The sequence below is a fragment of the Rhodoglobus sp. GW821-FHT12B09 genome (assembly GCF_058809925.1).
This window is the reverse complement of the sequence record NZ_JBXATB010000001.1, coordinates 809,423-863,751: the sequence shown is the minus strand read 5'-3', so window position 1 is coordinate 863,751 and position 54,329 is coordinate 809,423. Positions and strand designations below refer to the sequence as shown.

General features: G+C 69.3%; 62 protein-coding genes and 1 tRNA gene (2 of these 63 running past the window's edge). 25 read left to right on the top strand and 38 right to left on the bottom strand.

Annotated features, from left to right (window positions below; translation table 11 throughout):
* The 3 genes from AC1RTC_RS04335 to AC1RTC_RS04325 form a co-directional block, all read left to right on the top strand.
* Nucleotides 1-511, top strand: the 3' portion of a protein-coding gene (locus AC1RTC_RS04335; RefSeq protein WP_493154222.1) for an SPFH domain-containing protein. It extends 416 nt beyond the left edge of the window; the window shows 511 of its 927 coding nt (coding positions 417-927); the start codon falls outside the window, past its left edge; it ends in the stop codon at nt 509-511.
* Nucleotides 512-551: 40 nt separating this feature from the next.
* Nucleotides 552-1,271, top strand: coding sequence for a glycerophosphodiester phosphodiesterase family protein (locus tag AC1RTC_RS04330; RefSeq protein ID WP_493154221.1), 720 nt, complete (start codon nt 552-554; stop codon nt 1,269-1,271).
* A gap of 117 nt (nt 1,272-1,388) precedes the next feature.
* Nucleotides 1,389-1,754, top strand: coding sequence for an RNA polymerase-binding protein RbpA (locus AC1RTC_RS04325; protein WP_493154220.1), 366 nt, complete (start codon nt 1,389-1,391; stop codon nt 1,752-1,754).
* Between the two features lie 10 nt (nt 1,755-1,764).
* Here the strand turns inward: AC1RTC_RS04325 and AC1RTC_RS04320 are convergent, their stop codons facing one another.
* From AC1RTC_RS04320 to AC1RTC_RS04270, 11 genes are all read right to left on the bottom strand, one after another.
* Nucleotides 1,765-2,496: a polyprenol monophosphomannose synthase gene (locus AC1RTC_RS04320; protein WP_493154219.1), complete on the bottom strand. Its 732-nt coding sequence runs from the start codon at nt 2,494-2,496 to the stop codon at nt 1,765-1,767.
* Nucleotides 2,483-3,943 (bottom strand): apolipoprotein N-acyltransferase, encoded by a 1,461-nt coding sequence (gene lnt, locus AC1RTC_RS04315; RefSeq protein WP_493154218.1) that lies wholly within the window; start codon nt 3,941-3,943, stop codon nt 2,483-2,485. The genes AC1RTC_RS04320 and lnt overlap by 14 nt, the downstream gene beginning before the upstream one ends.
* A gap of 218 nt (nt 3,944-4,161) precedes the next feature.
* Nucleotides 4,162-6,606, bottom strand: a complete 2,445-nt coding sequence (locus AC1RTC_RS04310; RefSeq protein ID WP_493154217.1) for a DEAD/DEAH box helicase — start codon at nt 6,604-6,606, stop codon at nt 4,162-4,164.
* On the bottom strand, nt 6,603-7,457 hold the full coding sequence (tatC, locus tag AC1RTC_RS04305; RefSeq protein WP_493154216.1) for a twin-arginine translocase subunit TatC: 855 nt from the start codon (nt 7,455-7,457) through the stop codon (nt 6,603-6,605). The genes AC1RTC_RS04310 and tatC overlap by 4 nt, the downstream gene beginning before the upstream one ends.
* Nucleotides 7,458-7,462: 5 nt before the next feature.
* On the bottom strand, nt 7,463-7,702 hold the full coding sequence (gene tatA / locus AC1RTC_RS04300; RefSeq protein WP_493154215.1) for a twin-arginine translocase TatA/TatE family subunit: 240 nt from the start codon (nt 7,700-7,702) through the stop codon (nt 7,463-7,465).
* A gap of 50 nt (nt 7,703-7,752) precedes the next feature.
* The gene (locus AC1RTC_RS04295) at nt 7,753-8,103 is read right to left on the bottom strand and encodes a hypothetical protein (protein WP_493154214.1); all 351 of its coding nucleotides are present in this window, start codon (nt 8,101-8,103) and stop codon (nt 7,753-7,755) included.
* Nucleotides 8,100-9,077, bottom strand: a complete 978-nt coding sequence (locus AC1RTC_RS04290; protein ID WP_493154213.1) for a helix-turn-helix transcriptional regulator — start codon at nt 9,075-9,077, stop codon at nt 8,100-8,102. Before AC1RTC_RS04290 ends, AC1RTC_RS04295 begins: the two co-directional genes overlap by 4 nt.
* Complete coding sequence (locus AC1RTC_RS04285) at nt 9,070-10,059, bottom strand: helix-turn-helix transcriptional regulator (protein ID WP_493154212.1); 990 nt, start codon at nt 10,057-10,059, stop codon at nt 9,070-9,072. The genes AC1RTC_RS04290 and AC1RTC_RS04285 overlap by 8 nt, the downstream gene beginning before the upstream one ends.
* 56 nt (nt 10,060-10,115) lie before the next feature.
* Nucleotides 10,116-11,063 carry an FKBP-type peptidyl-prolyl cis-trans isomerase gene (locus AC1RTC_RS04280; RefSeq protein ID WP_493154211.1) on the bottom strand — a complete coding sequence of 316 codons (948 nt, stop codon included), beginning with the start codon at nt 11,061-11,063 and terminating at the stop codon, nt 10,116-10,118.
* A 51-nt stretch (nt 11,064-11,114) separates the two neighbouring features.
* A complete protein-coding gene (locus AC1RTC_RS04275) occupies nt 11,115-12,110 on the bottom strand; it encodes a tRNA (adenine-N1)-methyltransferase (protein ID WP_493154210.1) in 996 nt (331 codons plus the stop codon).
* Nucleotides 12,107-12,778, bottom strand: coding sequence for an HAD family hydrolase (locus AC1RTC_RS04270; RefSeq protein ID WP_493154209.1), 672 nt, complete (start codon nt 12,776-12,778; stop codon nt 12,107-12,109). Before AC1RTC_RS04270 ends, AC1RTC_RS04275 begins: the two co-directional genes overlap by 4 nt.
* A 67-nt stretch (nt 12,779-12,845) precedes the next feature.
* Here AC1RTC_RS04270 and AC1RTC_RS04265 point away from each other — a divergent pair, with 67 nt between their 5' ends.
* Nucleotides 12,846-13,784: a PAC2 family protein gene (locus AC1RTC_RS04265; protein ID WP_493154208.1), complete on the top strand. Its 939-nt coding sequence runs from the start codon at nt 12,846-12,848 to the stop codon at nt 13,782-13,784.
* Between the two features lie 83 nt (nt 13,785-13,867).
* On the opposite strand, the gene mshC is transcribed toward AC1RTC_RS04265, so the two are convergent.
* The 3 genes from mshC to AC1RTC_RS04250 are packed head-to-tail and all read right to left on the bottom strand — an operon-like array spanning nt 13,868 to nt 17,269.
* Complete coding sequence (mshC, locus tag AC1RTC_RS04260) at nt 13,868-15,088, bottom strand: cysteine--1-D-myo-inosityl 2-amino-2-deoxy-alpha-D-glucopyranoside ligase (protein WP_493154207.1); 1,221 nt, start codon at nt 15,086-15,088, stop codon at nt 13,868-13,870.
* Nucleotides 15,089-15,101: 13 nt separating this feature from the next.
* Nucleotides 15,102-15,953 (bottom strand): undecaprenyl-diphosphate phosphatase, encoded by an 852-nt coding sequence (locus AC1RTC_RS04255; protein WP_493154206.1) that lies wholly within the window; start codon nt 15,951-15,953, stop codon nt 15,102-15,104.
* An 11-nt stretch (nt 15,954-15,964) separates the two neighbouring features.
* Entirely contained in the window at nt 15,965-17,269 is a 1,305-nt protein-coding gene (locus AC1RTC_RS04250; protein WP_493154205.1) for a M20/M25/M40 family metallo-hydrolase, read from the bottom strand.
* 62 nt (nt 17,270-17,331) lie between these two features.
* Between AC1RTC_RS04250 and AC1RTC_RS04245 the strand changes: the two genes are divergently transcribed.
* From AC1RTC_RS04245 to AC1RTC_RS04235, 3 genes are all read left to right on the top strand, one after another.
* Nucleotides 17,332-17,416: transfer RNA gene (locus AC1RTC_RS04245), tRNA-Leu, on the top strand.
* A 197-nt stretch (nt 17,417-17,613) separates the two neighbouring features.
* Nucleotides 17,614-19,011, top strand: a complete 1,398-nt coding sequence (locus tag AC1RTC_RS04240; protein WP_493154204.1) for a sensor histidine kinase — start codon at nt 17,614-17,616, stop codon at nt 19,009-19,011.
* Nucleotides 19,008-19,664 (top strand): response regulator transcription factor, encoded by a 657-nt coding sequence (locus tag AC1RTC_RS04235; protein ID WP_493154203.1) that lies wholly within the window; start codon nt 19,008-19,010, stop codon nt 19,662-19,664. Before AC1RTC_RS04240 ends, AC1RTC_RS04235 begins: the two co-directional genes overlap by 4 nt.
* Before the next feature lie 21 nt (nt 19,665-19,685).
* Here the strand turns inward: AC1RTC_RS04235 and AC1RTC_RS04230 are convergent, their stop codons facing one another.
* The 10 genes from AC1RTC_RS04230 to AC1RTC_RS04185 all read right to left on the bottom strand — a co-directional run bounded on the left by AC1RTC_RS04230 (nt 19,686) and on the right by AC1RTC_RS04185 (nt 26,907).
* On the bottom strand, nt 19,686-20,084 hold the full coding sequence (locus tag AC1RTC_RS04230) for a hypothetical protein (protein WP_493154202.1): 399 nt from the start codon (nt 20,082-20,084) through the stop codon (nt 19,686-19,688).
* Nucleotides 20,085-20,178: 94 nt separating this feature from the next.
* Nucleotides 20,179-20,478 carry a hypothetical protein gene (locus AC1RTC_RS04225; protein ID WP_493154201.1) on the bottom strand — a complete coding sequence of 100 codons (300 nt, stop codon included), beginning with the start codon at nt 20,476-20,478 and terminating at the stop codon, nt 20,179-20,181.
* A 46-nt stretch (nt 20,479-20,524) separates the two neighbouring features.
* On the bottom strand, nt 20,525-21,130 hold the full coding sequence (locus AC1RTC_RS04220) for a hypothetical protein (protein ID WP_493154200.1): 606 nt from the start codon (nt 21,128-21,130) through the stop codon (nt 20,525-20,527).
* A 2-nt stretch (nt 21,131-21,132) separates the two neighbouring features.
* Nucleotides 21,133-21,828, bottom strand: coding sequence for an endonuclease/exonuclease/phosphatase family protein (locus tag AC1RTC_RS04215; RefSeq protein WP_493154283.1), 696 nt, complete (start codon nt 21,826-21,828; stop codon nt 21,133-21,135).
* A 121-nt stretch (nt 21,829-21,949) separates the two neighbouring features.
* Nucleotides 21,950-22,399: a MarR family winged helix-turn-helix transcriptional regulator gene (locus AC1RTC_RS04210; protein WP_493154199.1), complete on the bottom strand. Its 450-nt coding sequence runs from the start codon at nt 22,397-22,399 to the stop codon at nt 21,950-21,952.
* A 9-nt stretch (nt 22,400-22,408) separates the two neighbouring features.
* Entirely contained in the window at nt 22,409-23,236 is an 828-nt protein-coding gene (locus AC1RTC_RS04205; RefSeq protein WP_493154198.1) for a phosphotransferase, read from the bottom strand.
* Nucleotides 23,233-23,991, bottom strand: a complete 759-nt coding sequence (locus tag AC1RTC_RS04200; protein ID WP_493154197.1) for a class I SAM-dependent methyltransferase — start codon at nt 23,989-23,991, stop codon at nt 23,233-23,235. The genes AC1RTC_RS04205 and AC1RTC_RS04200 overlap by 4 nt, the downstream gene beginning before the upstream one ends.
* 9 nt (nt 23,992-24,000) lie before the next feature.
* Nucleotides 24,001-24,393, bottom strand: coding sequence for a PPOX class F420-dependent oxidoreductase (locus AC1RTC_RS04195; RefSeq protein WP_493154196.1), 393 nt, complete (start codon nt 24,391-24,393; stop codon nt 24,001-24,003).
* 15 nt (nt 24,394-24,408) lie between these two features.
* On the bottom strand, nt 24,409-25,317 hold the full coding sequence (locus AC1RTC_RS04190) for a J domain-containing protein (RefSeq protein WP_493154195.1): 909 nt from the start codon (nt 25,315-25,317) through the stop codon (nt 24,409-24,411).
* A 30-nt stretch (nt 25,318-25,347) separates the two neighbouring features.
* Entirely contained in the window at nt 25,348-26,907 is a 1,560-nt protein-coding gene (locus AC1RTC_RS04185) for an AMP-binding protein (RefSeq protein ID WP_493154194.1), read from the bottom strand.
* A gap of 61 nt (nt 26,908-26,968) precedes the next feature.
* Here AC1RTC_RS04185 and AC1RTC_RS04180 point away from each other — a divergent pair, with 61 nt between their 5' ends.
* Nucleotides 26,969-27,457 (top strand): glutathione peroxidase, encoded by a 489-nt coding sequence (locus AC1RTC_RS04180; RefSeq protein ID WP_493154193.1) that lies wholly within the window; start codon nt 26,969-26,971, stop codon nt 27,455-27,457.
* A 48-nt stretch (nt 27,458-27,505) separates the two neighbouring features.
* Nucleotides 27,506-28,174: a histidine phosphatase family protein gene (locus tag AC1RTC_RS04175; RefSeq protein ID WP_493154192.1), complete on the top strand. Its 669-nt coding sequence runs from the start codon at nt 27,506-27,508 to the stop codon at nt 28,172-28,174.
* Here AC1RTC_RS04175 and AC1RTC_RS04170 read toward each other — a convergent pair.
* A complete protein-coding gene (locus tag AC1RTC_RS04170) occupies nt 28,171-29,997 on the bottom strand; it encodes a DUF2207 domain-containing protein (protein WP_493154191.1) in 1,827 nt (608 codons plus the stop codon). The genes AC1RTC_RS04175 and AC1RTC_RS04170 overlap by 4 nt on opposite strands.
* A 32-nt stretch (nt 29,998-30,029) precedes the next feature.
* Here AC1RTC_RS04170 and AC1RTC_RS04165 point away from each other — a divergent pair, with 32 nt between their 5' ends.
* Nucleotides 30,030-30,530, top strand: coding sequence for a GNAT family N-acetyltransferase (locus AC1RTC_RS04165; RefSeq protein ID WP_493154190.1), 501 nt, complete (start codon nt 30,030-30,032; stop codon nt 30,528-30,530).
* A 1-nt stretch (nt 30,531) separates the two neighbouring features.
* Here AC1RTC_RS04165 and AC1RTC_RS04160 read toward each other — a convergent pair whose 3' ends face one another.
* Nucleotides 30,532-31,536, bottom strand: a complete 1,005-nt coding sequence (locus AC1RTC_RS04160) for an LLM class flavin-dependent oxidoreductase (RefSeq protein WP_493154189.1) — start codon at nt 31,534-31,536, stop codon at nt 30,532-30,534.
* Nucleotides 31,537-31,775: 239 nt separating this feature from the next.
* On the opposite strand from AC1RTC_RS04160, the gene AC1RTC_RS04155 reads away from it, so the two are divergent.
* From AC1RTC_RS04155 to AC1RTC_RS04125, 7 genes are all read left to right on the top strand, one after another.
* Nucleotides 31,776-32,168 (top strand): hypothetical protein, encoded by a 393-nt coding sequence (locus AC1RTC_RS04155; protein WP_493154188.1) that lies wholly within the window; start codon nt 31,776-31,778, stop codon nt 32,166-32,168.
* 49 nt (nt 32,169-32,217) lie between these two features.
* Nucleotides 32,218-33,024, top strand: a complete 807-nt coding sequence (locus AC1RTC_RS04150) for a hypothetical protein (protein ID WP_493154187.1) — start codon at nt 32,218-32,220, stop codon at nt 33,022-33,024.
* Between the two features lie 41 nt (nt 33,025-33,065).
* Complete coding sequence (locus tag AC1RTC_RS04145) at nt 33,066-34,484, top strand: hypothetical protein (protein ID WP_493154186.1); 1,419 nt, start codon at nt 33,066-33,068, stop codon at nt 34,482-34,484.
* The gene (locus tag AC1RTC_RS04140) at nt 34,481-35,116 is read left to right on the top strand and encodes an ABC transporter ATP-binding protein (RefSeq protein WP_493154185.1); all 636 of its coding nucleotides are present in this window, start codon (nt 34,481-34,483) and stop codon (nt 35,114-35,116) included. The genes AC1RTC_RS04145 and AC1RTC_RS04140 overlap by 4 nt, the downstream gene beginning before the upstream one ends.
* A gap of 41 nt (nt 35,117-35,157) precedes the next feature.
* On the top strand, nt 35,158-35,439 hold the full coding sequence (locus tag AC1RTC_RS04135; protein ID WP_493154184.1) for a GNAT family N-acetyltransferase: 282 nt from the start codon (nt 35,158-35,160) through the stop codon (nt 35,437-35,439).
* A gap of 105 nt (nt 35,440-35,544) precedes the next feature.
* Entirely contained in the window at nt 35,545-35,829 is a 285-nt protein-coding gene (locus AC1RTC_RS04130) for a DUF2510 domain-containing protein (RefSeq protein WP_493154282.1), read from the top strand.
* A 15-nt stretch (nt 35,830-35,844) separates the two neighbouring features.
* Nucleotides 35,845-37,047, top strand: coding sequence for a DUF2510 domain-containing protein (locus tag AC1RTC_RS04125; RefSeq protein WP_493154183.1), 1,203 nt, complete (start codon nt 35,845-35,847; stop codon nt 37,045-37,047).
* 56 nt (nt 37,048-37,103) lie between these two features.
* Here the strand turns inward: AC1RTC_RS04125 and AC1RTC_RS04120 are convergent, their stop codons facing one another.
* On the bottom strand, nt 37,104-37,379 hold the full coding sequence (locus AC1RTC_RS04120) for a hypothetical protein (protein WP_493154182.1): 276 nt from the start codon (nt 37,377-37,379) through the stop codon (nt 37,104-37,106).
* On the opposite strand from AC1RTC_RS04120, the gene AC1RTC_RS04115 reads away from it, so the two are divergent.
* Nucleotides 37,378-37,920, top strand: a complete 543-nt coding sequence (locus AC1RTC_RS04115; RefSeq protein WP_493154181.1) for a ribonuclease H family protein — start codon at nt 37,378-37,380, stop codon at nt 37,918-37,920. The genes AC1RTC_RS04120 and AC1RTC_RS04115 overlap by 2 nt on opposite strands.
* Before the next feature lie 2 nt (nt 37,921-37,922).
* Here the strand turns inward: AC1RTC_RS04115 and AC1RTC_RS04110 are convergent, their stop codons facing one another.
* Together AC1RTC_RS04110 and AC1RTC_RS04105 are read right to left on the bottom strand one after the other, a co-directional pair.
* Nucleotides 37,923-39,494, bottom strand: a complete 1,572-nt coding sequence (locus AC1RTC_RS04110; RefSeq protein WP_493154180.1) for a transporter — start codon at nt 39,492-39,494, stop codon at nt 37,923-37,925.
* Entirely contained in the window at nt 39,476-40,240 is a 765-nt protein-coding gene (locus tag AC1RTC_RS04105; RefSeq protein WP_493154179.1) for an ABC transporter ATP-binding protein, read from the bottom strand. The genes AC1RTC_RS04110 and AC1RTC_RS04105 overlap by 19 nt, the downstream gene beginning before the upstream one ends.
* Nucleotides 40,241-40,319: 79 nt before the next feature.
* Between AC1RTC_RS04105 and AC1RTC_RS04100 the strand changes: the two genes are divergently transcribed.
* Genes AC1RTC_RS04100 through AC1RTC_RS04085 form a run of 4 tightly spaced genes read left to right on the top strand, consistent with a single transcriptional unit; the run spans nt 40,320 to nt 43,084 of the window.
* The gene (locus tag AC1RTC_RS04100) at nt 40,320-40,499 is read left to right on the top strand and encodes a hypothetical protein (protein ID WP_493154178.1); all 180 of its coding nucleotides are present in this window, start codon (nt 40,320-40,322) and stop codon (nt 40,497-40,499) included.
* Entirely contained in the window at nt 40,496-41,041 is a 546-nt protein-coding gene (locus AC1RTC_RS04095) for a pyroglutamyl-peptidase I (protein ID WP_493154177.1), read from the top strand. The genes AC1RTC_RS04100 and AC1RTC_RS04095 overlap by 4 nt, the downstream gene beginning before the upstream one ends.
* The gene (locus AC1RTC_RS04090; RefSeq protein ID WP_493154176.1) at nt 41,038-41,295 is read left to right on the top strand and encodes a glutaredoxin family protein; all 258 of its coding nucleotides are present in this window, start codon (nt 41,038-41,040) and stop codon (nt 41,293-41,295) included. Before AC1RTC_RS04095 ends, AC1RTC_RS04090 begins: the two co-directional genes overlap by 4 nt.
* Before the next feature lie 25 nt (nt 41,296-41,320).
* A complete protein-coding gene (locus AC1RTC_RS04085) occupies nt 41,321-43,084 on the top strand; it encodes a gamma-glutamyltransferase family protein (protein WP_493154175.1) in 1,764 nt (587 codons plus the stop codon).
* Here AC1RTC_RS04085 and AC1RTC_RS04080 read toward each other — a convergent pair.
* Nucleotides 43,081-44,391, bottom strand: a complete 1,311-nt coding sequence (locus AC1RTC_RS04080; protein ID WP_493154174.1) for a GNAT family N-acetyltransferase — start codon at nt 44,389-44,391, stop codon at nt 43,081-43,083. The genes AC1RTC_RS04085 and AC1RTC_RS04080 overlap by 4 nt on opposite strands.
* 76 nt (nt 44,392-44,467) lie before the next feature.
* On the opposite strand from AC1RTC_RS04080, the gene AC1RTC_RS04075 reads away from it, so the two are divergent.
* Nucleotides 44,468-44,779: a tryptophan synthase subunit alpha gene (locus AC1RTC_RS04075; protein WP_493154173.1), complete on the top strand. Its 312-nt coding sequence runs from the start codon at nt 44,468-44,470 to the stop codon at nt 44,777-44,779.
* Nucleotides 44,780-44,792: 13 nt separating this feature from the next.
* On the opposite strand, the gene AC1RTC_RS04070 is transcribed toward AC1RTC_RS04075, so the two are convergent.
* The 5 genes from AC1RTC_RS04070 to AC1RTC_RS04050 form a co-directional block, all read right to left on the bottom strand.
* Nucleotides 44,793-45,521: a DarT ssDNA thymidine ADP-ribosyltransferase family protein gene (locus AC1RTC_RS04070; protein ID WP_493154172.1), complete on the bottom strand. Its 729-nt coding sequence runs from the start codon at nt 45,519-45,521 to the stop codon at nt 44,793-44,795.
* Between the two features lie 64 nt (nt 45,522-45,585).
* On the bottom strand, nt 45,586-46,302 hold the full coding sequence (locus AC1RTC_RS04065; protein ID WP_493154171.1) for an SGNH/GDSL hydrolase family protein: 717 nt from the start codon (nt 46,300-46,302) through the stop codon (nt 45,586-45,588).
* 70 nt (nt 46,303-46,372) lie between these two features.
* Entirely contained in the window at nt 46,373-47,572 is a 1,200-nt protein-coding gene (locus AC1RTC_RS04060) for a GAF domain-containing protein (RefSeq protein ID WP_493154170.1), read from the bottom strand.
* A 109-nt stretch (nt 47,573-47,681) separates the two neighbouring features.
* Nucleotides 47,682-48,899 carry an alpha/beta hydrolase family protein gene (locus AC1RTC_RS04055; RefSeq protein WP_493154169.1) on the bottom strand — a complete coding sequence of 406 codons (1,218 nt, stop codon included), beginning with the start codon at nt 48,897-48,899 and terminating at the stop codon, nt 47,682-47,684.
* Nucleotides 48,900-48,957: 58 nt separating this feature from the next.
* Entirely contained in the window at nt 48,958-49,353 is a 396-nt protein-coding gene (locus AC1RTC_RS04050; RefSeq protein ID WP_493154281.1) for a DUF5997 family protein, read from the bottom strand.
* 37 nt (nt 49,354-49,390) lie between these two features.
* Here AC1RTC_RS04050 and AC1RTC_RS04045 point away from each other — a divergent pair, with 37 nt between their 5' ends.
* A complete protein-coding gene (locus AC1RTC_RS04045) occupies nt 49,391-50,014 on the top strand; it encodes a LysR family transcriptional regulator substrate-binding protein (protein ID WP_493154168.1) in 624 nt (207 codons plus the stop codon).
* Here the strand turns inward: AC1RTC_RS04045 and AC1RTC_RS04040 are convergent, their stop codons facing one another.
* The 3 genes from AC1RTC_RS04040 to AC1RTC_RS04030 form a co-directional block, all read right to left on the bottom strand.
* On the bottom strand, nt 50,015-51,112 hold the full coding sequence (locus AC1RTC_RS04040; protein ID WP_493154167.1) for a GAF domain-containing protein: 1,098 nt from the start codon (nt 51,110-51,112) through the stop codon (nt 50,015-50,017).
* 206 nt (nt 51,113-51,318) lie between these two features.
* On the bottom strand, nt 51,319-52,794 hold the full coding sequence (locus tag AC1RTC_RS04035) for a protein kinase domain-containing protein (RefSeq protein ID WP_493154166.1): 1,476 nt from the start codon (nt 52,792-52,794) through the stop codon (nt 51,319-51,321).
* A 113-nt stretch (nt 52,795-52,907) separates the two neighbouring features.
* Nucleotides 52,908-54,050, bottom strand: coding sequence for a DNA glycosylase AlkZ-like family protein (locus tag AC1RTC_RS04030; protein WP_493154165.1), 1,143 nt, complete (start codon nt 54,048-54,050; stop codon nt 52,908-52,910).
* 151 nt (nt 54,051-54,201) lie between these two features.
* On the opposite strand from AC1RTC_RS04030, the gene AC1RTC_RS04025 reads away from it, so the two are divergent.
* Nucleotides 54,202-54,329, top strand: the 5' portion of a protein-coding gene (locus tag AC1RTC_RS04025) for a hypothetical protein (protein ID WP_493154164.1). Its footprint extends 1,309 nt past the window's final position; only the first 128 of its 1,437 coding nucleotides appear in the window; its start codon is at nt 54,202-54,204; its stop codon lies off the right edge, out of view.

The following is a 54,329-nucleotide window of genomic DNA, read 5'->3' as shown; positions in this document are numbered from 1 at the left end:
GGCGCTGACCTCGCGCGACAACATCAACGGCCAGCTGCGCATCGTGCTCGATGAGGCGACCGGCAAGTGGGGCATCCGTGTTGGACGCGTCGAGCTCAAGGCGATCGACCCGCCCCTCTCGATCCAGGACTCGATGGAGAAGCAGATGCGCGCCGAGCGTGACCGCCGCGCGCAGATCCTGACGGCCGAGGGAACCAAGCAGGCCGCGATCCTGCAGGCCGAGGGCTCCCGCCAGGCGAGCATTCTCGAGGCCGAGGGTGACGCGAAGGCCCAGGTCCTCCGGGCCCAGGGTGAGGCTGAGGCCATCACGACCGTCTTCGGCGCCATCCACGCGGGCGGCCCGTCGGCCGATCTGCTGGCCTACCAGTACCTCCAGACGCTGCCGAAGCTCGCGGAGGGCGACTCCAACAAGATGTGGATCATCCCCTCCGAGCTCACCGAGGCCCTCAAGGGCATCAGTGCGGGATTCCTGGGCGGAGCCGCCGGTGGTAAGGCGCCGACCGCCAAGTAGGACTCCGGCGGAGAACTACCTCTCCCCCGCGAGGCCCCGCGTGTTCGCACACCGGGGCCTCGCGCTCGAGGCGCCGGAGAACACCATGCTCGCGTTCGCCAAGGCGGTCGCAGCGGGAGCGATCTACGTCGAGACTGATGTGCACGCCAGTGCGGACGGCATCGCCGTCATCGCGCACGATCCCGATCTCAAGCGGGTCGCGGGCCGTGACGTGCGGATCGACCAGCTGACCTTCGCCGAGCTTCGCCGCATCGACCTCGGTGACGACCAGACGTTCTGCTCGCTCGCCGAGGCGCTCGACGGATTTCCCGACACCCGGTTCAACATCGACGTGAAGTCGCGTGCGGCCGTCGACCCCACGATCGCCGCCGTGCTCGCGGCCCGGGCATCCCAGCGCGTCCTCGTCTCGTCGTTCGACGAGGGCCGGCGGCGCGCGGTGCTCAAGGGACTGCCCGGGGTGGTCTCGTCGTCGTCCGCGCGGCTGTTCCTGGTCGCGCTTCTCGCGGGCAAGGCGGGCCTCTCCCCCGTCCTTCGCCGGGCGCTGCGCGGGCTGGTCGCGGTCCAGGTGCCCGAGAAGGCGATCGGCCTGCGCATCACTTCGGCCCGGATGATCCGGCGCCTCCACGACGCGGGCGTCGAGGTGCACATCTGGACCGTCAACGACCCCGCGCGCATGAACGAGCTGCTCGATCTCGGGGTCGACGGCATCGTCACCGACCGCGCCGACCTCGCGCTCGAGGTGGTTCGGTCGCGCTCCTAGGCGCTTTTCAATCCGAGTGAATCCTGTGAACCGTCTGTGAACGGGCGCGGGCTTGAAAGGATATGCCCAGCTTGTGGGTTTATACCTGTAACGACCGCATGAGAAGGAGGCCACACAATGGCAGACCGGAGTTTGCGCGGGATGAGGCTGGGCACGCAGAGCTTACAGAGCGAAGTGGGCGTGGAGTTCTCCCCGCGGAAGAAGAGCACGTACCGCGCCGCCGACGGCACCACCTTCGAGGTGGTCTTCGCGGCCGACGCAGAGGTTCCCCAGCAGTGGGAGTCTCCCAAGACCGGCCAGGAGGGCATCCTCCTCGACAGCGATGGCGAGCTGACCGTCCTGGACGAGACCGAGACCAAGGTTCCCCGCAGCCACTGGGACATGCTGCTCGAGCGCCGCACGCGCGCCGAGCTTGAGGAGCTGCTCCAGGAGCGGCTCGATTTCCTGCGCAGCCGCAAGGGCCAGCAGAAGATCGGAGCCTAGCGCTCGGTGCTCAGAGTTTCAGGGCCGCCGCCACCCCCCAGGCGGTGACCCTGAACAGCGCCTCAACCACGATGCCCACGTGCATCTTCGAACGCCCCGTCGCCCTCTCCACGAAGGTGATGGGGTGTTCTTGTACCCGGTTACCGGAGCGCTCGAGCCGCCACGCCAGCTCGACCTGGAAGCAGTAGCCCTGTGACGAGACCTCGGCGAACTCGAGCTCCTTGAGCGCGGACACCCGGTAGACGCGGAAACCGGCGGTGATGTCCCGGATGCCCGAGCGCAGCACCCACCGCGAGTAGGCGTTGCCCGCCCGAGAGACCGCCTGCCTGAGCCAGGGCCAATTGCGCACCGCGCCGCCCTTCACCCAGCGCGACCCGATCACGAGATCGGCTCCGCCCTGTGCGAGAGCAATCATCGCCGGTAGCTCTGCCGGGTCGTGCGAGCCGTCCGCGTCGATCTCGACCGCGTAGTGGTACCCGCCGGAGATCGCCTCCGCGAATCCGGCGAGATAGGCCCGCCCGAGGCCCTCCTTGCCCGCGCGGTGCAGCACGGCGATGTGGCCGTCCGAGGCGGCGAGACGGTCGGCGAGCTCCCCCGTGCCGTCCGGGCTCGCATCGTCGACCACGAGGAGGTCGGCGGTGGGCACCGCCTGCCGCAGTCGCCCGATGATGAGCTCGAGGCTCTCGATCTCGTTGTAGGTCGGGACGATGACGAGGACCTGCGCTGGTTCAGAGGGTGCCACGCCGCTTCTTCCTGCTGGTGAAGCCGGCAATGACGATGCTCGCGAGCCCGAGTCCGGAGACGAGCCACTCCAGCTGGCGGCCGACGAGCACTGCGGGCGTGATGGCCGTGCTGAGCGCGACGTCCTGCACCATGGTGCCCACCGAGTACCACGGCAGCTGCTGCACGATCGAGCCGTCCGGCGCGATCACCGCGCTCAGGCCGACGGTGGAGATGTTCACGACGCTGCGGCCGAGCTCCATCGCCCTGATGCGGGCGATCGCGAGCTGCTGGGCGCTCTCATCGGTGTGGCCGAAGTCCGCGTTGTTCGACGACGCGAAGATGACCTGCGCGCCCTCCTCCACCGACTCGGTGAGGATCTGGTCGTCCACGATGTCGAAGCAGATGTTGATGCCGACCGTGACGCCGTTCACGTCGAAGACGTTGTCCGTAGTGCCCGGCGTGTACTCGCGCTGGATGAGGTCGATCAGGTCCGGGGCGAAGGGGCGCCAGAAGGCACGGTCGGGGATGTACTCGCCGAACGGCACCGGGTGCTTCTTGTCGTAGAGGTCGAGCGCGCCCTCCCCCGCCTGCCAGAGCACGGCGGTGTTGTAGTACACCCCGTTGCGGTGGGTCACGCCCTGCGCGATGAGCGGGGCATCCATCTTCTCGGAGACGTAGTCGAAGACCTGGCCCGTGTACTCGTCGGTGAGCGGGTCGGCGTAGGTGGTGCCCTCCGGCCACAGCACGACGTCGATGTTCTTCTGCCCGAACAGGGGCGCCGTCGCGTCGTACTGGGCCTGCAGCAGCTCGTTCGCGGTAGAGCCGTCGAAGTACCCCGCCTTGGCATTGCCCTGGGCCGCGGCGACGCGCATCGTGCCGTCGGTCGCGGTCGGCCAGGCCGGCAGGCCGACGAGGACGACGCCGAGGGCCACGACGGCGGTCGCCCGGACTAGCCGGGGAATACCGGCATATCGCACTGCCTCGACGGATGCTGCGGCGAGCAGCACCATGACGAAGCTCGTGCCCGAGATGCCGAGCCACGGGAAGAGCGAGGCGAGCGGGCTGTCGGACTGCGACATCGCGAGGCGCCCCCACGAGAAGCCGCCGTACGGCCAGACCGCAGACCACGCCTCGCGGGCGGTCCACAGCCCGGCGATCGCAATCGGGAGCAGTGCCAGGCGGCCGAGGGCGGTCGGCCACGCGAGCGGCATCCAGCGGTACGCGAGGGCGATCGCGATGCCGCCGAGCCCGACGAAGAGGGACTCCAGGAACGCGAGGGCGGTCATCGGCAGCAGCCCGAGGAACAGCGAGGCCCATTGGATGTGGAGCAGGTAGAACGAGAGTCCCGCGACGAAGGCGACGAGGAAGGCGCTGCCCGCGCGGCGCCCGATGAGTGAGACGAGCACCATGGCGGCTGCGGGGAACGCGAGCGGCCAGATGCCGAGGTCGGGGAACGCGGCATCCATCACCGGGCCCGAGGCAGCGGCGACGATGAGCGCAGCCCAGAGAGGGAGTGCGGGTTGAGTAGCGCGCTCTGGCGCGCGTATCGAAACCGGCAGCGCACGGTCAGGTTTCGATACGGCGCTGGAGCGCCTACTCAACCCACCGGGTTTCGATACGGCGCTGGAGCGCCTACTCAACCCACCGGGTTTCGATACGGCCGCGGACGGCCTACTCAACCCGCTCATGCGACGCTCGAGTACGCGACGATCCCGCGACGGATCGAGTCGAGCGCCTTCCGCGCCGTACGGCCCACCTCTCCGTCGGCGACCACCGAGAGCTGGTCGAGCAGGTCGATGACCTGCTTGGTCACGCGGACGAAGTCGCCCGCCGCCATGTCGGCCTCCTGCAGCACTGCGTCCAGACCGGTGCCGCTCGCCCAGCGGTACATCGCGAGGGCGAGTCCGCCCGCGAGGGGCTGGCTCCCCGGGAGCTTGTGGAGGCGCTCGAGATCGTCGAGCTCGCTCCACAGCGTGCCGGTCTTGTCGAAGGCGTCGCGGAATCGCCCGCGCGGGAGGTGGCGGTCGCCGAGCTGCCCCTCCTCGCGGCGGGGCTCGTACACGAGGGTGGTGGCCATGGCGGCGAGGGACGCCGGGTCCAGCTCGTCCCAGAACCCGCGGCGGAGCGATTCGGCGACCAGGAGGTCTCGTTCGCCGTAGATGCGCCGCAGCATCCGGCCGCTCGCATTGAGGGTGAGGTCACCCGCCTTGTCCGACTCGACAGGCTCAACCCGCAGATAGCCGAGCTGCACCAGCACGTCGGTCACGCGGTCGAAGATCTTCGCCACAGCACCCGTGCGCGTGCGGATCTGCGCGGTCAGCTGGTCGGTCTCGCGCTTGAGCTTCCAGTAGCGCTCTGCCCAGCGCGCGTGCGACTCGCGCTCGGGGCAGGCATGGCAGGGGTGCTGTTTGAGGCGCCGGCGCAGATCGGTGAGCTGGCGCTGACGGCGGTCGCGCTCGGCCCGCGATGCGGTGTTCGAGATGCCCTTGCGCTCGAGGTCGGTGAGCTCGCGCCGGATGCTCGAGTACTCCTGGAAGTCCCCGAGATGGCATTTCATCGAGTTCGCGTAGCCCTCGAGCGACTGCTGCTGCGACCGCACCTTGCGCGCGAGGTCCACGACGGCGCGGTCGGCCTGGAACTGCGCGAAGCTCGATTCCAGGATCTCGCGCGTGCGCTCGCGCCCGAACTGCTCGATGAGGTTGACGGCCATGTTGTACGTCGGCTTGAAGCTCGAGTTGAGCGGGTAGGTCCGGCGGCTCGCGAGGGAGGCGACGGCCTGCGGGTCGAGCCCGTCCGTCCACTGGATCACCGAGTGGCCCTCCACGTCGATCCCGCGTCGGCCGGCACGGCCGGTGAGCTGCGTGTACTCCCCCGGCGTGATGGGCACGCGGGCTTCGCCGTTGAACTTCTCGAGCTTCTCGAGCACGACGGTGCGGGCGGGCATGTTGATGCCCAGGGCGAGCGTCTCGGTTGCGAACACGACCTTGACCAGCTTCTTCTGGAAGAGCTCCTCGACAACTTCCTTGAACGCGGGCAGCAGGCCGGCGTGATGGGCGGCCACGCCACGCTCGAGACCGGTGAGCCAGTCCCAGTAGCCGAGCACGGCCAGGTCCTCGTCGAGCAGAGTGCGGCAGCGCTCCTCCACGATCGCGCGGATCTCGTCGCGCTCCGCGGGCGTCGTCAGCCGGATGCCCGAGCGCAGCACCTTGGCAACGGCCTGGTCGCACCCCACCCGGCTGAAGATGAAGAAGATCGCGGGCAGCAGGTTCTTGCTGTCCAGGAGCTTGACGACCTCGGGACGCTCGACGCGCGCGACATCCGGCCGCCCGCCCTTCGAGTGGCGCCGCCCGACGTCCTGCATCTGCCGGGAGCTGATCGTACGGCCGCCGTAGCGCGCCATCTGCACGAGCTCGGGATTCACCCGGTGAGTCGCGACGAGGCCCGAGGAGTCGAACAGGTCGATGAGCTTGCCGCGCATGAGGATGTGCTGGTCGAGCGGGACTGGCCGCTCCTCGGACACGATGACCTCGGTGTCACCGCGCACCGCCTGAAGCCAGTCGCCGAACTCCTCCGCGTTGGAGACGGTGGCGCTGAGCGACACCATCGTCACGTGGGCGGGCAGGTGGATGATGACCTCTTCCCACACTGCCCCGCGGAACCGGTCGGCGAGGAAGTGCACCTCGTCCATCACGACGACGGCGAGGTCGCGCAGCAGGTCGGAGTCGGCGTAGAGCATGTTGCGCAGCACCTCGGTGGTCATGACCACGATGCGCGCGTGCGAGTTGATGTTGGTGTCGCCGGTCAGGAGGCCGACGCTCTCCTCGCCGTACTCGGCCTGCAGCTCCTGGAACTTCTGGTTGCTCAGAGCCTTCATGGGCGCGGTGTAGAACACCTTGTCCGACTGCTGCTGCATGGCCCGGTAGATCGCGAACTCGGCGATGATCGTCTTGCCAGCTCCCGTGGGGGCAGCGACCAGTACGCTCTTGCCCTCCTCCACGACCTCGCAAGCGGCGAGCTGATAGCTGTCAAGGTCGAACTTCTGACGCGCGCGGAATGCCTCGAGCAAGGGATGCCCGTTGCGCTTCTTCGCCGCCGCGAACCGCTCGGCGGGGGTCAGCTGGCTGGTCACAGCGGTGTCACCGGCAGGCTCTCCGACTCGATGCGAGCGAGGCGGCGGGCGGCCGCGCGGTCGTGGATCGTCGCGACGAGAACTGCCGCGAAGTAGAGGGCGACCATCGGGATGGCCAGGAGGAACATCGACGCGACATCCACGGCCGGTGTGGCGATCGCGCAGAACAGGGTGATCACGAGGATCGCGACCCGCCAGCCCTTCAGGATCGCCTTCGCGCTCAGCACCCCGACGAAGTTGAGGAGCACGAGGAAGACGGGAAGGACGAAGCCCACTCCCACGGCGAGCACGAGCTTGATGATGAAGTCGTAGTAGTACCGCGCGTCGAGCAGGATCGCGTCCTCACTGGGCGTGAACGACGCAAGCAGTTCGACCATGTGGGGGAACAGCAGCCAGCCGACGAGACCGCCGGCGAGGAACAGCGGGACCGCTGAGAAGAAGAAGCCGAAGGTATAGCGCTTCTCCTTGCCGGTGAGGCCAGGCACGAGGAAGGCGAAGATCTGGAACAGCCACACTGGGCTCGCGATCAGGATCGCAATGGTGAGGCCGATCTGCACGGTCAAGTCGAATGAGCTCGACACCGTCGTGTAGCTGATTGTGGCGTTGTGGTTCTCTGCGAGCTGGGTGATCGGCACGCGCATGCCGTTCTGCACGAAGCCGGTGAGACTGGAGAGCTTGAACGGGAGCCCCAGGAGCTCGGCGACCCAGCCCCAGTTCACGAAGGCGACGACTGCCGCCACGATGATCGCGATCGCGGAGATGAACAGGCGCTTGCGCAGCTCACGCAGGTGGTCGCCCAGCGACATGCGCTGGTCGCCTTTCGTGCGCCACCGGCCGCTACGGGTGGCCATGGAGGCTACGGCTTCGGCTTGGCGGAGGTGTCGCTGTCGGCGGTGCTGTCAGCGGGGTCGGCCGGAGCGGGGACATCCTTGCCGTTCTCGTCCTTCATCGTCTTCATCTCGCCGCGGAAGATGCGCATCGACTGGCCGATGCTCTTGGCGAGACCGGGGAGCTTGGGCGCGCCGAACAGCAGCACGACGATGACGAGGATGGCGATGAGGTGCGGCCAGCCGAATGCGTTGCCGAAGATGCCCATCGTGTACTCCCTGCTCGGTGATGACTAGTGCTGCTGTCCCATGATAACCGTCAGCGGTACCAGTCGGCGGGCCACGGCACTTTCGCAGCATCGACGGAGGTGATGCGGCGGGCGCGCTCCATTCGGCGCCGGTGCCGCTCGCTGCGGCGCTGGGCGCGGTGCTGCTTCCGCGCCTCCTCGCGTGCGCGGATGTCGCGAAGGTCCGCCAGAACGGCGATCGCGGGCTTCGGCAGTTCTGCCTCGTCGATGTCGAGCAGCTCTGCGGTCTGCGCGAGCTCGCCCACGTCGTCGAGGAGCCTCATCGCCTTCCGGAACAGCCACCACAGCAGGAGCGCCACTGTGGCGAGGAGGGCGAGCACGAGACCCGTCCAGATGAGCAGCCAGCCCCACCACTGGATCATGAGCGGTACCGCGCGGCACCGGCCGCTGCCCACTCGGCCACCACCGCGCGGGCTTCCGGCGGCCCGACGACGGTGGCGACGCCGGCCATGCTCGCCACGAGCCGTTTTAGGCCGTGGTAGTGCGAGACCCGCACCGTGGTGCGCAGGCGGCCGTCGTGCTCGACGGTCTCCGCGTTCTCAGGGATGTAGTCCGCGAGCAGCGGGGCGGCGCCCGGTGCGATGTCGATAGTCACGATGAGATCGTCGACCGAGCCCTCGAAGAGCTTGTCGGGCAGTGAGACGTCGGTCGCGCCGTGCGTGATCGGCTCGGCGGTGACCTCGGGGTTCGAGATGCGGTCGAGCCGGAAGGTGCGCACCGCCTCGCGGAGGTGGTCCCAGCCCCGGAGGTACCAGTCGGCGTCGACGGACTCCACGCGCAGCGGGTCGACCCTGCGGCGCTCGGCCTGGCCCTGCGAGTTGAGGTAGTCGAAGGAGAGCTGCACGCCCTTCGTCACCGACTCGCGTGCGAGGGCGAGTGTGTCATCGGCCTCCGACGCCTCGACGGCGACCTGGCTCGGCTCGGCGGAGGCGCCTCGGGAGAGCTTCGCGGTCAGGGTGGCGATGGCTTCGCGGTCGGCGTTCTCGGGAAGCGCCGACAGGTACTGCAGCCCCGCGATGAGGGCAGCGGCCTCACGGGCAGAGAACCGCGGCGAGTCGTCGATCGCGACGAGGTTGGTAATGACGATCTCGTCGTTCTCCTCGAAGTCGTCCCACGCGATGTCGAACAGGTCGCCGTGCTGGTAGGCGGCGGTGTCGCCCGGGATGCCCGAGACGCCGATCAGGCGCACGGCCTCCCGCACCTGCTCCTCGGGCACGCCGAAGTGCTTCGCGGCCGTCGGCACGCTCACGCGGTCGTGGTCCATCAGGTACGGCACCAGGGACAGCAGGAACGCGAGCTTGTCCTGTGCCTGCCGCGGTTTGGCGCGCTCAGCCATGGTCGGCCGCCGATCGCTCGAGGCGGGCGCGCACGGCGTCCCGCAGGTCGGGCGGGGAGATCACGAGCGCCTCGGGCCCGAAGCTCGCGAGTTCGTCCGCAAAGATGTTCGTGTCGGAGTAGTGAAGTTCGAGCGCTCCGGATGCCGCGACGCTCGAGCCCCTCCGTCGGCGCAGCCGGGTCGCGGCATCCGTACCGGGCTCGACTTCGACGATCGCCGTGTTGCGGTTCCAGAGGTCCTCGAGCTCCAGGAGCGCTCGGTCCTTCGTGTCGGCCGGGGGTGGCGGGAACGTCTTGGTGAGAGTGGCGACCTGGCTCACGATGCGGCGCAGCAGGAACGTCTTGCTCGTGCCGTTCTCGTCGGCGTACAGGTGCCAGCGACCCTGGTGCTGCACGAGCGCGAGAGGTGCCACGGTGCGCACGCTCGCCTCCGCGTCGCCGGGCTTGAGGTAGGCGAACCGCACGAACTGCCGCTTCTCGAGCGCGGCGCCGAGGGGCTCGAAGGCCGCGTCGCGCACCCTCACGCGCGGGGCGTAGGTGAGCACGGGCTCGGCGGTCGCGACCCCGAGCGACCGGAGCTTCATGATCGCCCGGCGCGACTCCCCCGAGATCGAGCCCTCGCGCCACACCATGGCGGCGAGATTGAGAAGCGCGGTCTCCTCCGGTGAGAACGCAATATCGGCGGGCAGCTCATAGGCGCCGCGCGGGATGCGGTAGCGCAGGTTCTGGTTGTTGCCGGCCTGCCCTGGGCTGTCGATGGTCTCCAGCGGCACGCCGAGCTCGCGGATGTCGTCCTTGTCGCGCTCGAACTGGCGCTCAAGGTTGGAGTTGTCGCCGGAGTGCGAGAACTTCTGGCTGTAGCCCTGCACAGTGGAGAGGATCTCGTTCTTGGTGAGACCCGAATCGGTCGCCAGTAGCGCGAGGACGAGACTGAAGAGCCTCTCCTCCACGGGAACCCTGCTGGCGGAACCTTCTGCTGGCACGAGTGAAATCCTCATCTTCCAAGGTCAGGACACCCGGCCAGTGTCGATTGTTCGCGTTACTGGGCTATACCCAGGATGTCGAAGACGTAGACCAGAGTATCGCCCGCCGTAACCCCGGCGGGAAGAGTCGCGGAGCCGAATCCCTCGTCGGGCGAGACGACCACGAGCAGCTGCGAGCCGACCTTCTGGCCGATCACAGCCTTGGCGAGACCGGGGACGAGGCCCGCGCCGCTCGCATCGAGGTCGGCGGCCGTCACGGTGGTCGGCGCGTTGTTGTCCCACGTGGAGAGGAAGGTCGTCTTGGCGCCCCAGACCGCGCCGGTGATGTTGGCGATCACGGCGTCGCCCTTCTTCACGGTCGCGCCGTTGCCCTGCTTGAGCGCGATGGCGCCGAGGCCCTTCGGCACATCGGACCCGGCGAAGGTGAGGCCGGCCTGGCCGTTGGGCGCGAGCGCCACCGAGGGGTAGCCGGCCTGGGGCACCTGGTCGGCGCCGTTGGCCTTGCCCAGGAACGTGTCCTGGATGTCGGAGACGACCACGAGGGTCTCCTTGGAGTCGATGCCGAGGGCGTCAGGGCCGAAGAGCTCGGAGGCCGTTCCCGTGGTGACGACGCGCGAGCCCTCGGTCGCGCACGCGAGCGCCTCGGTGAACGGGAATGTTCCGTGGGTGACGAACAGGCGCAGCTTCACTCCCGTGATCGGGCCGCTCTGGGTGGGCAGCGCCTCGCCGGTCTCGCCGACGTAGATGCTCACGGTCACATCGATGCCGCTGTCAGCAGTGACCTTGTCGCCGTCGCCGGCGGTTGCCACTGCGAGCTGCGCCTTCTTGGACACGAGCGGCGTGGGGAACTCGGCTTTCGGGTCCTCGCCGAACTTCCCCTTGGCGGTGACGAGCGAGGCGTTCGTGCCGTTGTCGCACCCGGAGAAGGCCTGGGGCGCCGACGTGCACGCCGCAAGGGAAGCCAGAAGGCCGGCGGCCAGGACGACGCTGACGAGCTTGCGCACTGGAACTCTCTTCTCGAATGGGTACTGCGTGGAGACGGACACCGGGAAATACTACCCGGCAGCAGGGCTCTCGCCCTGCGCGGCAGCTGCGGCCGCGTTGGCCTCGCGGCCCATCTTGCGCAGGCGCTTGTCGCTGGCGACACGCTCCCCGACGGCGCCGGGCGTCCACGCCTCGACATCCTCGTCCGAGTAGTCGGATTTCGAGGCGCGGCGCTTCAGCGCGGGGAGCACGGCACCCGGGGCGAGGCGGCGAGCGGTCATGAGGAATCCGGTGTGCCCGATCATCCGGTGGTCGGGGCGCACGGCGAGACCCTCGACGTGCCAGGTGCGCACCATCGTCTCGCTCGGCTCGGGGTCGGTGAACTGGCCGGATGCCCGGATCGCCTCGGCCACGCGCGACAGCTGGGTCACGGTCGCGATGTAGCAGATGAGCACTCCCCCGGGCGTGAGGGCGGTGGCGCACTCGTCGATGCACTCCCACGGGGCGAGCATGTCGAGCACGATGCGGTCGACGGACCCGGCCTCGAGCGTCGCGGGCATGGCCTCCTGCAGGTCGCCTACGGTGACTGTCCAGTTGTCGGGCGTCGCGCCCAAGAACGTGGCGACGTTCCCCTTCGCGACGTCGGAGAACTCCTCGCGGCGCTCGAACGAGTGGAGGTGCCCCTCGGGTCCGATCGCGCGCAGCAGCCAGAGCGAGAGCGCGCCGGAGCCCACGCCTGCTTCGACCACTGTCGCGCCGGGGAAGATGTCGGCCTGCCCGAGGATCTGCGCGGCATCCTTCGGGTAGATGATGGCTGCGCCGCGCGGCATCGACATGACGAAGTCCGTCAGGAGCGGGCGGAGGGCGAGGTACTCGACACCGTTGCTCGACACGACGACCGAGGCATCCGGCTGACCGATGATGAGGTCGTGGCTCAGCACGCCCTGGTGGGTGTGGAACGTGCCGCCCACCTCGAGCGTGACCGTGTTGAGACGGCCCTTCGGCCCGGTGAGCTGCACTCGGTCGCCGACGCGGAAGGGGCCGCTCTGGCGGCGCAGGGCAGTCACCGCGCCTCCACGGCCGAGAACGCCCCAGCGAGGTCGGCGACGGACCGGCCGTGGAGCGTGGGCCACAGCACGTGGGCGACATCCTCGGGCAGGTCGACCATGAACGGGACGCCGATCACGACGGCGCCGGCGGCGGCTGCAGAGCGGATGCCCGGCTCGGAGTCCTCGATGGCGACGCAGTGCGCGGGGTCGACTCCCAGCAGCTCAGCGCCGCGGAGGTAGGACTCGGGGTGCGGCTTGCTGTTGGCGACGTCATCGCCGGAGACGACCGCGTCGAATCCGACGAAGCCGAGTCGGTCGGCGATGTGGTGCGCCATGCGGCCGATCGACATGGTGACGAGCGCGGTCGGGATGCCCTCCGCGCGCAGTTCCGTCAGAAGCTCCCGAGCACCCGGGCGCCACGGGATGCCGAACTCGACGAGCTGCTGGAGCACGCGGTCCGTGAGGATGTCGATGATCTCCAGCTCGGGCAGGTCTACGCCCTTGGCCTTGATGATGGTGGCCGACTGGAACAGGCCGGAGCCGACCAGCTGCAGGGCCTCCTCGTGCGTCCAGCTGCCGCCGAACGACTCGATGAGCTCGGTCTCGGCGGAGATCCAGTACGGCTCCGTGTTGACGAGGGTGCCGTCCATGTCCCACAGGACGGCGGCGGGGAGGGTTGGGGTCACAACCGACCATCGTAGTTCTATCCTTGATAGCAGCCCGGTCATACGGCTCGGGCGGTGAGGGGAACCAGTGGCAGACCAGTTCGCGAGCGGCAGACTTCTCGTGGTCGCCTTCGAGGGCTGGAACGACGCGGGCGAGGCGGCAAGTGGCGCCGTCCGCACCCTCAAGGACCTGCTCGACCTCTACCCGATCGCCGAGGTCGATCCCGAGGACTACTTCGACTACCAGTTCAACCGGCCCTCCGTCGCCGCCGACGAGAACGGCGATCGCCAGATCATCTGGCCGGGGGTCACGATCTACGGGCCAACGCGCCCCAACGCTGCGGCCGCGACCGGGCTCGCCGACGACGCAGAGCTGCGCGTGAGCGGGGACAACGGCTCGAACATCTACCTGCTCCTCGGCACCGAGCCCTCCCGCGGCTGGAAGACTTTCACCCGCGAGGTGCTCGACGTGATCGAGATGAACGAGATCACGTCGATCGTCTTCCTCGGTGCCATGCTGGCCGACGTTCCGCACTCGCGGCCCATCTCCGTCTTCACGAGCAGTGAGAACGCCGACGTCCGCGCGCAGCTCGGCATCGAGCGCTCCGGCTACGAGGGCCCGGTCGGAATTCTGTCCGTACTGGGAGATGCCGCGGAGAAGGCCGGCATCACGACCATGTCGATCTGGGCCTCCGTGCCGCACTACGTGCACAACGCCCCCTCCCCCAAGGCGACCCTCGCGATCTTGGACAAGCTCGAGGAGATCGTCGACGTGGTGATCCCCCGTGGGGACCTCGTCACCGAGGCGCAGGCGTGGGAGAGCGGCATTGACGCGCTCGCCGGGGACGACGACGATATGGCCTCCTACATCGAGCAGCTGGAGCAGGCCCGCGACACCGTGGACTCCCCTGAGGCGAGCGGCGAGGCCATCGCGCAGGAGTTCGAGCGGTACTTGCGGCGCGGCGGGGACGGCAAGCCCGGTGACGGCACGGCGGGCGACGAGCCCTGGCGGCCGAAGCCCGAGTAGGGCGGGTTGAGTAGGGCGCTCTGGCGCTCGTATCGAAACCAGGGCGTGGTCTGAGCCGGTTTCGATACGAGCGCCAGAGCGCTCTACTCGACCAGCCGGATGCCGAGCAGGGCCTGGATCGCGGCGAGGTCTCCCCTGGCCGGTCCCGCGCCCGACATCACTGCTGCGTCGACGAGCGCGAGGGCGGCTGGCGCGTCGAGGTCGTGCGCCAGGGCATCCCGAATGCCCTGGAGGAGCGGCTTGCCCGCCGTCGGCCGCCGCGCCCACTCGGACCATGCGCCCAGGCGGGCCACGCCGGCGTCGAGCAGAGCCTCGGTCCACTCCCAGTCGGCGCGGTAGTGCTGGGAGAGGAGTGAGAGCCGGATGGCCCGGGGGTCGACGCCCGCGCCGGTGAGCTCCGACACCAGGACGAGGTTGCCGAGTGACTTGCTCATCTTCTCGCCCCGGTAGGCGACGAGGCCGGCGTGGGCGTAGACGGCCGAGTGGTCACGGCCGGTGAGCGCCGCCGTGTGGCCGGCCGTGAACTCGTGGTGCGGGAATACGAGGTCGCGACCGCCGCCCTGGACGGTGAGCGGCACGTCCATGTAGTCCTGGGCGATGACGGAGCACTCGATGTGCCAGCCCGGGCGGCCCGGCCCGAGCTCGCCGCCGGGCCAGCTGGGCTCGCCCTCGCGCTCGCCCCGCCAGAGCACCGGGTCGAGCGGGTCGCGCTTGCCCGGGGTGTCGGGGTCGCCTCCGCGCTCCGCGGAGAGGACGAGCATCGTGTCGCGGTCGAGGCGGCTCTCCTGGCCGAGATGCCACGGGGATGCCGCGGCCGCGGCCGCGCTGTCGAAGTACACGTCGCGGCCCACCCGGTACCCGATGCCGCTCTGGAGCAGCCGCTCGACCGCGCCCACGATCGACGGCACCAGCTCGGTGACCGCGAGGTAGTGGTCGGGCGGGATCACCGAGAGGCTCTGCATGTCGCCGCGGAAGAGCTCGATCTGCGCCGCGGCGAGGTCGCGCCAGTCGACGCCGGTGGCCCGCGCGCGCTCCAGCAGCGGGTCGTCGACGTCGGTGATGTTCTGCACGTAGGTGACGTCATAGCCCGCGTCCAGCCACAGCCGCAGGACGGTGTCGTAGGCGAGGTAGGTCGCGGCGTGGCCGAGGTGGGTGGCGTCGTAGGGCGTGATGCCGCAGACGTAGAGGTTCGCGATAGCGGCCGGGCGGGCCTCGATGAGCGCCTGCGAGGGGGTGTCCCAGAGCCGCGGCAGCGGGCCGTGGCCGGGGAGGCGCGGAACCTCGGGGCGGTTCCAGGACTTCACGGGTCCAGCGTACCTAGAGCGGCTGGATGATCCCCAGCGAGAGCAGCACGATGAGTGCGACACCGAGCAGGATCCGGTACACGACGAACGGCAGGAACGAGCGCTTCTCGATGTAGCGCATGAGGAACGCGATCACGGCGTAGCCGACGCCGAACGCGACCACCGTGGCGAGAAGCGTCTCCGGGTAGCCGTACACGCCCCGGGGCTCGCCGAAGCTGTGCACCAGCTCGTACAGGCCGCTGCCGAACACGGCGGGGATGGCGAGCAGGAATCCGTAGCGTGCCGCCGCCGGCCGGGTATAGCCGAGCGCCAGCCCCGCCGACATCGTGGCGCCGGAGCGCGATACGCCCGGCACGAGGGCGAGGATCTGGGCGAGCCCGATGAGGATGCCGTCGCGGAAGGTCAGCTGCTCGATCGGCTTGGTGCGCTTGCCGAGGTAGTCGGCCAGACCCAGGATGATGCCGAACACGATGAGGACGATCGCGATGATCCACAGCGAGCGGAAGGTGCTGCGGATCGTGTCTTGCGCGAGGAAGCCCACGATCACGATCGGGATGGTGCCGATGATGATCAGCCAGCCCAGGCGCACGTCCGGGTCGTCCTTGGGGATCGCCACGGCGTGCGAGCCCTTGCTCGTGCCGAAGTGGCGGAACCAGCGGCCGATGATGCGCGCGATGTCCTTGCGGAAGTAGAGGATCACCGCCAGCTCCGTGCCGATCTGCGTGATCGCCGTGAACGTCGCCCCGGGGTCCACCGCGCCCGGAAGGAAGGTGCCGGCAATGCGCAGGTGCGCGCTCGACGAGATCGGCAGGAATTCCGTGAGGCCCTGGATAAGACCGAGGATGATCGCCTCGATAAAGCCCATGCGGCCCTCCGTCAGTAGTTCGCGAGCAGGTCTCCGAGAACCCGCCTGCCAAAGACTAATGCGTCCAGCGGCACGCGCTCGTCAACGCCGTGGAACATCCCCGGGAAGTCGAGGTCGGCGGGCAGCTGCAGCGGGGCGAAACCGTACCCGGCGATGCCGAGCTGGGAGAGCGCCTTGTTGTCGGTGCCCCCGGAGAGCAGGTACGGCAGCACGGGGGCGCCCGGGTCGGCGGACTTCAGTGCACCGACCATCGCGTCGACGAGCGGCCCGTCGAAGGTGTTCTCCAGTCCGATGTCGCGGTGCAGCACCACTACCTCGATGTCGTCGCCGACGAGTTCGCGCACGCGGGCGAGCACGGCATCCTCGTCGCCCGGGAGGGTGCGGATGTCGATGAGCGCCTCCGCGACGTCCGGGATCACGTTGTGCTTGTAGCCCGCCTTCAACAGCGTCGGGTTCGTCGTCGTGCGCAGAGTCGCCTGGATGAACCCGGCCGCGGTCCCCGTGCTCAGCACGATCTCGTCCGGCCCGGTGCGCTGTGCGTCGAGGCCCATCAGCTCCGCGATCTCGGCGACGAGCTGCTCCGTGGTGGCGGTCAGCTGTACCGGCCACTCCTGCTCGCCGATCGTCGCGACGGCCCGCGCCAGCTTGGTGACGGCGTTGTTCCGGATGACACGGCTGCCGTGCGCGGCCGTCCCCCGCGCCACGAGCTTGATCCAGACCAGGGCCTTCTCGCCGGTCTGCAGCAGGTACGAGCGCCGTCCGTTGAGGTGGACCGAGTAGCCGCCCACCTCGCTGATCGCCTCCGCCGCCCCTTCGAACAGGTCCGGCCGCGTGTCGACGACGTGGTGGGCGCCGAACACGCCGCCGTTCTCCTCGTCCGAGAAGAAGGCCACGATGAGGTCCCGCTGGGGCTGCCCGCCGCCGCCCAGGATGTCCTGCAGTGACGTGACGATCATGGCGTCCATGTTCTTCATATCGACGGCGCCGCGGCCCCACAGGAGGCCGTCCTTGACCACGCCCTCGAACGGGTCGACCGTCCAGTTCGCGGGATCTGCCGGCACGACGTCCGTGTGGCCGTGCACGACGAGCGCGGGCTTGCCCCGATCGGCACCCTCGACCCGGGCGATGACGCTCGTGCGGCCGGGCGCGGCATCCACGTACTCGGTCTTGAGGCCCAGCCCCTCGAGGATCGCGCCCAGATACTCGGCGGCCTCGGTCTCGCCGTTCGAGCGCCCCTCCCCGTAGTTCGTGGTGTCGAACCGGATCAGATCGCGGGCGATGCGGGCAGTCTCTTCGAGGTCTTGCGGCTGCGTCATTCGACCACGCTATCAGCGTGCTATTCTCTTACCTCGGTGCTCCTGCGAAGGAAATCCACTGCGCGCGGATGGCGGAAATGGCAGACGCGCTAGCTTGAGGTGCTAGTGCCCGTATAGGGCGTGGGGGTTCAAGTCCCCCTTCGCGCACAAACGAATGAAGACGCTCTTACGAGGGCGTCTTCTTTCGTTAACCAGGTGGGTTGAGTAGGCCGCCCACGGCCATATCGAAACCTCGCATCACCCATCGGTTTCGATACGCGCGCCAGCGCGCACTGCTCAACCCGCCTGTGGCCGGTAAGAACACTCTCACCCGGCAGATCGGCCCCAGCACGCATAATCAACTCATGCGCACAGTCCGGCGACCCCTGCGCTCGGTGCGGGCGCGCATCCTCGCCACGATGCTCGCGCTCGCAGCGGTGGGCATGGCACTCGCCGGCGGCGCCGCCTACGCGATCCAGCGCGAGCGCACCCTCGTGCAGATCGACGAGCGCCTCAGCGACGCGGTCGACGATGCGGCATTCATCGCGAGGGATGCCGCGGCGCCAGATCTCGAGGGTGCGCTCTCCGCCCTGGTGCAGAGGCTGCGGCCCGCGCCCGGCGAGGGCACCTTCGCGCTCCTGGGAGGCACGCGGGCGCTGGTGCCCGGCGGCGAGGTGCTCCTGCACCCGGAACGGGACGCGGCGTTCGTCGCCCGGCTGGCGCTCGAGACATCCGGCGGCGAGGTAGTCCGGGGCACCGCGGTCGTGGGCGGCGCTCCCCTGCGCTACGTGGCGATCCCCGTGACCGTGGAGGGCGAGTCATCCACCGGTCTGTTCGTGGTGGTGACCGACCTGGGTGCCGAGCTCTCGCCCCTCAACGACGCGTTCGCGACGTTCGCGGTCGTTGCGGTCGTCGCTCTGCTCGCGGTGGGGCTAGTGGGCTGGGCAGTGGCGGGCCGGCTGCTCGCGCCGATCCGCCGGCTGCGCGAGACCGCGGCGCGGATCACGGCCTCCGACCCGTCCGAGCGCATCGAGGTTGTCGGTACCGACGACGTGTCCGAGCTCACCGGAACGGTGAACGACATGCTCGACCGGCTCGACGGCGCGCTCCAGGGGCAGCGCAGGCTCCTCGACGATGTCGGGCACGAGCTGAAGACGCCGATCACGATCGTGCGCGGCCACCTCGAGGTCATGAGCCCGGATGATCCCGCCGACGTCGCTGCGACGCAGGCCCTGGCGCTCGACGAGCTCGACCGCATGTCGGGCCTCGTGCGCGACATCGCCGAGCTCTCCGACCTGCACCGCCCGCTGCGCATCTCCCCCGAGCCGGCCCCGATCGCCGCCCTCACCCAGACGGTGCGGCTGAAGGCCGCAGCGCTCTCCGCCGGCCACACGTGGACCGTCACGCGCGCCGCCGAGGTCACCGCGGTCCTGGACCCGGAACGGCTCACCCAGGCGCTCCTGCAGCTCGCCACGAACGCTGTGACCCACGGGCCGGCGGGCGGGGAGATCCGCATCGCCAGCTCGCTCCGGGATGCCCGGCTCCTCTTCACCGTCTCCGACGACGGCCCCGGCGTGGAAGGGGCGGCCGCCACCGAGGTCTTCGAGCGCTTCGCCCGTGGACAGTCCGGCGGGCGCGGCACACAGGGCTCCGGCCTCGGCCTCGCCATCGTCGCAGCGATCGCGGCAGCCCACGGCGGCAGCGCGTCCGCCCAGGGCTCGACCTTCACTATCGACATCCCGTTCATCGAGGGGGCGCTGTGAGCCGGATCCTGATCGCCGAGGATGAGGCGCGCATCTCCTCCTTCATCGACAAGGGCCTGCGCGCGGCGGGCTTCACGACCATCGTCGTGTCGACGGGGCCGGATGCCCTGGAGCACGCGCTCGCGGGAGACGCCGACCTGCTCGTGCTCGACCTCGGCCTGCCGGGCATCGACGGCTACGAGGTGATGCGGAGGCTGCGCGCGGCGGGCGTGACGATACCCGTGATCGTGCTGACGGCGCGCACCTCCGCGGCGGACACCCTCGCGAGCCTCGAGGGCGGGGCGAACGACTACATGCCCAAGCCCTTCCGGTTCGACGAGCTGCTCGCGCGGGTGCGGCTGCGCCTCGCCGACGCCGGACGGGTGGTGGAGACCGTGCTCGCCGCCGGGGACCTCGAGCTCGACCTGCACACCAGGCGGGCGCTGGTCGACGGGCGCGAGATCGAGCTCTCTGCCCGGGAGTTCGCGCTGGCCGAGGAGCTCATCAGGCACGCCGGCCGGGTGCTGAGCCGCGAGCAACTTCTGAGCCGGGTGTGGGGCTATGACTTCGATCCAGGCTCGAACGTGGTGGATGTCTACGTGGGCTACCTGCGCACCAAGCTGGGTGCCGAGCGCATCGAGACCGTGCGCGGGATGGGGTACCGGCTGCGCTGACCCGGCACCCCGTCCGCACCGTCAGTCGTCGCTGCCGTGGCCCGAGTTGTCGTCCGACCCACCGTGGTCGTCATCACCGTGGGAGTTGCCCGGGCCGCTGTTGTCATCCCTGCCAGAGTCGTCACTGCCGGAGACGTCTCCGCCGTGGTCGTCGCCGATGTCGTGGGTGGCCGGGTCGTCGTTCCCGTTGTCGTCATTCACATCGTGCGTCGCGGGGTCGTCCGAGCCGTGGTCGTCGCCGACGTCGTGCGTGGCCGGGTCGTCCGTGTGCGTGACGCTGGGGCTCGGGAGGGGGCTCGGGGTCGTGGCGACCGGGTCGTCACCGCCGGCCTGGGCGAACGCGACGCCGGTGGCACCGAGGACGCCGGCGAGCACGATCGCGGATGCTGCCGCGAAGCGGCGGGGTGTGAGGAGTGACATGAGCTGCCTTTCGTCAGTGCGGCGGAACCACCGCACCCTCAGGCTCTCGACAGGCTCTAAGGCCAGCACGAGAGGACGATGAGAGGGCTCTTAGTCAGCCGTCGTCTCCGCCGCCCTTGCCTGAGTTGTCGTCGTTGCCGCCCCGGTTGCCGTTGTCCCCGCCGTGGTCGTCGAGGTCGACGCTCACGGGCGGAGGGGCGTCCACCACGTCGGGCGAGTCGTCTGCGGTCGGGGACGGCGTGCTCGACGGCCCCGGGGTCACGGAGACGGCGGGAACGTCGAGGGGACGCCCCGCCTCATCGGCGATGCCGGCGCCGCTCACGAGCACCACCGCGAGCACGGTCGCTGCTGCGCCGACGATGCCCACGACTATCCAGGTCCCCACAGATCGCATGGTCCCATTGTCGCCGCTGCCGGCGGAGGGCGGCGTGAGAGTTCTCTTAGCCGGCGTACTTCTCGAGCCCCGCGGCTCCCTGCACGACGGTCGGGTCGAGCACCTCGATCACGGAAGGGCAGCTGGCCGGTGCTCCGGCGGCGCTCCACACCCGGACGGCGGCGCCCACCCCCGGCACCTGGGCCTGCAGCAGCATCCGGGCCGAGTCGGTGCGGCGGCGCCACGTCCCGCTCAGCTGAGTGCCCGCCATGACGGTGAGGTCGATGCTGCTCACCGAGCCGTCCTCGATCGTCGAGACCTCGCGGGCGACAACCGTCCCCGCCGTGGGGCGCGCTGTGCCCAGCCACTCCGTCCACTGGGACTGCGCGAGCGCGCGCTCATTGCCGGTTCGAATGGCCGACGCGTAGCCGGCCCAGAGCGCAACGCTGATCCCGACCAGGAAGACAGTGAAGAGGAGCGAGAACCACCAGCCCGGGGTCTCAGCGGTCCACAGCACCCAGACCAGGACGCAGGTGACCACGCTCTCCACCGTCAGCACCGCGGCGAGGACGGCACGGGCGCCGGGCTTCATCGCCCCGCCGATACGGAGGTCTGCGGGCGGTGACTCCTCCCCCCACTGCTGCAGGAGGTGGACGACGTTGGCCTGCGGCATGCTCAGGCCGCGGCATCCTTGTCGGCAGGCGTGCCGTACGCGGCGGTGACGAGGATCGGGATGTGGTCGGACGACCCGCGCGGCATCGTCTCGACGTTCTCGATGGTGAAGCCCTGCGACGTCACGAAGTCGAAGTGACCGCGGAAGAACTTGTACGCCGTGTAGGTGCGGCGGTCGCTCAGCGTCAGGTCGTAGCCGGACTTGGCCACCTTGTCGGAGAGCCCGTCCTGGAAGAGCGGGTAGTTGTAGTCGCCGACCATGATGATCGGCACGCCGGAGCCGAGCTCTTGGAGCAGCTCGTGGGCGGCCTTGATCTGCTTGCGCCGCAGCGAGTTGAGCGCGGTCAACGGGGCTGCGTGGAAGGAGGCCAGGACGAGCTCGTGGCCCGACTCGCGGTCGACCAGCTTCGCCCCGACGAGGCGCTCAGGGGTGGGCGAGAAGATCAGGTCGTGGAGCGACTTCTTCAGCTCGAACGACTGGCTCGCGACCTGCTCGTAGCGGTCGCGGCGGTAGTACACGGCGAGCCCGAGACGGTTGCTCTTCGTCGCGTCGGCGAGGTGCAGGTCGCCGATCTCGGGCGGAAGCTCAGCCGCGATGCACTCCTGCAGGCAGAGCGCATCCAGATCGGGAGTCTTCGCCAGTTCGACGAGCTCCTTCATGGCGCGGTTCTTGCGGAGGTTGTAGCTGATGACTCTGATCAATGACCTGCGTACCTTCCCGAACGAAGACACCAGCCTAAGTGCCCTGAGTGGTATTCGATGTCATCGCCGGATACGACAGGCCCAACCTTGCCGCATGTCCCGGCGAACAGCGGGTGAACTAACGTCCGAGCCGCTCGAGGATCTTCGCCATGATGCGGTCGAGATCGGCGACGTCCGACACGTCCAGGTTCTCGAACACCAGGTCGCGCACTGTCGCGACGTGGCCGGGCGCCGTAGCGACGACCTTCTGCCAGCCCGACTCGGTGAGGGTGGCGACAGTGGCGCGCCGGTCGTCCGGGCACTGGGACCGCTCGAGGTACCCGCGTGCCTCGAGGCGGGATGCGACGTGGGAGAGCCTCGGCAGCGAGGCGTTCGTCAGTTCGGCGAGGGCGGTCATCCGCAGGGTGCGCCCGGGCGCCTCGGAGAGCATGGCGAGGGTGAAGTAGTCGAAGTGGCTGAGTTCGGCATCCCGCCGCAGCTGCGAGTCGAGCGCGCCGGGCAGCAGCTCGACGACCTCGATGAGCTTGCGCCACGCCGCCTGCTGCGCGTCGTCGAGCCACTCGGTCATCTGCCGATCCTACGTGCGGACAGGGCGGCCCTCGCCGAGTGCCCTCTCGATGTCGTCCGCGCTCGCCCGGAGCCACTCCCCGCGTCGCCGGATGACATCGCCGACGCCCTCGCGCCACATCCGCTCCCAGCCGCCGCCGAGCGTCTCGGCGCGCAGCTTCATCCGCCGGTAGCTCAGGTCGGCCCGCCGGGCGCCGAATTCGGCGATCCCCCGGCGCTCCTCGGCCGTCCAGCCGTAGGCGTCGGCGAACACGCGGAGCCGCGCTAGTTGGTCGACCTCCTGGCGGAGGTCCTCCGGAGCGCGCAGCGGCACCCAGTGCATGGCGGTGTTGAACGAGTCGATGAGCCGGGTCGTCGGGCCTGCGAGGTCGAAGTCGACGACACCGACCGCCTCACCGCCGCGCACCACCGTGTTCTGCGGAGTCACGTCGAGGTGGCTGACGAGCTCGAACTCGTCCTGCGCGACGGACTGCGGCGGGAACGGCTCCACGGGCACATACCCGGCGGATGCCTCGTGGAGCCGCCGCACCAGGCGGCCGACGGATGCCAGGAGGGCGTCCGTGAGAGCCCACTCGGGCAGGTCGTCCCCGGGGACATCGCCGTCGAGGAACGTGAGCACGTCGCGCCCCTGGCCGTCGAGGCCGAGGAACCGCGGGCTGCCGTCGAACCCCGCGGACTCGAGGTGGTCGAGGTAGGCGGCGACCGCCCAGGACTGCTCCTGGTGCGGACGCCGCACGGTGCCCCCGACCCGCACGACGCCGTCTGTCACGTCGCCCTTCGGCAGCGCGACCTCGACATCGTCGGGACCGGTGTACCGGCGCTCGCGGGGAGGGATCACGGCTTGCGGGCCACGAGGAGTGCGCGGCGCGATTGGGAGAGGAACGAGCCGTGCTCGGCGATGTGGTCGTAGAGCGCGCTCAGCCGGTCGCGGTACTTCTCGACGCTGAAGTCGGGAACGGTCCAGATCACCTTGCGCAGGAACACGACGACCGAGGTCACGTCGAAGAACTCGACCCGCAGCGACTCCTGCCGCACGTCGAGCACCTCGAGCCCGGCCCCTTCGGCTCCGGCGCGCAGGCGCTCGGTGGCGGGAACCGGGTCGACCGGCTGCGGCCCCATCATGAACTCGTACAGCTCGCGGTTGGTGCCGTGCACCACCTGCTGCGTGAGGAAGGTGCCGCCGTGCGCGAGCACCCGGGAGATCTCCGCCCACGGGGTGACCTCGGGGAGCCGCGAGACGACCAGGTTGAACGCCCTGTCCTCGAACGGCAGCGGCGCCTCATCGGCCACGTGCGCCACAGTCGCGCCGAGCGGCTCGAGGTTCCGGCGCGCGATCGCGAGGTTCGGCGGCCACGACTCGGTCGCGGCGATCCGCCCCGGCAGGCGCGCTGCCGCTCGGAGAGCGCGGGAGTAGACCTCCCCGCCTCCCGTCTCGATGTCGAGACTGGCCGTTGCGGTGCCGAGAGCCGAGGTGACGCGGCCCGAGTAGCCCCACGACGGGCGCTCCTCGGTCGCGTGGCCCTCGAACCAGGAGAAGTCCCAGCCATCGACGTCGACGGCCTGGCCCGCCGCGAGCTGTTCCTCGAAGTCCATGGTCCGACGCTACTGGGTGGTCGTGCTCTCGATGCTCATCACGAGCACCACCCGGTCGGGGCTGTCCTTGGGCGGCTGCTGGGCCGGGTTGCCGTAGCGCTTGCCGAGCACGACGTAGAACTCCCCCTCCGGGTCGGGGATCACCTCGATGAGCCGGCCGCGCACCTCGAGGTAGTGGAACGGGTTCTCGGGGTCGATGATCGCGAGGCTCATCGACGGGTTGTGCATGAGATTGCGGTACTTCGCGCGCTTCGTCGTGTGGGTGAAGCGAATCGTCTCGCCGTCGTACAGGAACCACATGGGGTTGACCTGCACCGTGTCATCCGGCCGAATCGTGCCGAGGTAGGCGTAGTTCGGGTCTTCGAGAAGAGGGACGAGGTGCTCAGGGATGACGGTGCTCATGATTCCAGTGAACCATCAGGCGTAGCGGACTCTTCCCAACCGCGTGCGGATGTCGAACAGCTCGTTGCCCCCGATCGGCTGCGCGCCCTCGATCCCCTGTCGGAGCAGCATCGCCAGGTACGACTGGGCCACGGCGACCGCGGGGGTGCCGCGGACTTTGCCCAGGCTGGTGACGGGCTCGTCGATCGCGCCGTCCGGGAGGACGATCACAAGCCCCGTGAAGGTGACCCGCAGCTCCCGAGCGAGCGACTTGGCACGGGCGGCGAGCTCGTGGACCGGCTGCTCCCCCGCGAGCGACTCGCCGATGAGCTCGCTCTTGCGCACGCGAACGGGCCCGCCGAAGTCCTCGGAGAGCATCGCGTAGAGCCCGGTCGGCCCGAGCACGATGTGGTCGATCTTGCGCTCGGAGTCGCCGACGGCCACGTCGTGCCAGACCGTGAATCCGATGCCGAGAGTGTTGATGGTGCGCGCCGTCGACTCCTCGGCGAGGGCGTCGGCGAGCGTGTGCCTGATCTCGCGCGGTGCGCTGCGCACGAGCACGGGGTCGTACGGGTCGTCGACGGCAACACCACGGCCGACCCACTCGCGCAGTTGGTCGAGGTACCGCTCACGCCTCCATCCGCCGGGATGCCCGTACGAGCGCGTGCTCGGGCGGGTGTCCTGCCGCGGCCGGGCGGCCTGGGCGGTGAACGCCGCGCGGTCCTGCGTTGCTCCGCGGCCGGCGTCGTACGCGGCGCGCCTCGCGGGGGTGCTCACGCGGTCCCACGCGAGCTGAACCGCGTTGAAGCGCTGCGGGTCGCCGCCGGTGTCGGGGTGCGTCTCGCGCAGCGCCTTCCGGAACGCGCGTCGCAGCTCGTCGTCGGTGGCCGACGCCGGAACCCCGAGGATCTCGTACGGGCTCGCGGAGAGCGGACTGTCGGGCACCCCGCAAGAATAGACGACGCTCGCTGAGGGCTATTTGCCCTTCAGGTCCTTCCTCAGGATCTTGCCGGAGCTCGACTTGGGCACCGCCTCGATGAACGCGACCTGGCGCACCTTCTTGTGCGGCGCAACGCGCTCGGCGACGAAGGCCATCACGACCTCCTCGTCGAGGTCGGCGTCGGCGACCCGCACCACGAAGGCCTTCGGCACCTCCTGGCCGTCGGCGTCGGGCGCGCCCACCACCGCGGCGTCAGCGATGAGGGGGTGGGTGAGCAGGAGCGCCTCGAGCTCGGCCGGCGCCACCTGGTAGCCCTTGTACTTGATGAGCTCCTTGAGCCGGTCCACGATCCAGAAGACACCGTCGGCATCGACACGGGCGATATCGCCCGTGTGGAGGAACCCGTCCGCGTCGAGGGTGTCGCGCGTCGCGTCGTCCCGTCCGAGGTACCCGAGCATGATGTTCGGACCGCGCACCAGGAGCTCGCCGGGCGCGTCTGTCGCGGCATCCTCACCCGTCTCGACATCGACGATGCGGCACTCGACGTTGGCGACCGGTACGCCGATCGAGCCCAGCGGGATGTCGTCGCGCTCCGGCGGGATCACGTGCGAGACCGGGCTCATCTCGGTCATGCCGTAGCCCTGGCGCACTCGCGTGCTGAGGCGCGCGGCAACCGCGTTCGCCAGGGCCGTGTCGAACGGCGCGGCCCCCGACAGGATTGCGCGCACCGACGACAGGTCGTACTGGTCGACAAGGGGGTGCTTCGCGAGGGCGACGGCGATGGGCGGCGCGATGAACAGGTAGGTGCAGCCGTGATCCTGGATGATGCGGAGGAACTCGGGCAGGTCGAACTTGGGCATCGTCACCAGGCGCGCGCGGCGGCTCAGGGCGATGTTGAGGAGCACGGTCATCCCGTAGATGTGGAAGAACGGCAGCAGCGCCAGCACCCGGTCGTCGCGCTCGACGTCGAGCACGGGCCTGCACTGCACGACGTTCGCGACCAGGTTGGTGTGGCTGAGCTTGACGCCCTTGGCGAGGCCCGTCGTGCCGGACGAGTACGGCAGCACGGCGAGGTGGGTGGCAGGATCGAAGGCCACCTCCGGCGCAGGCGCCTGCTGGGTGAGCAGGTCTTTGAGCGAGGGATGCCCCTCCGCCCCGTCGATGACGATGAGGTGGTCTGCGTCGATGCCGACAGCGCCCGCGGCCTCGAGGACCTGCGGCAGTAGCGGCGACACGGTGAACAGGAACTCGGCGCCGGAGTCCCGCAGCTGGCTCGCGATCTCCTCGGGCGTGTAGAGCGAGTTGATCGTCGTGGCCGTTGCACCGGCGCGCAGGATGCCGTGGAAGACGCTCGCGAAGACGGGGACGTTCGGGCAGAGCATCCCGATCACTGTTCCCACGCTCGCGCCGCGCGCGGCAAGCGCTCCCGCGACGCCGTTGATCTGGCCCACGAGCTGGGCGTAGGTGGTCTCCGCGCCGGACGGCCCGTCGACGAGCGCGACGCGATCGGCATCCTCTGGGCTGAGATCCGCGAACAGGAAGTCGTAGACGCTGAGGTTCGGAATGGTCTCGTCGGGGAACGGACTGCGGAACACGTGATCTCCTTTGATCGACATTCCGATCATATTCCCGGCATTGCGGGCATATGTTGTGGACGTGACCACTATTTCTGAGATCCCCCTCACCACCATCGACGGAGCCAAGACCTCCCTCGCCGACTTCGACGACAAGGTCGTCCTCATTGTGAACGTCGCCTCCCGCTGCGGCCTCGCGCCGCAGTACGAGAAGCTCGAGGAGCTGCAGAAGACCTACGGCGACCGCGGCTTCACCGTGCTCGGCTTCCCGAGCAACCAGTTCCTGCAGGAGCTCGGAAGCACCGACGCCATCAAGGAGTACTGCTCCCTGACGTGGGGTGTCACTTTCCCGATGTTCGACAAGGTCAAGGTGAACGGCAAGAACGCCCACCCGCTGTACAAGGAGCTCACCAAGACCGAGGACGCCTCGGGCAAGGCCGGCAAGGTGCAGTGGAACTTCGAGAAGTTCGTGATCGCCAACGGCGTCGTGCACCGCTTCCGCCCGAAGACCGAGCCGGATGCCCCCGAGATCGTCTCCCTGATTGAGGAGACTCTCGCCGACAAGGCCTGAGCAACGGCCGTTCCCCGGACGTTCACCGGGCCGACCTAGGCTTGGGGGGTGCGCCTCCTTCTCATCCGCCACGGTCAGACTCCCGCGAATGTCGACGGGCGGCTCAGTACCGCGGCCCCCGGCCCCGGGCTCACCACGCTCGGAGAGCGGCAGGCCGTCATGATCCCCCGCGCCCTCCGTGGCACAGCCGTGGACGGCCTGTATGCGAGTGTGCTGGTGCGCACACAGCTCACCGCCCGCCCTCTGGCCGAGGACCGCGGGCTCGACGTGCGAGTGCTGCAGGGCATCCATGAGATCGAGGCCGGCGACCTCGAGGACCTGCGCGACCGCGCTAGCGTGCGCACCTACCTGGAGACGGCCTTCGCCTGGGGATCGGGCGACCTCTCCCCCGCGATGCCCGGGGGCACCGACGGCCACGAGTTCTTCGAGCGGTTCGACGCGGACATTGCGACAGTGGCGGCGGCGCATGGGAACGCCGTGGTCGTGAGCCACGGTGCCGCGATCCGGGTGTGGGTCGCCGGTCGCGCGACGAACGTGCCGCCGATGTACGCGGGCGAGCACGACATCGACAACACGGGCGTGATCGAGCTCGACGGCTCTCCCCAGGACGGCTGGACACTGGTCAGCTGGCAGGGCACGCCCGTGGGCGGTGCACAACTGGCGGATGCCACGGCCGAGGACCCGACCGGCGAGACCCTCGCCGAAGCGGCGGACTAGCGCCCGCCGCCGCCGCCCCCGCCGCCGCCCCCGCCGGAGAAGCCCCCACCGAACGAGCCGCCGCTGAAGGTGGATCCGAAGCTGCTGCCGCTGCTCGACCAGCTCGTGCCGCTGCCGGAGACCGGCGGGTTGATCGTGGTCTGGAAGCCGCCGATGGCGTTCGAGAACACTGCGGAGTTGAAGGCGGTCTGGCCCACGAACCAGTCCGGCTGCTGTGTCGGATCGGCCTCGATCCGCACGGCGAGCTCCTTCGACCACTGGTCCTCGACGCCCCAGAGCACGGCCCAGGGCAGGAGCTTCTCGTAGAGCTTGATCATCTCCTGGTTGTTGCCGACGTCGATGCGGTCGGCGCCCGTCGGGCTCTGCAGAAACTTCAGGCGCTCCTCCTCCGCCACGGTGAGGTAGAGCCGCATGCCGAGGAGGTACTCGTGCGCCTCGGCGCCCTTCGCCGTGAACCGCAGCGGCCGTCGCGAGAGCACGGCGGTGGCGATGAACGCCACGGTGCCCACCAGGACTGTCGGCCACAGGAAGCTGCTCACGTTGTTGAAGGTGCCCGCGGAGACGACCAGCGTGCCGATGGCAAGGAGGCCGAGCACGATCTGGACCCCCACGAGGGCGATGCCGACTCCCCGCCCCGGCGGGCGCTCCTTGAACCCCGCGCTCTCCAGGGAGTCGTTGGCCTTCGTTCCGAGCGCGGACAGCTCCTGCGCCTCGGACTGCTGCGACTCCCCGAACGGCGTCGTCACACCCGCCTCCGGGCTCTCGCCGAAGAGGATGGCGAGGATCGCCTGGTCCTCGGCATTGGCGCCGTCCGAGCCGAGGTACTGGAGGGAGTACGGCTCGTCGGTGCCCTCCACCGCGTAGGCGAGGATCCGGATGTTCTTGCGCACCGCCAGCCGCACGAGGGCGGCCGGGATCGCTGCAGTTCCGCGCGACTCGAGGTAGGCGGACTGCAGAATCGTGATACCCTCCGGCTCCGAGTACTGGGCGATGACCGTGCCGCGGCCGGCGGCTCCCCTGCCCGACCGGACGCGGGCCGCGATCGCGGCCCCGAGTGTTCCGAGGCCGAGCACCCCGAGAGCGCCGGAGATCAGGTCCACGTACCACGGGATGGGCTGGACCACTCCGCGAGTGGGAACGGGCGCCACGAACGTCCCGCTCTCGAAGCCGACGACGAGTGTGACGTTCTCGCGCGCGCCGACGTTGTCGACCGACACCGAGAAGTTCGGCGACTCCGCAGTGACGGGGCAGGTGTCCGTCGAATCCTGCGGGCCGGTGTAGCAGGCGTTGTTACCGGACAGCGATGACTCGAGCGAGGGGTCGACGTGCAGGACGCCCGACACGGTGCCGAACGGCTGGTCCCACCCGGTGCCGTTGAGGTCCCAGTAGAACTCGTCGGAGTTCGTGTCGTCGAAGTGCCGGACGACGTTCTCCTGCGTGTAGGTGATGACGTAGGTGGTCGTGCCGTGCACGAACTCGTCAGTGCCGAGCGAGACGTCGAGGAAGTCGCCGTCGGCGTACAGCTCGTACACGACCGGCGCGCCGTTCTCGTCGACTACCGAGCTCACCCGGGTGTTCAGGTCGACCCCGTCGTAGTCGTTGGGGATGGCGCGAATGATCCCCCGGTTCTGATCGAAATCAGGGAACACCGCCACGAGCGTCTCCACGACCGCCAGCTGGGACGTGCCGTCGGCGGCCCGCGTCAGCGTGTAGTCGGCGTGGTAGGAGTCGAACGTGAAGTCCGAGGTGTCGGCGTGCGCGGCGGCCGGAACCGCCAGGAACGCGAGCACGAGCAGGAGTACGGGGCCCAGTAGTCGTCTCACGCCCCCGAGCCTAGGTCAGCTAGCGTCGGAGCATGGCGACGGAGTTGATCACGGAGCGGTTGATCTTGCGCACAGTCCGCGTCTCCGATGCCTCTGTGCAGCGAGAACTCTGGACTGAGCGCGACCCTCGTGTACCCGCGCACCGCCGCATTGACGCGGACGGCCACCCCACGCGGGCCGAGCTTGAGGAGCGAATCCGTGCGGCCGCCGAGCCGGGCCTGCTCATGGTGTCGGCTGCTGGCGACGTGATCGGCTACTGCGGGCTCATTGACAACGCCCACGGACAGCCCGACGAGCCGGAGATCGCGTACGAGTTCCTCCGTCGTGCGTGGGGCCACGGCTACGCCACCGAGGCTGCCGAAGCCGTGATCGTGTGGGCCCGTGAGTCCGGCTACGGACGCCTGTGGGCGACGGTGCGTGACTGGAACACCGCGTCGCGTCGGGTGCTCGCCAAGCTCGGCTTCGTCGAGACCGACCGTGTGGACCACGATCCCGTGCACGGCGACAGTATCTACACGACCTTGGAGCTGTGAGTCAGTCGCGCCAGCCCAGGGGCTTCGCAACGTCGTGCACGATCGTGCCGAGCAGCTTCGCGTTGTAGTCGACGCCCAGCTGGTTCGGGATGGTCACGAGCACGGTGTCGGCCGCCTGCACCGCGGCATCCGTCCGCAGCTGCTCGACGATCTCGTCGGGCTCGCCCACGTAGCTCTTGCCGAAGCGCGCCAGACCGCCGTCGAGGTAGCCGACCTGGTCCTCGCTGTTACGCTCGCCGCCGAAGTAGCGGCGGTCCATGTCGTCGGTGATCGGCAGGATGCTCCGGCTCACCGATACACGGGGCACGCCCTCATGGCCGGCCTCGCGCCAGGCGGTGCGGAAGATCTCGATCTGCTCCGCCTGAAGCTCGTCGAACGGCACGCCGGTGTCCTCCGTGAGCAGCGTCGAGCTCATCAGGTTCATCCCCTGCTCCCCCGTCCACTGGGCGGTCGCACGGGTGCCGGAGCCCCACCAGATGCGCTCGGAGAGGCCCGGTGACTGGGGCTGCACGGCCAGCAGGCCGTTGCCCCGAGCGGTGCGCGTGACGGGCGCGCCGCCGATCGCGGCACGGAACAGCTCGGTCTTCGCTCGGGCGTCGTCCGCGGCATCCCGGCCCTCTGCAGGCACGTAGCCGAACGCCTCATAGCCGTTGAGAGCCGTCTCGGGTGATCCGCGGCTCAGGCCGAGCTGCAGCCTGCCGCCGCTCAGCAGGTCTGCCGCCGCGGCGTCCTCGGCCATGTAGAGGGGGTTCTCGTAGCGCATGTCGATCACGGCGGTGCCCAGCTCGATGGTCTTCGTGCGCACGCCCATCGCCGCGAGCAGCGGGAACGGGCTGGCGAGCTGGTTGGCGAAGTGGTGCACGCGCACGTAGGCGCCGTCGACTCCGGCCTCCTCGGCAGCCACGGCGAGTTCGACGTGCTGCAGGAGGGACTCCCCCGCGGTGCGGGTGACTGACCCGGGCACGGCCTGGTAGTGGCCGAAGGAGAGGAATCCGATGCGCTTCATGGCGGGTACAGCGTATGCGTCGGAACTGATATTCCACAGATTGCGGAACGCATCTAGACAAGATCTCAATTTCGAAGTGTCATGGGCGTACGCGGACAGCGCCGGTCATGTTTGACGCGACTCAATGTCAGTCCTACTCGACCAATGTGTGCGGCGCAGTTCCTTAACGTGAAACGAGAAGCCCAATGAAATTCCGAATTGATGCCGGTGCGCTACCTGACTCACGACGAGGGCGTCGGGTGGCCAAGACCCTCAGCGCCGTGATCCTGACCGCGGCTGTGGCCGGTATTGCCGCGCCCGCGGCCGCATCAAACATCCTCGTGGCGTTCAATGTGGTCGCTCCCGTCTTCCAAGGCGGTGTCACCACGGGAAATCAACCGAAGACTGTTACCGGCCACGCGGCATCCATCGAGATATTGACCGTGGGTTCCGCTTACAAGACGAACGCGCAGATGTGCAGCCTGTCGGGCTTCTATTGCGGTGGTGGCACCAAGGTCTTGAACCTTGATGATGGCTCGACGGCCCAACTGCCGCAGACCTATGTCGCGGGAACGGACGTGACAGCCCAGCTGCAGATCAGCAGCTTCAACACCGCTTCTGTGTCCGTCGTTGGATGGCTCGCGGTCTGGTAGCACATCGGCGCTTCAGCGGGACGATTGCCTGTGACTCGGGAGGAATGACGTGGGTGTATCAACACTGTTTCGGGAGGACCTCAAGAGTCGCTCATCGAGCGCCCTGGCCGGTGTGTCGCTGCTCGTTGCTGGAGTTGTCTACGGGCTCTCGCAGACGTTCAATACTGCGTACCTGAACAATATGGCCTTGTTCGGGCAGCTGATGACGACGCCGCTCACCCCGATCGCGCCACTGGTTGCAGTGCTTCTGGGATGCGTTCCGATCTACCGCTCGGTGCACAACCGCCACCTCGCGAACACTCGATCTCGCATTGATGTCCGCGAGTACGTCGGAGCAAAACTTCTTGCCTGCGCGGTGGTCGCGTTTGCGTTCTTCTTTATCTTCTCGCTGCTGCAATTCACCGTCGCCTTTGTTGTGTGGCCCGCATTGGGGAATCCGGGACTTGATCCGGCACTGTATGGAATGAATCAGACTCAGGCCGAGGCGGCCGCGCAGATCGATTCGAGCTATAGCTCCCTCTTGAGAAATGGTGCCTTCTTCTATGGGCTTGCATACAGTGCGTGGCTTGGGCTTGGCGGGGCGCTGTATTCCCTTTTGGGCGCGATATCGCTCTTCGTCCTACCCAGTCTGTCGCTGGCTCTTCTGGCGCCGTTCCTGATTTATATCGGTGAAACCGTGGTCGTCGCGCAGTTGGGTGTGCCCCAGGGGGCACTGATGTACTCCCTGTTCCCGTTCGGATTGACGCAGATCCCGACTCTCGTGGCAGCCGCCCCTCAGTTGGTGCTCCTCCTCGGTCTGGGGGTGGGCTGCGTACTGCTTCTCCGTGAGCTGCCGCAACTCGAACGAGCATCGTGAGAGAACGTCCTGCTCTTGCGCGATGGTTGCTGTCGTGGCCGATGGCGACGCTGTTCGGTGCGGGACTGCTGTTTGCAACGTCATTGCGGGGCTTCCTCGACGCCTACGGGGCCCCGACATTCTGGGACGTCGTGCTAGGGGTCGTGTACTCCCCGCAGTTCCTCACGTGGGTGGTCCTCCCAGCGTGGTTGATCTTCGCCGTTCTGAATTCCTCAAGGAACAGGGGCATTGATACGCTCTCACGCGCTGGGTCACTACGAGCGTCATGGTGGTCAGCGCTCCGGACCGCCGCCGCCGTGTTCGGCACAGGTGCCATGGTCATTGTCCTCTCCATCTATCTCGGTTCATCGGGCCTCCCGCTCGCGAGTGAAATGCCGCTTCCCGGCGGTGTGCGCGAAACACTCCTCGGCATCGGAATCAGTGGGCCGCTGGTCGCGTTGTTCGCGGAGTTGGCGATGGTATTCATCACGTTGGTCTCAATCCGTATGTCCATTCACGTGATGTGTCTCGTGCGGTCCCGACTTCTGGCTGCGAGCATCCTCGCTGTGCTCGTCTGGCTTTGGGCGGTGTTGTCCGGGTTCGTCATCCCGCAGGGCTCGATTGCGAACGCGGCTCGGTATTTGGGGGTGCTGTCCGTGCTTCGGGGCCCCGCCGAGTCGATAGTGCCATTCGCGGTACTCGTCGGTTCACTAGTGGTCGGCTATCTCTGGATTCGCGAGCGCGACCGTCGGCTGGCCGGTCGGAGCGCAACGGTGGCGACGTTGTGGGTTCCGTACTTGGCCGCTTCCGGATCGGTGGTCCTGGTCTCGATCTATGCGTACCGCGGCACAGCGCACGACCTTCTGGCCCTCGCGGCCCAAGTATTCCCGGGCAGTTACGGGAACCTCGTACAGGCATTGGGGACGAGTGTGCTCCTCGTCGGCTTTGCCGTCGCGATGAAGTCCTCCGAGCCATTCAACGTGCGGGGCTACCGAGAAATGGAGCTGATCCGGCTCGGAGCTATGACCTCGTGGGTGTTTCGCACGTTTCGCAAGGTTGCTGGGAGAGCGCTCGTTCTGCTTGGGTTTCTCGGGGTCGTGTTCGTTCTAGGCGCCTTCCTGGCGGGAAGGGCGACGACCGTTCTCGACTGGGATCTAGTGATTCTGTACGGCTACGTCTTCGTGGTGAACGGATTCCTGCAACTCGGTCTCTACGCCAGCCTGTATGCGATCCCGACTGGGCTGTGGCCAACCCCGGAGGGGCAGCTGTTCGCGGTCGGCGGCCTAGTCGGATTGTCTTGCGTGTCGATGCCGACCGACTGGAACCCGTTCACAGCTTCGAGTCTTGCGCGTGCAGAGTTCGGCTGGTCGAGCGCACTGGCGGGTACGTGCAGCGTTCTTCTGTTGAGCTTCCTCTGCGTCCTCACACTCACGCTTGTGTACAAAGTCCGGCCCAACCAACTTCGGGAGTTGTTGACATGACAGTTATCGCCGTCCGTGACGTGAGCAAGTCTTTCAAGCACATTCTCCTGCTAGAGAAGGTGAACTTTGATATCAACGAAGGGGGCTCGTACGCGCTCGTGGGGCCGAACGGCTCGGGGAAGTCCGTGCTCCTCAAGCTGATGTGCCACTTCCTCGCCCCTGACCGGGGGCGAGTGGACATAGACCCCGCTTATCTGAGCTCACGGCGAACATTTCCCGCGAGTTTCGGAATCACTATCAACGGACCTGCATATCTACCGCATCGAACCGCGGAGGAGAACCTGCTCGAGCTCGCGCGGATTCGTGGCGTTGTCGGGATACGGGAAGTGCGCACCATCCTCGATCAGCTCGACCTCCGGCCCCAGCATCGACTACGCGCTCGCAATCTCTCGCAGGGAATGAAGCAGAAGCTCGCACTTGCTCAGGCGTTGATGGAGGAACCATCGGTCCTCATTCTCGATGAGCCGTTCAACGCCCTTGACACGGAGAGCGCCGAGCAAGTCAGGGCAATTCTCAAACGTGAGAAGGCGCGAGGAACCACCATCGTTTTCACGAGCCATGTGGTGGGAGACGTTGAAGACCTCGCGGACGAGGTCCTGGAGATTTCGGGACGGACGGTGACAGTGCGGTGATCAATGTTCCGCACAGGTTGTCCACTCCTTAGGCTGGAGGTATGAAGGAACTCGCCCACGAACCCGATGCCAAGCGCTACACGCTCATGGTCGACGGACACCTCGCTGCCGTGGCCGACTACGCGATCAACGGCAACTCGATCTCGTTCCACCACACCTTCACCCAGCCGAGCCTGCGCGGCAACGGCTACGCCGGCGAGGTCGTCGCGTTCGCCGTCGACGACGTCGAGAAGAACTCCACACGCCGCATCGTGCCGATGTGCTGGTACGTCGCCCAGTGGTTCGACGAGCACCCCTCGCGCCAGAACCTCCTGACCCGCTAGTTGCCCCCTAAGTGGTCATCCCCGTAGTGGGACTGACTGCTCCGGGATGCCCGTGGCTACAGTCGGGGTGTTACTTAGTACGGCGGGGGGCCGACATTGTCACTCATGGAGCGCGGGACCATTCCCGCGGGATGGTACCCGGACCAGTCCGGAGCTGAACAGCTCCGATGGTGGGACGGCGAGGCGTGGTCCTCCGAGGTGCGTCCGCTGGTCATCGACATGGTGCCCGACTTCGCCTCCTCGCGTACTTCCTCAAGCAGGCTGGCGTCGACCCCCGAACGGTCGGCGCCGGCTCCTCATCCCTCGACGACGCTGACGCGCAGGCAACTGCGTGAGATGCTCGGAGGACCGCTCACCACTGAGCCGACCACGGACCAGACGCGCTACTAGCGGACAGAAAGACGAATGGCAGACACTTCAGGGCTACCGCCGGAGGGCTGGTATCCCGATCGACCCAATGCCACTCGGCTGAGGCACTGGAACGGCACGGGATGGACCAACGAGTTCCGGCCGATCCCGGCTGAGCCGACGCCCGCGGCGGTTCCCACAGCGCCGGCCGTCCCGTCGCCCGTGCCCTCGGCGGCCGTCCCGTCGCCCGTGCGTGAGACCACGGACCAGGCACGATCGAGGCGCGAGCTGCGCGCTCAGGTCGGGCCGCTCTCCCAGGGCGAGCCGGACACCCCGGCGGCGGGCATCCAGCCCATGGCCCGCGCCACGCCGCAAGAGCCGATCGCCGCGCCCGTTCCTGCTCCGCAGCCCGCTCCTGAGGTCGCGCCGGCTCCGTTGCCCGAGCCGGCACCTGAACCCGCGCCGCCGCTCTCCGCCCCGGCGCCAAGCTCAACCCTCTCCAGCGTCGACCGCGCTCGCGTCGCGAGCGGGTACCCGCCCGTGCGGCAGCAGCAGGCGTGGCAGGACTCGTTCGCGCGGCCCGAGCTGCCCACCGGCAACTCGCAGACGTTCGCGGGCTGGCTGTACGCGGCATCGCCCCTGTGGTTGGGCGCGCTGCTGATCGCGGGCATGACTGTGTTCTCGATCGTGAACCCGCTGCTGGTGCAGGCGGGGCTGGCCGTCGTCGGTTTCGCCATGACCTTCCTCCTCGCACGCCAAGACATCCGCCAGCTCAGGGACACCGGCTACCGCGCCCCCTCGCTGTGGTGGGTGCTGCTGCCGCTGATCTACTTCGTCGTGCGCATGGTGCGCGTCGGACTGCGCGGTGCGGGCATGGTGGTGACGTACCTGCTCTCGGCCGTCGCACTCGCCGGACTCCTGTACTTCGCCTTCGTCGGCAACCCCGCTCTGCTCTCGGCCATCACGCCGCCGGTGCCCGCGGACAGCACGGCGATTCCGGCACCCGTCGCCACGCTCAGCGCTCAGGAGCGGGCGACCGCACTGACGCAGGCCGGGATGGAGGCCGAGCTGCGCACCGAGCTCGCCAAGACCTGGGAGGTCGGCACCGTGGAGTGCGTGCCCTTCCCCTCGACCGAGGCCGGGACCACCACCACCTGCGTCGTACAGCTTGACGGCGTCGACTACAACGCGGGCCTCGAGGTGACGCCCGACGAGCCGAGCGCGGCGTTCCTCCTCACCGGGATGCTGCCGGTCCCCTGAAGCTCGATGGGGGCGGATGCCCGAGCATCCGCCCCCATCGTCTCGCGTTCGCGCCCCTACTCCCAGCGGCCGCCGACGCGCTCAGTCAGCCGCCATCCGGTCACGTCTGCGGTGGCGCCGGTCGCGGAGGCGACGTGCGCGGCGATCTGGTTCGCGACGTCGCGGTCGTCCGCGGTGAACCGCACCACGATCCTTGCCTCGCCGCGCACGACCTGCAGGTCGGACGCCTCCAGCACCGCGACCTCGAGCGCTGCCGCCCGCGCCGCGGGGAGCACCGTGTCGGGTGCGGCGCGCAGCGCGCCGACGGCCATGGTCACTCGGTAGGAGGGCATGGTCGATACCCTAGACGGGATGACTATTACTGCTGCTGCCGACGGATCCGCTCTCGGCAACCCGGGCCCCGCGGGCTGGGCCTGGTATGTCGACGACAACACCTGGGCGGCGGGCGGCTGGGCGCACGCGACCAACAACCAGGGCGAGCTCATGGCGGTTCTCGACCTGTTCCGGGCGACCGCGCACGTCGACGACGACCTGCACATCCTGTGCGACAGCCAGTACGTGATCAACTCCGTCACCAAGTGGATGCCCGGCTGGAAGGCCAAGGGCTGGCGCAAGGGAGACGGCAAGCCGGTCATGAACCTCGAGCTGCTCAAGCAGATCGACGCCGCTCTGGTCGGGCGCCGCTACCGCTTCGAGTGGGTCAAGGGCCACGTCGGCCACGTCATGAACGAGGCGGCGGATGCCCGCGCTCGCGGTGCCGCAGAGGCCTTCGCCCGCGGTGCCCAGCCGGACACCGGCCCCGGCTTCCCCGGCGGCGCCGCCTCGATTCCCGAGTCCCTCGAAGCGCCCCGCGCCCCCGAGACCCTCTTCTAGCCCTACTTCTGCTTCTGCAGCTGCACGAGCAGCTCCGGCCCGCGCTGGTCGAGGATCCGACCGCCGACCCGCACGCCGACCACGAGCAGCACGCCGCCCACCACGAGACCGGCGACGATCGAGAGCCAGCCGAGCAGCAGGCTGTCGGTGGCGAAGCCGAGAAGTGCGAGCACGAGCTCCGGGAGGATGAGCACCCCGAGCACCGCCCACGACGCGAAGGTCGTGAGCATGAGGCTGAAGCCTCCGCCCGGCCGTGCCTTGAACGGGCTCTCGCCCGGCGCCGGGACCGCGAACGTGAACCGCCCCGAGATCAGTGACGACACCGCGAAACCGGAGAGCAGGATGCCGATCGTGATGCCCAGCAGCCCGGGCAGCAGCTGCCAGGTGTCGGAGACCGCGACGCTCGCCACGACGAGGAGGATCGACACGGGCACCGCGAACACGGCGAGGGCGATCACACGACCGAGTCGGTCGGCCATGCCGCTCACCCCGGTCTGCACGTGCAGGGCGAACGCCGTGTTGTCATACGACACATCCGTGTAGATCGACATCGCCAGCAGCACCGCTACCACCGGACCGACCCACACGAGGATGGCGAGGTTCTCACCGAAACCGCCCCAGAAGAACAGCAGCGCGGGCACGATGGGAATCGTGATGAGCGACTGCGCGTAGCGCGGGTCCCGCACCCAGTACGTCAGGGCGCGCGCGGCCACCGCACCCGTGGGAGTGCCGGGGAACACGCCGAACAGTCCGCTGCCGCGCTTGGAGACCTGCGCCGCGGCGGCGCGGGCGGGGCGCTCCAGCGCGCGGGCGAGCCCCCACCGCCAGAGGGCCACGAAGACCACGAGGGTCGCGAGCGCGATGAGCAGTTCGAGGCCGGCCTTGGCGAAGTCACCGGATGCCACGTCCGCCGGCACCGCCCACACCGCGCCGAACGGGGTCCAGCCGACCACCTGGGCGACAGTCGGAAGGATGTTGGACACGTCCCGCAGCAGGTTCGACACCACGAGGATGATGGGGCCGAGGAGCAGCAGCGGGATGACCACGATGAGCGTCCTTGCCTCCCGGGCGCGGCGGCCGGAGCCGATCCGTGAGGCGAGGGCTCCGAGCATCCGGGACCCGACGACCGCGGTGAGGACGCCGATGACGGCACTCACGAGCGCGGCGAACGCCGAGAGCGGGTCGCGGCTCCACGTGACCACGGTTCCGAGGGCCGCGATCGAGGTGATGATCCCGGGAACGCCGAGCACTCCGCTCACGCCCAGCGCGAGCACCAGGGTGTTGATCGGCACCGGGAACGGCGCGAGCTTCGCGGTGTCGACGGTCTGGTCGAGGCCGGAGGTGAGCACCGGGAGGAACGTCCAGCCGAGGATGGTCGCGGCGCCCACGAGAACCACCAGGGTGCGGGCGAGGTCGATCGGCGCCGCGCGCAGGGCGATAAGGCCGACGACGATGACCCCGAGGAGGAACAGCCCGTACAGCGCCCCGAGTATGACCGCGACGATCTGCCACGGGCTCTTCCGGAGGCTGTTGGCCAGGAGCAGGAAGCGCAGCCTTACGAGAGTCGCAACCATTCCGGCCCCTCCCCCTTGTTGCGGCCGCCGACGAGCTCAACGAAGCGGTCTTCCAGCGTCGAGCCGCCGCGCACCTCGTCGGTGGTTCCCGCGGCGATCACGCGGCCCTTGTCGATGACGGCGACGTGGTCGCACATGCGCTGCACGAGGTCCATGACGTGGCTCGACACGATCACGGTGCCGCCCGACTTCACGAAGCCCTCGAGGATGTCGCGGATGTTCGCCGCGCTCACGGGGTCAACCGACTCGAACGGCTCGTCGAGCACGAGCAGCTGCGGCGCGTGCACGAGCGCGCAGGCGAGGGCGATCTTCTTCGTCATGCCCGCGGAGTAGTCGACGACGAGCGTGTTGCCGGCGCTCTCCAGGTCGAGCATCGTGAGCAGGTCCGCCGCGCGGGCGGTGACCACGTCCCGCTCCATGCCGTAGAGCAGGCCCGCGTAGGTGACGAGCTGAGTGCCGGTCAGGCGGTCGAACAGCCGAACGCCGTCGCTCAGGTTGCCGACCAGGCTCTTCGCCTTCACGAGGTTGGTCCAGACGTCGACGCCGTGGATGCTCACGCTGCCGCCATCCGGACGCAGCAGCCCGGTGGCCATCGAGAGAGTCGTCGTCTTCCCCGCGCCATTGGGCCCGACAAGGCCGAAGAACGAGCCGCTCGGCACGACGAGGTCGAGGTTGTCGACCGCGACGTTCGTGCCGAAGCGCTTGGTGAGATGCCTGATCTCGAGGGCGGGTGTCGACGTGGTCATGCTTCCACCCTACGGTGGGGATATGACCCCCACGTGGACTGGAGGCCGCACATCATCACCGCGAGAGGAAGCTGGCACCATGGAACGCGAGAACCCTGGCCTTGACGAGAGCGACGACACGATGTTCACCGACTCGTTCGCGCCGTCGCCCGACCCCCTGACCGACCCGGTGCCCGCGGACGACGAGGACGCGCTCGAAGAGATCGAGGAGCTGCTGCCCAAGGGCGAGCCGACGGACGGGCCGGCGCCGCTTCCGTGACAGTCCTGCTGACCGGGTTCGAGCCGTTCGACGGCGCTGCGACGAACTCCTCGTGGGAGGCCGTCACACGCGTTCCCGGAGTGGTAGCGGCCGTGCTCCCGGTGGAGTTCGAGCGGGCTTCCGTGGTGCTCGACACTCTGATCGAGGAGCATCGGCCAGACGTGGTCATCGCGGTCGGCCTGGCAGACGGTCGGACGGCGATCACGCCCGAGCGCGTTGCAGTCAACCTCGAGGATGCCCGGATCCCCGACAACGCGGGAGCGCAGCCGCGCGAGCAGCGGATCGATCCGGACGGCCCGGCGGCCTACTTCAGCGGACTGCCCGTGCGCGCGATCGCCGACGCGATCTCGGCAGCGGGCATCCCGGCGCAGGTGTCGCTCTCGGCGGGCGCGTTCGTCTGCAACTCGGTGATGTACCGGCTGCTGGCCGGCGCGGCCGTTCCGGTGGCGGGGTTCATCCACGTGCCGAGCGAGCGGGACCTGAGCGTGGAGGACATCGCGCGCGGCCTGGAGATCGCGGTGCGGGTTAGCCTTGAACCATGACGTCCCCCGAGATCACCATGTACGGCGCCGACTGGTGCATCGACTGCCGGCGCGCCAAGGGCGTGCTCGACGCGAACGAGATCGCGTACACCTACGTGGATGTCGATGCCGTCGTCGAGGGCGCGAACGCTGCTCTGGCAATCAGCGGGCGCACGAACATCCCGGTCATCGTCTTCCCGGACGGGACGCACCAGGTCGAGCCCACCAACGCCGACCTCGAGGCGAAACTTCGCGAAGTCGGAGCGCTCGCCTAGCTGATTCGGGGTTAGCCTCGAAAGGATGACTTTCACTCCGCCAGCCCCGTTCACCAGTCGCCCCACCCTCACCGGCAGCTTCGGCATGGCGGCCTCGACGCACTGGCTCGCCACCGCGTCGGCGCAGTCGGTGCTCGAACGCGGCGGCAACGCCTTCGATGCGGCGGTGGCCGGGGCGTTCGTGCTCCACGTCGTCGAGCCGCATCTGAACGGACCCGGCGGAGATCTCGTGGGCATCGTCTCGGTCGCGGGCGGCGAGCCCCGGGTGCTCGTCGGGCAGGGGCCGGCACCGGTCGGCGCGACCATCGAGCACTACCGCGCGGAGGGGCTCGAGCTCGTGCCCGGCGCGGGTGCGCTCGCAGCGGCGGTGCCCGGGGCGGTCGACGCGTGGATGCTGCTGCTGCGCGACCACGGTACCTGGGAGCTGTCGGAGGTGCTGGAGTACGCCATCGGGTACGCCCGGGACGGGCATCCCGTGCTGCCTGCCGTTCGCGCCACCATCGCCCGGGTCTCGGCGCTGTTCGAGGAGCACTGGCCGACCTCGCACGCGCTGTGGTCGAGCTACGGCGACGGCCGCCCGATCGGAACCAACCTCGAGCTCGCGCACACCTACGAGCGGCTCGTTCTGGCGGCGCGCGGCTCGACCCGCGAGGACCGCATCGAGGGTGCGCGCACGTCGTGGAGCGCAGGTTTTGTGGCGGAGGCCATCGACTCCTTCGTCCGCACGCCGCACCGCCACTCCACCGGCGGAGACCACGCCGGCGTGATCCGACGGGCGGACCTGGAGCAGTTCCGTGCCAGCTGGGAGCCTGCGGTGACTGCCGAGTTCCGCGGGCACACCATCGTCAAGTCGGGAGCCTGGGGCCAGGGCCCTGTGCTGCTGCAGATGCTCCGCATCCTCGACGGCTTCGAGGATGCCCGGCTCGACCCCTCGACGGCGCTCGGTGCCCACACCATCCTCGAGGCCGAGAAGCTCGCCCTCGCCGACCGCGACACCTGGTACGGCGACACCGCCGTACCGCTCGACCAGCTGCTCTCCGACGACTACGCCGCGTCGCGCCGTGCTCTGATCACGGATGCCGCGTCCCTGGAGTACCGGCCCGGGCTCGAGGGCGGCTTCCGCCCGCCGCTGCGGGCCTCCCAGTCGACCGAGTCCTCGGGACTCACCGGCGGCGCGCTGCCTCTCGCCCCCACCGGCGAGACCCGCGGCGACACCTGCCACATCGACGTGGTCGACCGCTGGGGGAACCTCGTCGCCGTGACGCCCTCGGGCGGCTGGCTGCAGTCCTCCCCCGCGATCCCGGGCCTCGGGTTCGCCCTGGGCACCCGACTGCAGATGACGTGGCTCGACCCCGCGGCACCGTCCGCGCTGCGGCCAGGGGCACGGCCCCGCACCACCCTCACCCCGACCCTCGTGCTCCGGGACGGCAAGCCGGTCACCGCCCTCGGCTCCCCCGGTGGCGACCAGCAGGACACCTGGCAGCTGCTGTACCTGCTGCGCACCATCGTCGGCGGGTACAGCCCGCAGCAGGCGATCGACGCGCCTGCCCTGCACTCCACCGCATTCCCGGACTCGTTCTGGCCGCGGGAGTGGGTGCCCGGCGGGGCCGTCGTGGAGGCGCGGCTCGGCGAGCCGGTCATCTCAGAGCTGCGCGCGAGAGGGCACGCCCTGACGGTATCGGGCGACTGGTCCCTGGGCCGGCTGTCGGCGGTCGGGGTGGATGCAGAGGGCCTGCTGTTCGGCGCCGCCAACCCGCGCGGTGCACAGGGATACGCGGCGGGCCGCTAGAACCAGAACGACAACCAGGGGGCGCGCTCCTCGCGGAAGGCCAGATCGATCGCGGCGATCGCACCGGCCCGCAGCTCGGTGATGCGGCCGGCCGCGGCCAGCGCAGCCGCGGACACACCGCCGAGGTACAGGGCGGAGAGCTCGTTGATGCGCAGCGCGACGTCGGCCGGGGCGTCCGTGCGCTCCACCGAGGCGGCACCGTCGACAACCGAGACCGCGTACCGTCCGGGGGTGAAGCCGAGGTCGTCCGCTACCTCGATGACAGTCTCGAGCGGCGCCGCGTAGTCCCGGGCCGTGAGCGCTGCTGGCACGTCGAGGATGCGCGTCCAGAGGTGGTCGTAGGGCGCCTGCTTGACGGCTCGCATGTCGGCGACCTGCCACACCAGCGGCTCGTCGACGGGGCGGTCGTACGCCTTGACGGTGCTCACGAGGTCCACTTCGAGCAGGTAGCGCCAGAGCGCGGCGTAGGCGTCGTCCGTCTCGCTGGCGAGGTACTCGACCGTGAGGGTGTGCGCCGCGTAGTCCGGCTCACCGCCCGAGACGCGGTACAGCGCAAGACCCCGCAGCGTGCCGTCGGCGTCGTCGTAGCGGATCGCGCGCAGGCTCTTGGCCCGCTCCTTGTCCTCCGTGACGATTCCGGCCAGCCCGTCCCAGCGGAGCCCCCACGCGTCGAGCTGGCCGACGCCGGTCGCGCGGATCCGCTCGTGCAGCGCCGGTAGCTCCGCACGGAACTCCGCGGTGCTGAGGAAGTGCAGACGGCCGGGGCTCGCCGGGCCGGTCCAGGCGGCGCGGCGGGTGTTGATCGTCAGCTCGTTCGCGAACGCGGCGGGGGCGAACCCGAACCTGCCGTAGATCGTCGACTCGCTCACCGTGAGCGTCGCGAGCGGCAGGCCCAGGGATGCCGCGGTGCGCAGCTCGGCCTCGAGCAGGGCCCGGGCGATGCCCTTCCGACGGTGAGTGGGCGCCACGGTCACGGAACTGATCGCCCACGCCCGCACGCTCCGGCCGCCCGGCACGGTCATGTCGGCGGGCCACGAGTTGACAGTGGCGACCGGGGATGCCGCATCCCGCGCGCTCTCGTCCCACACCCCGGTGGTGCGGCGGTAGGCAAGGCCCGCCAGACTCGCCGTGATGACCTCGTCGCCGGCCTCGGCGAGGTGGAACCCCCGGTGGTCGGCCCGCAGCCACGCCGTGAAGGCGTGGGCGTCGGCGGTGTCCACGAGGCCGAGCCGGAGGTTGTGCGTCGCGAGCGCGGCCGCGGAGGCGGGATCGACGGGCAGGGCTGTGGCGTCGGGAGCGGAACTCATGCTCCAAGGCTATGGGCTTGCCGAGCATCCTGCCGCAGGGTTTGGGCCCGTCGGCGGCCCGACATAGGGTCGATGGGTGGCTGAGTTTCGCGAGTACCGGGTGCGCAGGCGCGCGAGCCTCGAGGTGCTCCGCGCAGAGGCCGCTCAGGAGCTGGAGACCGTCGTGCACGAACGGCTGCTCTCAGGCGAGGACCCGTGGGACTTCATGGAGGAGCTGCCGTCGGTCGACGAGCTCGTGGTCTATCTGCTTCGCGCGGAGGCGATCACCGCGAACGACGGCGTGCTACCGGGCCCGACCCGCGAGTACCGGGTGCTGCGGCAGATTGCCCTCGAGCATCCTGCGCTGACCAGCACCGTGTGGCGCCTGATCGGCACCCTCGCGGCCTGACCGGCGACCGGAGCTAGAGCTCGGCCTGGAACCAGGGCGGGTAGACGGCGACCTTCGCCGACGTGAGCTCGCGGACGCGGTCGCGGACCGGATCGTTCGCGACACCGATGAGCTGGATCGAGGAGAACGGCACCGAACCCGGCGCGAGCACTTCGGCAAGCCCCAGGGCCTCGCTGTCGTGCAGCTTGGTGAGTGCGCGGGTGATCTCGTCGCCCGTCGAGAAGCGGGTGAGGCTACCGGCGGCGTCGCCGTCGGTGACGACGGCCTCGGGGCCGAGCGCGGAGACCGTGGTCACGAGCACGACGAAGTCGGCGGAGGCCGCGGAGCGTGCCGCAGCCGACCAGCGGGTCTCGTCGATGGCGCCGCGGCGCAGGTCGTCCCAGACGCTCGCGCTGGGCGCGAGGTAGAAGGAGACGAAGTCCGCCACGGAGCGGCCGGGGCCGACCTCGGCGGTCAGCCGCAGCTCACGGGTGAGATCGGTGCTGAGGTCGACGAGGGGCGCCGCCGACGCGCTGAGCCCGCCGGAGTCGAGGATCGCCTCGAGATTGCCGATGTGGGTGACGTGGTAGACGCGCTGGCGGGCCGGATCGATCGCCTTGCGCGTACTGGTGACGACTGAGCCCCGGATAGCGCGCGGTGCCGCGGGACGCGTGGCCCGGGCGGTCACCGGCTTGACCGGCTGGGCCTTGGGGTAGCAGGCGTCGCAGAGCGGTATCTCGAGGCCGTGGATGCACTCAGGCACGTGTTGGAAGTCTTCCTGTTCACCGGGCGCAACGCGCCAAGTACAACGGTACCCCGGCAGGAGACTACTGCGAGACTTTCTGGTGCTGGTCGAGGGCGAGCGCCACGCGCGGCGCGATGAGCGATGCCCAGTGCTGGTACGTGCGGCCCGTGCCGCCACGTCCGGAGCGCTCGGTCGGCCGGAACGGCACGAAGTCGACATAGGGGCGGGCGGCGCACGATGCCTCCAGCGCCTGGTTCAGCGCCCGGGCAGACCTGTCGGCGGCCCAGCCGAGGAGGCGGGGCATCCTGACGATCTTCGACAGCTCGGGCACCGCGACGAACAGCACCCGCAGGCTCGCCGGCGCGTTCTCGGCGAAGTGGTCGAGGAGGAACTCGATGCGCGAGCGCCAGACCGGCACCGGCATGAGCAGCAGCTTCTCGAGCGTGCCCGGGGTGGCGATGACGACGTCGAGCTCGCGCAGGCGGCTGACCGTGAGGTTCTTGAGCGTGTTGTCGACGGTGAGGTGCTCCCCCGTGACCACGTCGACCTGCACGCCGCGCAGCGTGATGTCCGAGACCTGGCGGGCGAGGTGGCCCGCGAGTGCGAGGTCATGGGTCTTCACGCCGTAGCCCATGGCGATTCCCGAGCCGAACAGCAGGATCCGATCGGGGTCGGGCCCGGCTGAACTCGCCAGCGGCGGGCCGGAGGGCACAGGAAGGGTGCGCCAGGACGCGTCGGACGAGACCAGCCACCGCTCGACCATCGGTGTGATCACGGTTGTCCTGAGTGCGTCCAACATGGCAGCCTCCCCTCGGAGGTCAGCATATGGCGAGAATCACTCAGGGAGTAATCCCCCAAACGCGGCGCGTCTACCGCACGACCGCGCGCGGAGCCGCCCAGAGCTCGGCCTGCACCCGCAGGGCCAGCTCGCGCAGCAGCGACTCGTCGGCGCTGGTGAAGATGCGCGGGCGGGAGTCGAACAGGCACAGCGTTCCAACGCGCTGCCCGTTCGGCGCCTCGACCGGGTATCCGGCGTAGAACAGGATGCCCTGCTGCACCGCGTCGAAGCGGCTGAACCTCGTGTCGAGCCGGGTGTCCTCCAGCACGAACGCACCGCCCTTGTCGACAGTGGTGGAGCAGAACGACTGGGATCGCGGGATGTCCCTGCGGTCGAGACCGGCTGCGCTCTTCATCACCTGCCGGTCGTGGTCGATGAGGTTCACGGCAGCGGCCATCACGCCGAACAGGTCTTTGGCGGTGCGGGCAAGGGCGTCGAGCTCTGCAGTCGGCGGGCTGTCGAGCACGCCCATGGCGTCAAGGGACTCCTGTCGGTAGGCCTCGTCGACGCAGGGCGCGCTGCGCACGGGCACGGCGACATTGAGCACCGGGTGGATCTGCTCGGCGATCTGCGCCGCCCAGCCCGCGTACGTGGAGGTCGCGCTCAGGCCGCTGAAGTCCCCGACCGTGTTCGGACCGAGCTCCACAAAGTGCACCGCGCCGGAGCAGGCTGAGCGAGTGGCGGCGTTCAGCCGCTCAACATGCCGGCCGACGATCGGCCCGAGCATCCGGCCCATGGGAAGCGTGCGCGGCAGGGGCGCGATCGCCACCATGAATACCGGCAGGCGCGGCGGCCCGCTCGCGGTGATCGACTCCAGCAGGGTGCGGACGTCCCGCTCCCACGCCGAGGCGGCGCGCAGCCCGATGGCCTCCCGTGTGCCGAGCATGACGACGATGGCGTCGAACCGTGCGAGGTCCGAATCGGCGATGAGCTTGGCGGCCGCGGCGGCGGTGAGCTCCGGCACGCCGAGAAGTTCGACGTCCGCTCCCCTGCCGGCGAGCGCGGAGAGGCGCCGGGCAAGGTGGCCGCCGATCCCGAGTTCGTGGGAGGCGACGCCGACTCCGCTCACGATGCCGGCGCCGAGGATGAGGATGCGATCCGGGTCCGGGCCCATCGCGTGCACTCGGGGCTCGCCGTCCGGCCGTGGGAGCTCGCCCATCGAGTGCGCCGCGGTCGCCAGGAGCCGTTCGACGAAGGGGCCCGCGACGACCCGCGCGGCAGCCCTAAACACGGATCCCCTGAAAAATACTCGAGCAGAACATAGTCCCCCGACCTGCGCCGGCTCGCAGGATCCATGCTCCCCGGGTACCGACAAGATTAGTCGCCGGACCTGCCGAAAGCTACCGGGCGAGAACTGCGTCGAGCCAGTCGAACATGCGCTGGTCGGTGAGGGTGCGCGCCAGCGGCTGGCAGTGGAAATTCGCCCCTTCGGCCGCGGTGAAGGCCTGCAGCACCTTCTCGCCCGATAGCGATTCGGCGAACCGCGCGGACTGGCCGGGCCAGAACTGCTCGTCGTCGGCAGCCGTGATGAAGACCGGCGTCGTGATCCGGGCGACGAGATCCCCGAGTGTGTAGCGCTTCACCTCGGTGATCGTGTCGAAGTAGCCGTCCTTCTGGAACGGCCGCGCGCGGAACGCCCAGGTGCGCGCCGCACTGGCTCCGAAGCGCATCCCGATCGCCATATCTCGGTCGAAGGCCTCGCGCTTGCCCTCGTCGAACAGCGTGCGCAGCGGTGCGGGCAGGTGGGCCAACCAGGAGGCGGAGACATCGACGACGGCCGGGTCGACGATGGCTGCCGCGAGCCGCTTCTCGAACGCGAGGGCACGGGGCACCCAGTAGCCGCCCTGGCTGATGCCCAAGATCGCGAGCCGCTCGCCGTCCACATCGGGCCGGGCGAGCAGAAAGTCCACGACCGGGGTGATGACCTTCTCCCAGTCCGGTCGGAACGGGATGCCCCGCTCGAAGAGAAGTGACTGCTGCCCCGGTCCGTCGTAGAAGAGCACGTTGTATCCCCGGGCGAGCGCGCCGTGCGCGCCGTCGCCCCACAGGGAGCTGTGCGATCCGTCGCTGCCGTTGTTGAGGATGAGCGTGGCACGGGGCTCGTCGTCGTCGCTGGGGCGGATCAGGTAGCCGGGCAGCGCCGTTCCCTCGTACGGGATCTCCACCCGCTCCGCGGAGTACACCGTGGTGTCGATGAAGCCGTCCCACGCGGCGCGGTGCTCGCGGAACACCTCGAGCCGCACGTCATCGCCGGCCGAGTCGACCGCGACGGAGAGGTAGGTCGCCGCTCGCAGGTAGGTGCCGGAGGCGCTGTCGAAGTGGTCCGCGTCGCGCAGGTCGTCGGCCAGGCGCAGCAGGCGCTGCCCCAGTTCGCGCCAGGCCGTGAACCACGCTCGATGGTCGCCGTCCTTCACCCCGGCGATCGTCGCGAGCACCTCACCGGGCTCCGAGCCGCCGAACGGCGCGTGCCCGAGAAGGCCGCGAACCGCGTAGTCGAAGTCGGTGTCGCTGTAGAAGCCCGCGCTGAAGGCCTCATGGGGCGAGCTGAGAAAGGACATGGCGCCTCCCAGAGGGTCCAGCGTGGTCGGTGAGCCCAACCCTAGCGGGGGCGGTGCGTCAGCGCCCGCGCCCTCCACCGGACTCACGGGGAGCGCGTGCCTCCGCCTTCGCCGCGCGCTCCGTCTTGATGCGTGCGTTGTCCTCCTGCACGGCCGCATGGGTGGCGCGCTCGACGACGAGCCACTCGGGCTTCTGCTCGAGCAGGGCCTTGATCTCCGCGCTCGTCATGACGTCTGCGGCGCCCGCCCTGGCGAGCCCGGACGTGGAGATGCCGAGCTTGCGCGCGACCTCCTGGCGCGGGTGCGGCCCGTTCTTGCGCAGCTCGAGCAGCCACTCGGGCGGGTTGGCCTGCAGCTCGACGAACTGGCTGCGCGTGACCTCGCCGTCCTGGAACTCCTGCGGGGTCGCCGGCAGGTAGATGTTGAGCTTCTTGGCCGCGGTGGCGGGCTTCATGGTCTGGTCTGGCACGGTCCAAGGGTAGCCTGTGCCCATGGCCGAGCCTCCTCCCTTCGTGGTCGCGTACGTGCTCGGCGTCACCCCCGGCAAGTGGGCGGGCATCTGGAACGAGCGGATGCCGCGGCATCCCCTCGCCCTTCGACCCGGCTCCTCCGCCGATGCCGTCGCCGCCCTCGTGTCTGGCGAGGCGCACGTCGCCCTCCTGAGGCTCCCACTCGCGGACGAGGCTCTCAGCGCGATTCCCCTCTACATCGAGAAGCCCGTGGTCGTCGTTCCCAAGGACCATGCGATCGAGGCACTGGACTCGGTCGCGCTCCGCGACCTCGGGGGCGAGACGCTGCTCGACTCGGACTGGACGGCCGACGTGGAGCTCGTCGCGGCCAACGTCGGCGTCGCGGTGATGCCGCAGTCCGTCGCCCGCGCTCTCAGCCGGCGCGATGTCGTAGCGCGGCCGGTCACCGACGGCCCGGAGACGCAGGTCGCCCTGGTGTGGCTCGAGGCGTCTCCGGAGGTGGAGGAGTTCATCGGCATCGTGCGGGGCCGCACCGCGAACAGCTCCCGCGGCGAGCCGACCCCCAAGACACCGAAGCCGCCGCGCGCACCGAAGGCTCCCAGGGCGAAACGCCCCGCGGGCCCGCGAAAGCCGCGCCGCCGGTAGTCAGCGGGACGCCGCGCTGCCCCAGAGCGCCGACTGCACCCGGAGTGCTAACTGCCGGAGCAGGGCGGCATCGGTGTCGCTGAACCGTCGGGGCGCCGCATCGACGACGCACAGTGCGCCCACCCGCTGGCCGTCGGGCGACTCTACGGGGTAGCCCGCGTAGAAGCGGCCGTGCGCGCCGTCGGCCCAGGGCGACGCCGCGAGCCTCGGGTCCGTCATGGTGTCCTCGACGACGAGCAGGCCGGCGCGCCGGATGGTGAGGTCGCAGATCGACATCGACCGCGGGAGCGGGGCCCGGGGCATCCCGACCGCCGCCTTCGTCAACTGCACGTCGTGGTCGATGATCGTGACGGCGGCACCGGTCGCGCCGAACAGGTCGCGGGCGTTCGCGACGATCTGTTCGAGAGTCTGGTCGAGCTCGGCGTCGGGAGCGCCGTCGAGGTCGAGCGCGTCGAGCGCGAGCTGGCGCTGCCCCTCGTCGACGGCGTCGGGGGTCCGTGTCCGCACCTCGTCATCCAGCACCCTGGCGACCGCCGGCGCGATCAGCTCGGCCCAGCCGCGGTAGGTCGTGCGGCCCGTGAGCGTGCTCACATCTCCCTGCGCGGGCGTGAAGGCGACGAACGTGGTGCTGCCGAACTCGGTGCAGAGCTGCTTGGTCGCCAGGTTGATCCGGGTCATCGCCCGCCACACCAGTGCCCTTACGAGCGCGGGCAGTCCGGCGAGCAGCGGGGCTCCGGTCTCCACGACGAAGACGGCGAGGCTGGCGGGAGCCTGCCGGTGCAGGTCCTCCAGCAGGGCGCGAAGCTGGTTCTGCCACAGGCGCTGCGGCATGAGCGTGAGGGATTCGAGGCCGCCGAGGGTGAGCACGAGCGCGTCGAACCGGGAGAGGTCCAGCGCCGCGAGCACGGCCCGAGCGCTCGTGGGAGACAGGTCGCTACGGCCCACGATGTCGACGGACGCCCCGCGCCGCGTGATCGCGCTCAGCTCGCGGGCGAGGTGGCCGCCGAGCGCGAGGTCGTGCGACATCACGCCGTAGCCGACCGCGATGCCCGACCCGAGCAGCAGCACGCGGTCGGAGTCGGCGCCCGGCGCGTGCACCAGAGGCGCGTCCGACGGCGTGGGCAGGTGGCGCCACGACTGCGAGGATGCGACGAGCCAGAGCCGGGCGATCGGGTTGGCGATGCCGTGCGCTATGTACCCCAGAATCGCTCCCCTTCGAACGTCAGCCCGGTTCGGCGCCCGACCGTGAGGGTCGTGGCGTACCCCAATGCTAGACGGCTGTGCCCCCGCCGCGGGGGCAACACTCACGAAAGGCTGTTGACCTCGATCGGACCGGTGGACGAGCGGTTTGTGATGATGGCCCCGCTCTCGTCCGTGTCGGGTGTGCCGAGCCACGCGGCCTCGTTGTCGCCCAGGAGCGACTTCGCCTCGCGGCGCAGCTCCAGCTCGTGCATGACCATGGCCGCGAGGTCGCCGAGCGTCGCGAGCTCGTCCTTCGAGATCGTGCGCGGGGCGAAGTCGAGCACGCACAGGGTCCCGAGGTTGTAGCCGTCGGGGGTGGCAAGGGGCACTCCGGCGTAGAACTGGAGGCCGAACTCTCCGGTCACGAGCGGGTTGTCGAGAGCGCGGGAGTCGGCGCGGGCATCCTCGATCACCCAGGGCTGGTCGCTCTCGATCGCCGAGGCGCACAGACCGGGAACGCGGGCGATGTCGGTGACCTCGATGCCGTGCGCGGAGGTGAACCAGATGCGGTCGTGGCCGACGACGCTCACAATGGCGACCGGGACGTGCAGGACGCGGGCCGCCATGGCGGTGACGCGGTCGAACGCGTTCGCGGACGGAGCGCCCAGCAGGTCGTATCGGCGCACGGCCTCGAGCCGCGCAGCTTCGTGATCGGTAGTGGGTGTTTCCGGCGCGGGGGCGCGGTGCCGCCCGCTCTCGGCGGCGAACATCTGGCGGAGGGCGATGGCGACGTCGTGGATGTCCGGCCGGTCGCGCGGCTCGCGCGCAGTCATGGCGCGTAGGAGGGGCGCCCACTCCGCCGGAACGCTGTCGGGCAGCTGGGGATCCTCGAGCAGTCGGCCGCGCGCCGATTCCTCGGCCGGGCCGGGGAAGGCGAGCACGCCGGTGAAGCACTGCAGCAGCACGAGGCCGAGCGAGTAGACGTCGCTCGCCGTGCCGACCTCCTCGCCCCGGGCCTGCTCGGGGCTCAAGTACGCCACAGTGCCGGTGACGATCTCGTCGTCGGCGATCGGCTCCGCCGGGCCGATCGACGCGATGCCGAAGTCGCCGAGCTTGGCGGTGACGCGACTGCCGTCCTCGTGGAACGTCAGCAGGATGTTGGCGGGCTTGATGTCGCGGTGCACGACGCCCTGCGCGTGCACGTACTCCAGTCCCGTCGCCGCGTAGTACCCGAGCTGGGCGACCTGGCGTGCCACGAGCGGGCCCTCGTCGAGCCGGCGCTTGAGGTCGGTGCCCTGCACGAGCTCCATGACGTAGTAGATGCGGGTTGCGGTGGGGTCGGTGCGGTCGACGGACGCGTCGAGCAGCGTCACGAGATTGGGATGGTTGAGGCGGGCGAGGACGTTGACCTCGTCCTCCTGGCGCTGGAAGTCGAGTTCGGCGGTCGCACTCGCGCGGAACACCTTGATAGCGACGTCGCGCCCCAGGAACTCGTCGTGGGCGCGGAACACGTCGGCCATGCCGCCGTGGGCAATGAGCTCTCCTAGGCGGTACCTGCCCTGCATCAGCTTCTCGCCAGTCGCGCTGTCGTCGATCATCACGACCTCCTCCCCCAGTGGCACGTCCCCCAGTGGGTGTACCCCAGTAGTTCGTCTCAGACTAGGGAAAGCGATTGTTCTGCTCCGGGGGTTGTACCGGTCGCGTCTGCCTGCTAGGCGTGCGGACCCACCGTGACCTCGCCGATGGTGAGGACCGCGGCGCCCTCGAGGATCGCCCCCACCCGCTCGGCGCACTCCTCGAGCTGCGCCCTCTGCACCTTGCCCGGCCTGACGAGTGGCTCGACGGTGACGGCGATGCGCCTGCCGGACCGCTTCAGGTGCCAGACGCCGCCGACGACCCCGTCGACCAGGACGACCGGGAACACTCCTGCCTGTCCGCGACTCAGCGCCCGCTCGGCCGCACGGCCGGGGAACAGCACCCCGCGCGGGTGCGAACCCACCGCGTACGGGTCGAAATAGGGCAGCAGCCGGATGCCCGCCGCCGTGGCATCCGTGAAGCCGGTGTCTCCGCGGTTGACCCAGCGAGTCTCGCTCCCCGGCCCGCCCGCGCCGGCCTCGACAGGCTCGACCTCCACCGGCTCGATCTGCGCGCGCTCGAACACCGCCGCGGCCCAGCCGAGCGGAGCGGCAAGCCACTGTGCGAACTCCCGATGGGTTGCCGGGCCGTAGCCGTGGAGGTACTCATGGAGCAGCGCCGCGGCCGGGTCCGGCGGCACTGTGAATGCGGGCGGTCGCGTGTACGTGGCCTTCGGCCCTCTACCGGCGCCATAGGCGAGCACGCCGGCGCTGGCCGCGCGGGCGATCGCCTGGCGCCAGCGCGGCCACCAGCCCCCGAAGGCCGGGACGACCGGGTCGGCGGCCCACGGGCCCGTCGCCGCCACGACGAGCTCATCGAGCTCCTCGGCGGTCAGGTCGGCACCGTCGAGAGCCGTGGCGATGGCACCGATGACCTCCGCCAGTTGGCCGTCACTCAGGCGGGAGGCCGCAGGCAGGCCGTTCGACACGGGCAGGTCGTCGAGCGCGCCGAGCCAGAGGCCCAGGTCGCGGGTAGGCAGCAGGTGGACGGTGCCGCGAGGGCCGATCGTCTTGGTGAGCGTGCCCTCGGCCACGGCCCCGCGCACGTCAGCGCGCGTGGTGCCCTCGGTGCGGATGCCGATCGACAGCTCCGCCGCAGAGGCGACCTGGGCGTGAGCCGCGGCCATCGCCACCACCGCTGCCTCGACGTCGGGGGCCGCCGCGCTGAGGCGCTGGCGGTGCATCCGGCGCGCTGTCACGTCTGCCCAGGTGATCGCCACGAGCCGAGGCTAGCGAGTGCCGCCGACTAGTTGTCGAATGTGCTGCTTCTTCCCTGTTTGCCGTAGCCCTTCGACGCCACGGTGAGCGCCGGAAATGCAGGAGGGGGTTGCGCTACCCGGTCCGGTGCGACAGTCCGGCTACTCTGGCTGCGTGGACCCCCAGGCGCTCGAGCTCGCGAACCGTACGCTCGCGGCCGCCATCGATTCGCTCATGAGCAAGGGGTCGCCGGTGGCGCCGCTGGTCTTCGTCTCGAAGGACGGCAAGCACGAGCCGCGCCG

What these genes read in the sequence shown, in the direction of transcription:
- AC1RTC_RS04325 (WP_493154220.1), top strand. Translation starts at nt 1,389, where the DNA reads ATGGCAGACCGGAGTTTGCGCGGGATGAGGCTGGGCACGCAGAGCTTA.
- lnt (WP_493154218.1), bottom strand. Translation starts at nt 3,943, where the DNA reads ATGGATGCCGCGTTCCCCGACCTCGGCATCTGGCCGCTCGCGTTCCCC.
- tatC (WP_493154216.1), bottom strand. Translation starts at nt 7,457, where the DNA reads ATGGCCACCCGTAGCGGCCGGTGGCGCACGAAAGGCGACCAGCGCATG.
- tatA (WP_493154215.1), bottom strand. Translation starts at nt 7,702, where the DNA reads ATGGGCATCTTCGGCAACGCATTCGGCTGGCCGCACCTCATCGCCATC.
- AC1RTC_RS04295 (WP_493154214.1), bottom strand. Translation starts at nt 8,103, where the DNA reads ATGATCCAGTGGTGGGGCTGGCTGCTCATCTGGACGGGTCTCGTGCTC.
- AC1RTC_RS04290 (WP_493154213.1), bottom strand. Translation starts at nt 9,077, where the DNA reads ATGGCTGAGCGCGCCAAACCGCGGCAGGCACAGGACAAGCTCGCGTTC.
- AC1RTC_RS04255 (WP_493154206.1), bottom strand. Translation starts at nt 15,953, where the DNA reads ATGGGCTTTATCGAGGCGATCATCCTCGGTCTTATCCAGGGCCTCACG.
- AC1RTC_RS04250 (WP_493154205.1), bottom strand. Translation starts at nt 17,269, where the DNA reads ATGACGCAGCCGCAAGACCTCGAAGAGACTGCCCGCATCGCCCGCGAT.
- AC1RTC_RS04240 (WP_493154204.1), top strand. Translation starts at nt 17,614, where the DNA reads ATGCGCACAGTCCGGCGACCCCTGCGCTCGGTGCGGGCGCGCATCCTC.
- AC1RTC_RS04230 (WP_493154202.1), bottom strand. Translation starts at nt 20,084, where the DNA reads ATGTCACTCCTCACACCCCGCCGCTTCGCGGCAGCATCCGCGATCGTG.
- AC1RTC_RS04225 (WP_493154201.1), bottom strand. Translation starts at nt 20,478, where the DNA reads ATGCGATCTGTGGGGACCTGGATAGTCGTGGGCATCGTCGGCGCAGCA.
- AC1RTC_RS04220 (WP_493154200.1), bottom strand. Translation starts at nt 21,130, where the DNA reads ATGCCGCAGGCCAACGTCGTCCACCTCCTGCAGCAGTGGGGGGAGGAG.
- AC1RTC_RS04210 (WP_493154199.1), bottom strand. Translation starts at nt 22,399, where the DNA reads ATGACCGAGTGGCTCGACGACGCGCAGCAGGCGGCGTGGCGCAAGCTC.
- AC1RTC_RS04200 (WP_493154197.1), bottom strand. Translation starts at nt 23,991, where the DNA reads ATGGACTTCGAGGAACAGCTCGCGGCGGGCCAGGCCGTCGACGTCGAT.
- AC1RTC_RS04195 (WP_493154196.1), bottom strand. Translation starts at nt 24,393, where the DNA reads ATGAGCACCGTCATCCCTGAGCACCTCGTCCCTCTTCTCGAAGACCCG.
- AC1RTC_RS04165 (WP_493154190.1), top strand. Translation starts at nt 30,030, where the DNA reads ATGGCGACGGAGTTGATCACGGAGCGGTTGATCTTGCGCACAGTCCGC.
- AC1RTC_RS04160 (WP_493154189.1), bottom strand. Translation starts at nt 31,536, where the DNA reads ATGAAGCGCATCGGATTCCTCTCCTTCGGCCACTACCAGGCCGTGCCC.
- AC1RTC_RS04145 (WP_493154186.1), top strand. Translation starts at nt 33,066, where the DNA reads ATGGCGACGCTGTTCGGTGCGGGACTGCTGTTTGCAACGTCATTGCGG.
- AC1RTC_RS04140 (WP_493154185.1), top strand. Translation starts at nt 34,481, where the DNA reads ATGACAGTTATCGCCGTCCGTGACGTGAGCAAGTCTTTCAAGCACATT.
- AC1RTC_RS04135 (WP_493154184.1), top strand. Translation starts at nt 35,158, where the DNA reads ATGAAGGAACTCGCCCACGAACCCGATGCCAAGCGCTACACGCTCATG.
- AC1RTC_RS04130 (WP_493154282.1), top strand. Translation starts at nt 35,545, where the DNA reads ATGGAGCGCGGGACCATTCCCGCGGGATGGTACCCGGACCAGTCCGGA.
- AC1RTC_RS04125 (WP_493154183.1), top strand. Translation starts at nt 35,845, where the DNA reads ATGGCAGACACTTCAGGGCTACCGCCGGAGGGCTGGTATCCCGATCGA.
- AC1RTC_RS04115 (WP_493154181.1), top strand. Translation starts at nt 37,378, where the DNA reads ATGGTCGATACCCTAGACGGGATGACTATTACTGCTGCTGCCGACGGA.
- AC1RTC_RS04120 (WP_493154182.1), bottom strand. Translation starts at nt 37,379, where the DNA reads ATGCCCTCCTACCGAGTGACCATGGCCGTCGGCGCGCTGCGCGCCGCA.
- AC1RTC_RS04110 (WP_493154180.1), bottom strand. Translation starts at nt 39,494, where the DNA reads ATGGTTGCGACTCTCGTAAGGCTGCGCTTCCTGCTCCTGGCCAACAGC.
- AC1RTC_RS04105 (WP_493154179.1), bottom strand. Translation starts at nt 40,240, where the DNA reads ATGACCACGTCGACACCCGCCCTCGAGATCAGGCATCTCACCAAGCGC.
- AC1RTC_RS04100 (WP_493154178.1), top strand. Translation starts at nt 40,320, where the DNA reads ATGGAACGCGAGAACCCTGGCCTTGACGAGAGCGACGACACGATGTTC.
- AC1RTC_RS04090 (WP_493154176.1), top strand. Translation starts at nt 41,038, where the DNA reads ATGACGTCCCCCGAGATCACCATGTACGGCGCCGACTGGTGCATCGAC.
- AC1RTC_RS04085 (WP_493154175.1), top strand. Translation starts at nt 41,321, where the DNA reads ATGACTTTCACTCCGCCAGCCCCGTTCACCAGTCGCCCCACCCTCACC.
- AC1RTC_RS04080 (WP_493154174.1), bottom strand. Translation starts at nt 44,391, where the DNA reads ATGAGTTCCGCTCCCGACGCCACAGCCCTGCCCGTCGATCCCGCCTCC.
- AC1RTC_RS04065 (WP_493154171.1), bottom strand. Translation starts at nt 46,302, where the DNA reads ATGTTGGACGCACTCAGGACAACCGTGATCACACCGATGGTCGAGCGG.
- AC1RTC_RS04055 (WP_493154169.1), bottom strand. Translation starts at nt 48,899, where the DNA reads ATGTCCTTTCTCAGCTCGCCCCATGAGGCCTTCAGCGCGGGCTTCTAC.
- AC1RTC_RS04050 (WP_493154281.1), bottom strand. Translation starts at nt 49,353, where the DNA reads ATGAAGCCCGCCACCGCGGCCAAGAAGCTCAACATCTACCTGCCGGCG.
- AC1RTC_RS04045 (WP_493154168.1), top strand. Translation starts at nt 49,391, where the DNA reads ATGGCCGAGCCTCCTCCCTTCGTGGTCGCGTACGTGCTCGGCGTCACC.
- AC1RTC_RS04035 (WP_493154166.1), bottom strand. Translation starts at nt 52,794, where the DNA reads ATGATCGACGACAGCGCGACTGGCGAGAAGCTGATGCAGGGCAGGTAC.